We start from the raw sequence: 57,671 nt of genomic DNA on the forward strand, positions 1-57,671 counted from the left end.
CTCCTGTATCACCCTTTTCTCCTTTAGTACTTGCAAGGAAATCCGTTGGTGTTTTTCCTGCATTTTCAGGTAATGCCGCCCATAGGTCGTAAGCGGAAAGTCCGTCTGCTCCTGTATCACCCTTTTCACCTTTAGTACTTGCAAGGAAATCAGTTGGTGTTTTTCCTGCATTTTCAGGTAATGCCGCCCATAGGTCGTAAGCGGAAAGTCCGTCTGCTCCTGTATCACCCTTTTCTCCTTTAGTACTTGCAAGGAAATCCGTTGGTGTTTTTCCTGCATTTTCAGGTAATGCCGCCCATAGGTCGTAAGCGGAAAGTCCGTCTGCTCCGGTATCACCTTTGTCACCTTTTTCTCCTTTTGTACTCGCAAGGAAATCCGCTGGTGTTTTTCCAGCATTTTCAGGTAGCGCTGCCCATAGGTCGTAAGCGGATTGTCCATCGACACCATCTTGTCCGCTTTCACCTTTTAAGCTAGCCAAAAAATCAGCTTGTGATTTGCCAGTGTTCGCTGGTAATGCTGCCCAGAGGTTGTATGCGGATTGCCCGTCGGCTCCGATATCTCCTCTATCTCCTCTATCCCCTCTATCCCCTTTATCTCCTTTGTCTCCTTTGTCTCCTTTTGTACTCGCTAGAAAATCAATAAGTGTTTTTCCTGTATTTTCAGGCAGTGCCGCCCAAAGGTTGTAAGCGGATTGTCCATCGGCTCCGATATCCCCTTTATCTCCTTTATCCCCTTTGTCTCCTTTGTCTCCTTTTTCTCCTCTTATACTTGTTAGGAAATCTGCTGGTGTTTTTCCTGCATTTTCAGGTAGTGCTACCCATAGGTCGTAAGCGGATTGTCCATCGGCACCATCTCGTCCACTTTCACCTTTTAAACTAGCCAAAAAATCAGCTTGTGATTTACCACTATTCGCTGGTAGTGCTGCCCATAGTGCATAAGCAGATTGCCCATCAGCTCCCTTAATATTGTTCCACTGTTGAGTTTGGCTGTCAAACACCCAAATACCGTCCGCATTAACAACCATTTCTACGCCTATACCTGGGCCTCCTGCTGAGCCAGGGAGTCCAGGAGGACCTTGTTCTCCTGGTCTGCCCTCAAAGGTATAACGAGAAACATCGAGGTCAGTGATTAAACGCTGCCACCGGTCCTCGCTCCAATAGTAGTAGCCAGGGGTTACTTCGGCAGTTGTAGCTGTATTGTACAGCAATAAACTCTCAACATTTCCATGGGTTATGGTACTCGTGTCTTCAAGGCTCGTCAAAGCAACCTGAGGAATGAGAATTCCTTTATTGCTGCCCGCTACTGTTAATTCAGCGGATTTATTCGGGTGCTTTGTTCCTATACCTACTTGTGCTTGCGCCATATAGCCGCAAGACAACAAGGTTGTGATAAAAAGAATTTGTTTTTTCATATGACTGTTTTTTAAAAAGTAGTGTTTGGTTTGATTATTTTTCATTTGAAAAGTTAATAGTAGACCTAGAGCCTGACTATTCGACCTAACAAACCTAGATTTTAATATGTTAAAATTTGTTTGTTTACGCGCTGTATTTGTTAATTGAACTAAGGTTTAACAAAATTGACGCAAATGAAATAGCGCATGGAGGATGTGGTGATTCTATTTTTAAAATAACTAGACTAATTCGCACAATATGGTCCACATAATCGGTTGTGTTTTGTTGAATAAGTGAACGAAAGGACGATTTTTGTTGTGATGTAACGCTTTGGCTCTTAGTTAATTTTAGAATAAAGAAGATTAATTTTTGGTCTAAAAAGAGGAATACTATATATTTGCATCTTATTTCTTTTCCAAAAATATGAACAAGTTATTGATCGTCGGAACGATGGCGTTTGACAATATAGAAACACCATTCGGGAAAACGGACAAAGTATTAGGAGGTGCTGCTACATATATAGGATTGTCTGCCTCGCATTTCGAGGTAGAATCAGCCATCGTCTCCGTAGTAGGGGATGATTTTCCTGAAGAGTATTTAGCCTTGCTGCAAAGTAAGAAAATTGACACTACAGGTGTCGAAGTGGTAGCAGGAGGAAAAACTTTCTTTTGGAGTGGCAGATACCACAATGATTTAAATGCGAGGGATACTTTAGATACCCAATTAAATGTGTTGGCGGATTTTAAACCTGTTGTTCCAGCTAACTTTAAAAAAGCAGATGTGGTGATGTTGGGTAATTTGCATCCATCCATTCAACAATCAGTCTTGGCACAATTAGAACAAAAACCAAAACTAGTCGTGCTCGATACGATGAATTTTTGGATGAATTGTGCGTTAGCTGAATTGAAAGAGGTCCTGAAACAAGTCGATGTGATAACGATTAACGATGAAGAGGCCCGTCAGTTATCTGGGGAGTATTCGCTTGTGAAAGCAGCGGAAGTAATTCAGGAAATGGGACCAGCATATGTAGTCATCAAAAAAGGAGAACACGGAGCCCTGTTGTTCTCAGGGAAAGAGGTATTCTTTGCCCCCGCTTTACCTTTAAAAGAAGTATTCGACCCAACAGGAGCTGGGGATACCTTCGCAGGAGGATTTGTAGGGTATTTAACCGAAAGAGGTAGTATCTCTTTCCAATGTATGAAGAATGCCATTATTTTTGGATCTAATTTAGCTTCTTTCTGTGTAGAAGAATTCGGAACACAGCGCATGGAGCAACTGGAAGAAGCAGAAATGAAAAAAAGATTAATGCAATTTAAAATGTTAACTCAGTTCGACATTGAACTCAAATAAACATGCAACATACTAAGCCTCGTCGTGGGGCTTTTTTTAATGATAACACACAACACAACTAACTATGAGCGACGCACTACAACACGAATGTGGAATTGCTTTTTTACGATTAAAAAAGCCACTTTCCTTTTATAAAGAAAAATATGGCAGTACGTTCTTCCCCATTCAGAAGATGTACTTGTTGTTAGAAAAACAACACAATAGAGGACAAGATGGAGCAGGTATGGCGAGTATAAAACTCGATATGGATCCTGGGGAGCGCTATATTAGTCGTGTTCGTTCAAATAAAGCACAGCCAATTCAGGATATTTTTGCTCAAATCAACGGGCGTATCAATGCAGAAATGGAAGCACATCCAGAATATGCGGATGACGCCGAGTTGCAAAAGCAACATATTCCGTATTTAGGGGAAGTGTTTTTGGGTCATGTGCGTTATGGAACGTTTGGAAAAAACAGCATTGAAAGCGTTCATCCCTTTCTGCGTCAAAACAATTGGATGCACCGCAATTTGATTGTTGCTGGTAACTTTAACCTAACCAATGTTCGAGAATTGTTCGAAGATCTCGTTCGCCTTGGACAACATCCGAAAGAAATGTCAGATACTATTACGGTAATGGAAAAAATAGGACACTTCTTAGATGATGAAATCGACGATTTATACTACCAAATAAAACAAGAGGGCTTTTCTAAAAAAGCAGCTTCACCAATTATTGGTGAGCGTTTGGATATTGCGCGTATCTTAAAAAGAGCGTCCAAAAACTGGGATGGTGGATTTACTATGGCTGGTATGTTGGGTCATGGAGATGCATTTGTCTTCCGTGATCCTGCGGGAATTCGCCCGGCATTCTACTATGAAAATGACGAACTTGTCGTAGTAGCTAGTGAACGTCCTGTGATTCAAACTGCTTTAAACGTGCCTTTTGAAGATATCAAAGAGTTGACGCCAGGACAAGCAATTATCGTAAAGAAAGATGCGAGTGTGCACTTTGAGCAAATATTAGAACCTCTTCCATTAAAGGCGTGTTCGTTTGAGCGCGTGTATTTCTCAAGAGGAAATGATGCTGATATCTACCAAGAACGCAAAGACTTAGGTAAATTTATTTTTCCACAAGTGTTAGACGTAATTGAAGATGATACAGATAACTCCGTATTCTCTTATATTCCTAATACGTCTGAAACCTCTTTCTTTGGGATGATTGAAGGAGCACAAGACTTCTTGAACCAGCGCAAGATTTCGGATATCTTGAAGAACAAAGAGGCCTTAACGGAGCAGAAATTACAAGAGATCTTATCAGTTAAATTACGCACCGAAAAAATTGCGATTAAAGATGCAAAATTGCGTACGTTTATCACGGACGATAGCAGTCGTGATGATTTAGTGGCTCACGTGTATGACGTGACCTATGGCGTGATTAAGCCTACGGATAACTTAGTAATCATTGACGATAGTATCGTTCGTGGAACAACGTTGAAGAAGAGTATTATCCGCATGTTGGATCGCTTAAATCCGAAGCGTATTGTCGTGGTATCTGCCGCACCTCAAGTGCGTTACCCCGATTGCTATGGCATCGATATGGCTAAGTTAGAAGGGTTAATTGCCTTTCAAGCGGTCATCGAATTGCTAAAAGAACGCAATATGTACCATATTGTGGAAGAGGTATACCAAAAGTCAAAAGCACAAGTGGGCTTGAAAGACGATGAGGTTGTCAACTATGTAAAAGAAATTTACGCACCTTTTACTGATGAGGAAGTCTCCGCTAAGATTGCCCAAATGGTAACTGAGGAGGGGATTAAATCAGAAATCAAAATTGTGTTTCAATCCATTGAAAACCTACACAAAGCTTGTCCAAAAAACCTTGGAGATTGGTATTTTACTGGAGATTATCCTACAAAAGGAGGAAATCGCGTGGTAAACCGCGCCTTCATCAACTACTACGAAGGGAGAGACGAAAAACCGTATTAATAGCCTTTCATTTTCATATATAAGCACTGATCGAGAGATTGGTGCTTTTTTTGTTTCTCACCCCAACCAAAAAAAGTAAGCAACAATCGCGATAATAATCGCACAGAAAATATTGAGGATAAAACCAGCTTTCATCATGTCTTTTTGTTGTATATCGCCTGTACCGAAAACAATGGCATTGGGCGGTGTAGCAACGGGTAACATAAAAGCGCACGAAGCACCCAAACCGATGATCATGGATAACCCCAAGGGATGCATGCCTAGTTCTTGCGAAATTGAAAAGAAAATTGGAACTAAGAGTGCCGCACTTGCGGTATTGGAGGTAAATTCCGTCAAGAATACAATAAAGAAAGCTACGATTAAGCTAATGACAATGAAAGGGCTGTCGTGAATTACGGACACCAATAAATCGGCCATCACCTTACTAGCTCCAGACTCTTTGAGTACCATACTCAGCGTTAATCCCCCTCCAAAGAGCAACAGTACTCCCCAATCGACATTGTGCTGCAATTCTTTCCATCGCGACACTTGACTGATGCATATGAGGATAAATGCGCCTAAAGCAATAAAGGTGTCAAAGTTTTTGAAGCTACCTTCAAATCCCACCAAAGCAGCAAATAATGGATTTATTTGACTACTTAAAATCCAACAAACTGCGGTTAATAAAAAGATGGCAAGGGTGATCCAACGGTCAGTATTCATGGGTATTTCTTCCATTTGATGTTCAAATCTCAGGTTGAGTTTGGGCTTAAAGACAGCGTAAATCACGGCAATCATTAAAGGAAGCAAGATAATCACCATGGGGAATCCCATTTTTAACCATTCAGCAAAAGAAAGGTTGAGCTGAGAAGCAACAATGGCATTGGGAGGACTTCCTACAATGGTTCCCATTCCACCAATACTAGCGCTATATGCAATTCCCAATAAAACAAATACATAGGTGTTTCGGTGTTGTGATTTGTCCAATTGACTTAGGATTCCCGTAACTAGAGGAAGCATCATCGCTACTGTGGCTGTATTGCTGATCCACATCGATAGAATAGCTGTCGCAAGGAACAAATAAAAGATCGCATGAGCTAATCGACCTTTGGCTAGATACATAATCTTACTAGCGATGATCAAGTCTAGCTTTTGGACGTGTAGAGCTCCGGCAAGCACAAATCCCCCAAGGAACAAAAAGATGTTGGGATCCGCAAAAGAGACAAGCGCTGGTTGAATATCCGTTAATCCCAAGCCAATGGCAAGAACGGGTACAAAAACAGCAGTCGTCGTTACGTGCAACGCTTCTGTTAACCATAAAACCGCGACAAAAGCAAGTAATGCTAACCCTTTGTTGACCTGTGGCACATAAGGTAAAAAGTGAATTAATGCAAACAACATCAGTACACTCAATCCGATGATGAGGTAGTTTCGCTTGGATTTGTTTCTTAGCCCTTCAGGTTCGTAGTCTAGTTGCATGTGGAATAGATTAAGTAAAATAGATAGGGGAAATTACAAAAAAAAGGAGTAGGTAGGTGGTATAATAAAGTATAATATTAGAAGTAAAACTAGTGATACATTTAATTTTTAAACAAAAAAAAGGGAAGTATCACGGATACTTCCCTTTTGCTATTAAAAGAGTGAACTCTTTACGTCTTATTTCGCTGCTGCATATCTCTTAGCAACTTCAGCCCAGTTGATTACGCTGAAGAAAGCAGCAATATAGTCAGGGCGTCTGTTTTGGTAGTTTAAGTAGTACGCATGTTCCCAAACGTCCATTCCTAAGATTGGAGTTCCACCACAAGCAACACCTGGCATAAGTGGGTTGTCTTGGTTTGGTGTACCACATACTTCCAATTTACCGTTTTTAACGCATAACCATGCCCAACCTGAACCGAATTGCGTAGCACCTGCTTTTGCGAAAGCTTCTTTGAAGTTAGCAAATGAACCAAAGTCCTTAGCAATAGCATCTGCTAATTCTCCTGTTGGTTCTCCACCACCATTCGGGCTCATTACTGTCCAAAACAAGTTGTGGTTGTAAAAACCTCCACCGTTGTTGCGAACTGCACCATTTGTCATATCAAGGTTTGCTAAAATCTCCTCGATTGTTTTTCCTTCTAATTCTGTACCAGCAATAGCTGCGTTTAAATTAGTTGTGTAGGCATTGTGGTGTTTCGTATGGTGGATTTCCATTGTACGAGCGTCAATATGTGGTTCTAATGCGTCATACGCATAAGGTAATTGTGGTAATTCGAAAGCCATAATTCGTATTATTTAAAGATTAGTGTTATTTTTATTCAAATTTAGGGATTTTCTATGGAATATAAAAGATCTTAGGGGTTAATATAAGTTAAGGTATAATTTAATGGTTAGACAGGAAAGAGCTTCATTTTCAGTATATAACGCTTCAGCGGGTTCAGGGAAAACACATACATTAGTAAAAGAATATTTGAAAATTGTCTTAATGGATCGATCCGATGATGCGTATCGAAAAATTTTGGCGATTACCTTTACGAACAAAGCAGTAGCGGAGATGAAAAATAGAATTCTCTCCTGCCTGTATGCATTTGCACAGCAAGATACAGGGAAGAAGTTTCAGCCTATGTTGGACCAAATTGTTCAAGAAACGGGATTGAAAGAAGTGGTGATTAAGGAGAAGTCTGCGCGAATCATGAAGCACATTATCCATAATTATGCGGCTTTTGATATTTCGACCATTGATAAATTCACCCATAAAGTGATCCGTTCTTTTGCCTTTGATTTGAACTTACCCATGAGTTTTGAGGTGTCATTAGATTCGGATGAGCTCTTACAAGAAGCAGTGGATTCCGTTATTGCTAAGGCAGGAACCGATCAGGAATTGACCAAGGTGCTGATTGACTTTTCTATCGACAAAGCAGACAATGACAAAAGTTGGGATATAACGCGAGAATTAAAGGAAATGGGCGCGTTGTTGTTGAATGAAAACAACCGGGATGAAATTGCTTTGTTTGATCAGAAAACACTACAAGATTTTATAGGAACCCGTGATTATTTGCGCAAGAAGATAGAAGAGTTAACGCGAGAAACACAACAAAGAGGACAAGATATTTGGGATTTGCTGATTGATAAGGGGGTGGATATGAAATCGTTTTCAAGGGGGACCTTTCCCAATCACCTTTTAGCTATCATAAACGATACTGATAAAAGTACCCAGAGAAAGTATGTGGAATTTAACGAAATTGCAATTCTGAAAGCGGCTAAAGACCGAGATACGATTGAAGCTCTTTTGCCAGAAGTGCTCCAGCAGTTGGCGCATATCTATCAATTATTTGCCAAGCGCTTGTTTTATCAAGCCTTTCTAAAGAATATTACACCTTTGTCTCTCTTGAATATTTTGGGTATAGAAATGCAACATATACAAGAGGAGAAAAATATGTTGTCGATTAGTCAGTTTAATGCCATTATTCACAACGAAATTCAACACCAACCCGCTCCGTTTATATACGAGCGATTAGGCGAGCGTTACCGCCACTTTTTCATTGATGAGTTTCAGGATACTTCTGTGATGCAATGGGACAATTTGGTGCCCTTGATTGACAACGCACTAGCAGGAGAAGATTTTGGAGTTAAGGGAACCCTGATGTTGGTGGGCGATCCCAAACAATCCATTTATCGTTGGCGCGGGGGAAAAGCGGAGCAATTTATTGCGCTGAGTAAAGACGATAATCCCTTTTCCAATCCGGATAAAGAGGTGGTGGTTTTGGGGAAAAATTACCGCAGCTATGCCGAAGTGATTCATTTCAACAACAGTTTCTTTAAGGAGATTGCTCGTTTTTTTACCCAAGAGGATTACAAGAACATCTATGAGAACCAAAGTCACCAAGAAACAAATGCTAAAGAAGGCGGTTATGTGGAAGTGCAGTTTTTAGATGAACGATTGATCGATAAAGAAAATGAAGTAGACAAAGAGCGTTTGTATCTGGAAGCCACTTTAGCTGTTATCAATAAATGTAAAGCACAGGGGTTTTCGTATAGCGATATGGTGGTATTGACACGTAAACGCGCCCATGGAATTGCCTTAGCCAACTATTTAACGGAGCAGGAAATTCCCATTCTTTCTTCGGACTCATTGTTGATTAGCCATGCTACGGAAGTGCGACTGATTATGGATGTGTTGCGCTATATCCGCAACAAGGAAGATAAGGAGTCTAAATCGCTGATGTTGTATTATATTGCAAGTAAGAGGGAGCAAGAAGCTGTTCACAATTTTATAGAAGAGGGCTTAGACCATACCTCTGACGCTAGTTTAGAAACCTGGTTGGCCTCTAAAGATATTTATATTTCATTCGATCAATGTAGGAAAAAATCGCTTTATGAAGCGGTAGAAATTATCGTTCGCGCGTTTTTTCCCGCTCAAGCTACAAGTTCCTATGTGTTGTATTTTATGGATATTGTGTTAGAACGAACCATCAAGAATCAATATGGCATTGGCGATTTTATCTTGTATTGGGAAGACAACAACCACAAGTTTAGTATTCCCACGCCTGAGGGGAAGAATGCCGTCCAGTTGATGACCATCCACAAATCTAAAGGGCTTGAGTTTCCCGTAGTTATTTTTCCGTTTGCGGAAGAGGATTACGACCGTTCCAATCGCGATAAATTGTGGGTAGAGTTTGACGAGGCAGACGCGGGAATTGAACTGCCTAAAGCGTTGGTCGATGCCAAGAGAGAAGTGAAAGAATATGGGGCGCTAGCAGAAGAGCTATACGCCCAAAAGGAACAAGAGGAACTCTTAGATAATATCAATGTGCTATATGTCGCTTTGACTCGAGCGGAAGAACAGCTATATATTATAACTACACGTGATATGAAAGTAGATGGGGAGTATAAAAACAATATGTCTCGCTTTTTCATCCACTACTTGCGTCAGCAAGGATTGTATCAAGAAGAAGAGCTGGTATATGAATTTGGTCAGCCTCAGCGCTTGTCTGTGGCTAGCGTAGAAACGTTGGATCAAAATAAGCTAATCCGAAGTGTGGAATCTCTCTTTAATTTTAATGATATAAAAATTGCTGAACGCGAAGCCCTCATGTGGGATACCCAAGTGGGAGAAGCGATTGCTTATGGAAATATTACCCATAAGATTATGTCGTTTATTCATACAGATCAAGAGGTTGATGCAGCGATTGAGCGTGCGTTAGAGGAGGGACTTATCGTTGAAAGTGAAAAGGCAAACTTTAGAGGAGCAATCGATAAAATTATCAGCCACCCCGATTTGCGCGTGTTTTTCACTGGAGGAATTGTGTATAATGAGCGCATGATTATTGGGAAAGCGCAACACAATCTCATTCCCGATCGCGTGGTGATCCAAGGACAGCAGGCGTATTTGCTAGATTATAAAACAGGAAAGCCAGAAGAAAAGTACGTCAAGCAGTTGGAGAAATACGAAAAATCCCTCCTAGCTATGGGCTATGATGTGGTTAAAAAAGTTATTTTATATATGGGAGAGGATGATTTAAATATAATACATTTGTAAAAGAGTATAGTTAACGCTTAAAAAGAGTAAGTATGTACGGAAAAATTAAAGACCATTTACAACAAGAGTTGAAGTCAATTGAAGACAATGGTTTATTTAAAAAAGAGAGAATTATTACTTCGCCACAAGGAGCAGAAATTACAGTTTCTACAGGAAAAAAAGTATTGAATTTTTGTGCGAATAACTATTTAGGGCTATCCTCACATCCAGAGGTAGTGCAAGCGGCGAAAGACACGTTAGATACCCATGGTTTTGGGATGTCTTCTGTTCGATTTATCTGTGGGACACAAGATATTCACAAACAATTAGAAGCTACTATTGCTGATTTCTACGGCACAGAGGATACGATTTTATATGCAGCAGCATTTGATGCAAATGGAGGTGTTTTTGAACCTTTGTTGGGAGCAGAAGATGCTATTATTTCAGACAGTTTGAACCACGCGTCTATTATTGATGGTGTTCGTTTGTGTAAAGCTGCGCGTTACCGTTATGAGAATAACGATATGGCTGATTTGGAACAACAGTTAATTAAGGCTAACGAAGCGGGGCATCGCTTTAAAATTATCGTAACAGACGGGGTATTTTCTATGGATGGATTGGTAGCTCCTTTGGATAAGATCTGTGACTTAGCGGATAAATACGATGCCTTGGTCATGGTTGATGAGTGTCATGCAGCTGGATTTATTGGAGCAACAGGAAAAGGAACTTTAGAAGCGAAAAAAGTAATGGGACGCGTAGATATTATTACGGGAACTTTAGGAAAAGCTTTAGGTGGTGCCATGGGTGGATATACAACAGGTAAAAAAGAGATCATTGAGCTGTTGAGACAGCGCTCACGTCCTTATTTATTCTCCAATTCACTTGCGCCAATGATAGTAGGAGCTTCATTGAAAGTATTCGAATTATTGCAGAAAGACACCAAATTACGCGATCAATTAGAGTGGAATACCAATTATTTCAAAGCAGGAATGAAAAAAGCGGGCTTTGATTTTATCGATGGAGATTCGGCTATTGTGCCTGTTATGTTGTACGATGCGAAGCTGTCTCAGGAGATGGCTGACCGCTTATTACAGCATGGGGTTTATGTGATTGGATTCTTCTATCCTGTTGTACCTCAGGGGAAAGCGAGAATTAGAGTGCAATTGTCTGCTGCACATACGCAAGCACATCTAGATCATGCGATTGCGGCCTTTACAACAGTAGGAAAAGAATTGAACGTGATTTAAATATTAACTTTTTTTAGCAAATCACAATAATTGTTAAGAATAAAATTTGTTAACTACACATATAATTGTATTTTTGTTTTAACATTACAATAAATAGAAAAATAAAGTTATGAAACATCTCAACAAATTAATTGCAGCGGCAATATTATGTGCGGGTCTTTCGACTCAGGCGCAAGATGCTGACCATCCGTGGGCTGTAACTATTGGTGCGAATGCTGTAAACACTAAAGTTAGTTCAGCTAAAGGGTTTTCACACAGAATGGGAGGTTATTTCCAAACGTCAGATTGGAACATTTTACCTTCAGTTTCTTACCTAAATGTATCAAGATACTTAGGTGATGGATTTTCATTAGGTGTTGTAGGATCAGTGAATAAAATTGATAAATTCATTTCCAAAGAGTCAGAAGGCTACTTCAAGTACAATCCTGGAGATTTATCATACTACGGAATTGATGCAGAAGTTAAGTATAGCTTCAAAGAAATTTTGAACACTAAAGTTGTTGATCCATTCGTATTAGTTGGAGGGGGATATACTTTTATGGGAGATGCAAGTACAGGAACTGTTAACGGAGGTTTAGGATTAAACATCTGGTTTACTGAAAACATTGCATTAACATTCCAATCAACGTATAAGCATTCATTTGACGATACAAGAATTCCAGATGTTGATGTGGCGGGCCACATGCAACACTTCGCAGGTATTCGTTTCCAATTTGGTGGAAAAGATACAGATGGAGATGGAATCTTAGATAAATACGATGAGTGTCCAGATGTTCCAGGATTAGCAGAATTCAACGGATGTCCTGATACAGACGGAGATGGTATTCCTGATCATTTAGATGAGTGTCCAGATGTTCCAGGATTAGCAGAATTCAACGGATGTCCTGATACAGACGGAGATGGTATTCCTGATCATTTAGATGAGTGTCCAGATGTTCCTGGATTAGCAGAATTCAACGGATGTCCTGATACAGACGGTGACGGTGTGCCAGATCATAAAGATGAGTGTCCTGAAGTTCCTGGTCCAAAAGAAAACAAAGGTTGTCCTTGGCCAGATAGAGACGGAGACGGAGTGCCTGATCATTTAGACGATTGTCCAGATGTTCCTGGTCCAGCTTCTAACAGAGGATGTCCTGAAATTAAAGAAGAGCAAGTGAAACAACTGAACGACTATGGAAAAACAATCTTATTCCATACAGGTAAGTTTACTTTCCAAGATGCTTCTTACACTGTGTTAGATAACATCGTGAAAATTATGAAAGAATTCCCTACTGCTAAATTCCACATCGCTGGATATACTGACAGTACAGGTTCTGACAAAGTAAACGTTCCATTATCTGACAACAGAGCGAATGCAGTTAAAGTTTATTTAATTGAAAAAGGTGTTGACGCGAACAGATTAACTTCTAAAGGTTATGGTTCTGAAAACCCAATCGCTTCTAACAAAACTGTTAAAGGACGTGAGTTAAACAGACGTGTTGAAATTCAATTACAAAAATAATTGAACGAAATAATATCAAGATAGAAAAGGGCTTCGAGTATTCGAAGCCCTTTTTTTATTACCTTTAGTCACATGAGTCAACAACATTTTTTATATCGATTAAGTGAAGAAATAAAGCAGAATTTCCCTTCTTCTATGCATAATTTAGTTGTGGTATTGCCCAACAAAAGAGCAAAGATCTTCCTGCTCGAACAGCTGAAGCAATTTTATGATCACAGCGTTTTTGCGCCCAGTATTATCAGTATTGAGGAGTTAGTGCAGGACATTGCCCAACTTCGTGCTATTGATTCAATTGAACTATTGTTTGAGTTCTATCACGTTTATAAAAAATTAGTAGGCGATAAAGCGGAAGACTTTGATTATTTTGTCAACTGGGCTCGTATGTTGTTACAAGATTTTAATGAGGTGGATCGCTATTTGTTAAATCCAACCCACGTTTTTAGCTATTTAAAAGATATTGAAGATATCAACCATTGGGCGGTAAACGTTGATAAGCAAACGGATTTAATCAAAAATTACCTGCAGTTTTGGGAGCAAATCCCGCTGTATTACACCGCGCTTTATGAGTATTTGCTAGAAAAAAAGATAGGCTATCAAGGGATGATTTATCGGGAAGCAGTTGAGAGACATCGCGGTTTTTTGAGCGCCCAAGACAATCAGTACTACTTTGCGGGATTCAATGCCTTAAATGCCGCTGAAGAAGTAATTATCCAACACTTTCTAGTCGAAGGTAAAGCCCGTGTATTTTGGGATATTGACGAGGTATTTCTCCATGATCCTTATCACGATGCTGGCTTGTTTTTGAGGAGAATTAAACAAAGATGGCCCTACTATGAAAATCACCCTTTTGAGTGGATAACTGCTCATTTTTCAGAAAAAAAGAACATAGAAATTATTCAAACCCCTAAAAGTGTTGGTCAGGCTAAGATTGTTGGAGGGGTGATTGAACAGGCCTTAGCTAATGGTACGGCTTTGGACCAAATCGCAGTTGTGTTAGGCGATGAAAATTTGTTGCAACCTGTTTTATACGGCTTGCCAGATGCTGTGAGTAGTTTAAATATTACTATGGGCTATAGCGGAAACAGCAGTCCTGTGCAATTGTTTTTGAATAAAGTATTCAAAATGCACTTGGCAGCAGTTCGCCGTGGAGGAAAACAGTATGTGTTTTACTATAGAGACGTCTTAGAAGTGTTGACAAGCCCAGTTATGGAAGGCTTGTTCGACGTTGATGCTGTGGTGTCAGAAATCCAGAAAAAGAACTTGACATTTTTCTCTTTTGATCGATTTGAATCCTGGATGAAAGTTAGTGATACAGCTGAAAAAAGACTTGTTTTTGACGCTTGGAGCAGCAAATCACCTGCGGATATCTTAAAGGGATTAGTTGCTTTGATCATCTTAGTTAAAAATAAACTCGAAGTAGATAGTCAACAAAATCGTTTGATGAAAACCTTTTTGTTCACGACTTATAATCTGCTTAATCGTCTGTTGTCGTATTGTGAAAAATACCCGTTTATTCACTCCATTGAATTGCTTTATGTTTTGTATAAGCAAATCATGGATATGAGTGAGGTTTCTTTTGAAGGTGATCCTTTAGAAGGGTTGCAAATTATGGGGATTTTAGAGAGTAGGGTGTTGGATTTTGATACGGTGATTGTCACTTCGGTCAACGAGGGAAAATTTCCTTCAGGCAAAACACAACAATCCTTTATTCCTTATGATGTAAAAAGAGAATTGGGTTTACCTACCTACAAAGAAAAAGATGCGATTTACAGCTTTCACTTCTACCATTTACTCTTGCGTGCTAAACAGGTGTATTTGATCTATAATTCCCAGGCAGAAGGGATAGATGCTGGAGAGAAGAGTCGATTTTTAGCACAACTTGAAATGGAAAAGCAACCGGCACATCAAATATCTACAGTGACCTATTCCGCTTATTTGCCTGATAAAGCCTATGTCCCTATTTCCATTGCGAAATCAGAAGTGTTAATGGATAAATTGAAGGAAATTGCTACGGTAAAAGGGTTTTCACCTTCGGCTCTAACAGCCTATTTGCGCAATCCTCTACAGTTTTATGTGCAACAAGTATTGCGCATTCGCGAAGTAGAAGAGGTGGAAGAAAGCGTAGCGTTGAATACGCTAGGGACGATTATTCACAACGCGCTAGAAAACTTGTATCAACCTTATGTTGGACAAGTAATAGATGTTGGCATGATCAAAGCAATTCAACGGATAGCAGATGAAGAAGTTCAAAAGCAGTTTGAAGAAATTTACAACAGCGACAAGGAAAAAATGGGAAAAAACCTCCTAGCTTTTGAGGTTGCAAAACGCAATGTCTATCATTTCTTGCGCGAAGAATTAAAAGGATTAGAACAAGGAGATGAGGTGAAGTTACTCGCCTTGGAAACAAGATTAGAACACGTGTTGGAAGACAGTCGTCTGCCTTATCCGATTAAATTATTTGGCTTTGTCGACCGCATTGAGAGTAGAAATGGAACGATCCGTGTGATTGATTATAAAACGGGAAAAGTAGAAGCGAATCAAGTCAAGCTCTCACAATGGGAGGGATTAACTACTCACTTAAAGAACGATAAGATTATTCAGCTGCTCTGTTATGCTTTGATGTATGCTGATCAAAATAACGTAGCCTCTTTAGAGGCGGGGATTTATTCTTTTAAAAATCGCCGAGAAGGATTTTTATTTTTTGGTGTGCGGGAAGGAAGAACTGTTGACCATGCAATTACACCAGCTGTTTTAGCTTCTTTTAGAGAGGAATTGATCGAATTGATTTTGCTTATTTTGGATCGAGAGACCCCATTTGTTGAAACCATATAAAAAAAGCGAGAAGATTCTTCTCGCTTTTTTAGTACTATGAGTTAGCCTTTTACTTGCTCGGTTAAAAGCTGTAATAGGGCTTCTTTTTGTTCGATGTGAAGCATGTGGCCTCCTGCTAAGGTTGTGATACTTGCGTTTGTTCCATTAACTTGTTCTCGCGTTTCTTCATAAGGCATAACAGGATCGTCTTTCCCCAATACAAAAGCAATTGAATAGGGAGCAAAGTGGAGGAGTACTTCTCTGTCAATTCTCGTTTTCATGCCTTCTAGTGCCGCAATGACGCCTTGGGTTGGTGTTTTCAATGCCTCTTCTCTTGTGTGATCAATCGCTTTTTGGTGTAAAGGCCTGATACTATCGCTAAAGAGGTTGTTGATAGCCATGTTGATAAAAACCGGTGCATTTCTCTTAATCAAATCAATGGCTCGATTCCTATTTTCCACGCGTTCGGGACTATCTGCACGTGCAGTAGAGTTAATTAATACCATGTTTTTTACCATATCAGGATATAGTTCTGCAAAAGCAAGCGAAACATATCCCCCCATTGAGTGGCCAATAAGAGTAACTTTTTTTAATTTGAGTTGTGAAACTACGGCATGAACAGCATCTGCCATGTCTTCCATAGTGTGAATATACCCCAAGCAACCAGTTTCGCCATGACCCAATAAATCCAAACTAATTACGCGATATTTAGCGGAAAAGTGATCCATATAATCTGTCCACATCTTAGCGTTTTCCAAGAAGCCGTGTAAAAAGATCAATGCATTTCCTTTGCCGCTGTCATAGTAATTGATTGGAATGTTTTTGTATATCAGCGATTTTTGAATCATCATTTGTGTTTTGTTGAGTCAGCAAAAGTACAGGATGCAAAAGGAAAAAAAAACTTTCTTTCAGATAAATCCGCTCTAGCTATGGCGGTTTTTTATTTTTATCTATTCTAAATTACTGAAATAGAATTATCTTTGAGGCAGATAAAAACATAGGTCATATGAAATATATTTACAGCGTATTATTCGCTTTAGTGGTAGGAACGGTTTTCGCAGGAGAAGGGCTGCCTTATCAAATTTACAATGCAAAAGGTAAGAAAGTAACGTATAAACAAATGATCAAGCAGTTGACAAAGTCTGATGTTGTGCTGTTTGGTGAATACCACAATAACTCGTTGGGGCATTGGTTGCAATTAAAAGTGACTGAAAGTTTGGGAGAGCAGCAAGATTTGGTTTTAGGTGCGGAGATGTTTGAAGCAGATAATCAAGAAGGGTTGACAAATTACGTCAGCGGCGATATGCAAGAAGAAGAGTTCACTCAAGCCGTTCGTTTGTGGAATAATTACAAAGGGGATTACCGTCCTTTAGTCGAATATGCAAAAGCAAAGCGCTTTCCTTTTATAGCGACAAATGTACCACGTCGCTATGCGAGTTTATTGTATAAAGGAGGAGTGGAAGCACTAGATACCTTAGGCGTAGATGAAAAAGCGTGGATTGCTCCTTTGCCTTTTCCTTATGATCCAGAATTGCCAGGTTATAAAGAGATGTTGACGATGTTTGAATCGGATCACGTCAATGAAAATTTGCCTAAAGCACAAGCGATTAAAGACGCAACTATGGCGCATTTTATTCAGGCTAATAAGGAGGAAAACAAATTGTTCATACACTATAATGGCTCTTACCACAGCAACAACTATGAGGGGATCTATTGGTATTTGAATCACTATGCGCCCCAACTTAAAGTGACGACAATTACTATGGTAGAAGGCGATAATGTAGGTAATTTCGAAAAACTCAATCTTGGATTGGCCGACTTTATTCTTGTTATAGATGCGAATATTTTAAAGTCGTTTTAGAATGTTATAAAAAAAAACACTATTTAGTCTTAAATCTAGTTTGGCAATACTTTTTTTTTAAATAAAATAATGTAAAATACTTTGTTTATATTGAGTATAAATAGATGTGTACGCATTGTAGATAACGTTAATTAGGTGTATTTTTGAGAGATTTTTTCAAGAAAAACAATTAAAATTACATTATGGCAAAATCTGCACTTTTAAAGTCATCCATTGCAAAGAAATATTGGATGTCTCTTACGGGGTTATTTTTATGCTTGTTTTTAGTTGGTCACTTGGTAGGGAATCTTCAGTTGATTTTTGGGGATGCCTCAAAATTCAACGAGTATGCCTTGTTCATGACGACTAATCCAGCGGTAAAAGTATTATCTTATGTAACGTATATATCAATCCTTTTTCACGCGATTGATGGTATAGTTCTAACAATTCAAAACAAAAAAGCTCGTCCGATCGGATACGCGAAGAACAACGCTGCTGCAAACAGTAAATGGGCTTCTCGTAACATGGCGGTATTGGGGACTTTATTGTTGGTTTTCATCGTAACACACATGGTTAATTTTTGGGCGAAAATGCACTTTTCGGCTATGCCATTGCAAACAATTGAAGTGACAATTGAAGGGCAAGAAGAGCCAGTTATGATTTACAAAACAGTTCAAGAGCAACCAATCGATGTTAGAGCGGTTGAAATGGGACAGTTGGAAATTAAAGGAACTGCGTTTTACCAAAAAGGGACAGATTTAAAAATTGCAGATGGTTACAAAGATTTACATAAAATTACTGTTGAGTTTTTCAAAGATCCTTCAACGGGATTGATTAGCACAATTTTATATGTAATCGCAATGATTGTTCTTGGATTCCATTTATCTCATGGTTTTGCAAGTGCATTCCAATCTTTAGGGGTAAATAATCCAAAGTATAACTGTTTGATTAAAGGCATTGGCTACTTATTTGCCTATTTAGTTCCTGCTTTGTTCGCAATCATTCCATTATACATTCACTTTATTAAATAGTCCTAAAGAAATTGATTATGAAATTAGATTCAAAGATACCTCAAGGACCAATCGATAAGAAATGGTCTGATTATAAAAACCACATTAAATTAGTGAACCCAGCCAATAAACGTAATATTGATGTTATCGTTGTGGGAACTGGATTAGCTGGTGGATCTGCTGCTGCTACTTTAGCAGAGTTAGGTTATAATGTAAAAGCATTTTGTTATCAAGATTCGCCTCGTCGTGCGCACTCAATTGCTGCACAAGGGGGGATTAACGCGGCTAAAAACTATCAAGGTGACGGTGACTCGATCTACAGATTATTCTATGATACTGTAAAAGGAGGGGATTACCGCGCACGTGAAGCAAACGTTCACCGTTTGTCTGAAGTTTCAGCTAATATTATTGACCAATGTGTGGCTCAAGGTGTGCCCTTAGCACGTGAGTACGGTGGTTTATTAGACAACCGTTCTTTTGGAGGAACACAAGTTTCTCGTACCTTCTACGCAAAAGGACAAACTGGACAACAGTTATTATTAGGTGCATACTCTGCAATGAACCGTCAAATTGGTCGCGGAAAGATCAAGATGTACAACCGTCACGAAATGCTAGACTTAGTTTTAGTAGATGGAAAAGCAAGAGGAATTATTGCGCGTAACTTAATTAATGGGGAGATTGAACGTCATTCAGGACACGCTGTAGTAATTGCTACAGGTGGATATGGAAACGTATTCTTCTTGTCTACAAACGCAATGGGGTCAAACGTGACCGCAGCTTGGAAAGCACACAAACGTGGAGCATTCTTCGCTAACCCTTGTTTTACACAAATTCACCCAACTTGTATTCCTGTTACTGGAGACCACCAATCAAAATTAACTTTGATGTCTGAGTCTTTGCGTAATGATGGACGTATTTGGGTTCCAAAGAAAATGGAAGATGCAGTTGCAATTAGAGAAGGTAAACTAAGACCAACGCAAATTGCAGAAGAAGATAGAGATTACTACTTAGAAAGAAGATATCCATCATTCGGAAACTTAGTACCACGTGACGTTGCGTCTCGTGCTGCAAAAGAAAGATGTGATGCTGGGTATGGAGTTAACGCAACAGGAGAAGCAGTTTACTTAGACTTCGCTTCAGCGATTGAGCGTTACGGTAAAGAACAAGCGCGTATTCAACACTTAGATGAAAACGATGCGAAATTAGTTTACAAATTAGGTAGAGACGTTGTAGAGAACAAGTACGGAAACTTATTCCAAATGTATGAGAAAATCGTTGACGAGGATCCATACACAACGCCAATGATGATTTATCCAGCAGTACACTATACAATGGGTGGTGTTTGGGTAGATTACAACTTAATGTCTACTATTGAGGGATGTTATGTAATTGGTGAAGCAAACTTCTCAGATCACGGAGCTAACCGCTTAGGTGCTTCTGCTTTGATGCAAGGTTTAGCGGATGGATACTTCGTATTGCCTTATACAATCGGGGATTACTTAGCTGATGATATTCGTACAGGTGCGATCCCTACTAACTTACCAGAGTTCGACGCTGCGGAGAAAAATGTACAAGACATGATCGATCACTTAATGAACAATAAAGGATCACATTCAGTAGATTATTTCCACAAGAAATTAGGTAAAATTATGTGGGATAAAGTAGGTATGGCTCGTAATGCGCAAGGTCTAACGGAAGCGATGGACGAGATTGCTGCATTGAGAGAAGAATTCTACAAAGACGTGAAAGTATCTGGAACTGCAGATAGCTTTAACCAAGAGTTAGAAAAAGCACTTAGAGTTGCTGACTTCCTAGAGTTAGGAGAATTATTCGCAAAAGATGCTTTACACCGTGAAGAATCTTGTGGAGGACACTTCCGCGAAGAACACCAAACAGAAGACGGGGAAGCACAACGTGATGATGAAAACTTTGCTTATGCTGCTGCATGGGAGTACAAAGGAAATCCTAGAGACGCTGTTCTACACAAAGAAGACTTGGTGTATGAAAATATTAAGTTGGTAACTCGTAGTTATAAATAATATTGAGGTATTGATTCTTGAATCATATCTTGTTGTAAAAATTCGATGCAGATGAATCTTACATTAAAAATATGGCGTCAAAAAAACGCTAAAGAACAAGGAAAAATTGTTGAATATAAAATTAACAATGTTTCTCCTGATATGTCTTTCTTAGAAATGCTTGATGTTTTAAACAATGAGCTTATCGAGAAAGGGGATGATCCCGTAGCATTTGACCACGACTGTCGTGAAGGTATTTGTGGAATGTGTTCGTTATTTATTAATGGACAAGCTCACGGACCAGATAGAGGCGTTACTACTTGTCAGTTACACATGAGAAAGTTCAAAGATGGTGATACAATTTATATTGAGCCATTTAGAGCAAAAGCTTTCCCAGTAATCAAGGATTTAGTAGTAGACCGTACCGCTTTTGATAAAATTCAACACGCTGGAGGATTTATTTCGGTAAATACTTCTGGAAATACACAAGATGCTAACGCTATTCCTATTCCAAAACACGATGCTGACCGCTCTTTTGACGCAGCAACTTGTATCGGATGTGGAGCATGTGTTGCAACGTGTAAAAACTCTTCGGCTATGTTATTCGTTTCGGCTAAAGTTTCTCAATTTGCTTTGTTGCCACAAGGTAAAGTTGAAGCAGCAGACCGCGTAATGAACATGGTTGCTGAGATGGACGCTTTAGGCTTCGGTAACTGTACTAATACAGGGGCTTGTGAGGTTGAATGTCCAAAAGGTATTTCATTAGAGAACATTGCTCGTATGAACAGAGAATACCTTAAAGCTGCATTATAGTAGATTTTAATATTTTTTTGAAAAAGGAAAAAGCAGAACCTCACCGGTTCTGCTTTTTTTATTGGCCCACTTGATTGGATTAGCATGCTATTTTCAAATGATACGATATAACTATCACAGCAATTTGTTCAGATGTAAATCACGAATAATGCTCTACGGAAGTAAATGACTTATTTTAAATTGTCTTATCGCTAGAGGTGCGCAGGTCTGCCAATTATATTTTGTACTTTTGAAGTACTTAACACTCAGGTATGAAAATAGCACTAATTCAAGCCCCTTTGGTGTGGGAAGATGTCGAACAGAATACGACTTATTTTAAAAATCAATTACAACAGATTGAACAAGAAACGGATCTGGTTATCCTTCCAGAAATGTTCACCTCAGGCTTTACCATGAATCCTGAGCGCGTTTTTATGACCATGGAGGATAAGTTTATCGAACAATTGCAAACGTGCTGTAAAATGCGTCATTTTGCGTTAACCGGCAGTATAGTAATCAAAGAAAACAATCAGTTTTACAACCGTTTATTTTTTATTCTTCCTACGGGTGAATTTCATACCTATGACAAACGCCATTTGTTCTCACTTGCAGGCGAGGAAAAAGTATATACACCTGGTAGTGACCGATTGATCGTTGAATATAAGGGGTGGAAAATTTGTCCGTTGGTGTGCTATGACCTTCGCTTCCCTGCTTTTGCTCGAAATCTCACCGCTACTTATGACTTATTGCTCTATGTTGCCAGCTGGCCCGATCAACGCATTTACGCTTGGGACTCCCTTTTAAAAGCTCGAGCAATTGAAAATATGAGCTACGTAATTGGCGTTAATCGCTGCGGAGAAGATCAAAATGACAACCAGTATATAGGGCATTCTCAAGTGCTCGACTATATGGGACAGTATTTGATTGAACCCTTAGAAGGTGAAACTACTCGCTATATCGTCTTGGACAAAGGCATGCAGGATAAAGCAAGAAACCGATTTGCCTTCTTGAAAGATGCGGATGCATTTGATATAATAGCCTAAAATAATACCGCAATAACAAAAATAAGCCCAAAATAAAAAGCTACCACTAGGGTAGCTTTGCTTACTATATTTGACTAATTTGTTTCTTCTCACTGTGCTCGTGCATTAAAATAACGAGCAATTAGCACGAACAACAAGGGACATTGGAACTATTCTGCCAGATTCATGTCCTGGTTGATGTCCCAATTAGCGCGTACGTCAATCGCTTCTTTAGCGTAGTACGTCTCTTCGGGTTGTCGTTTACCCCAATAATATCCTGTATCCCATTGACCATTTTTATTGTCGTCGTATATTACGCGAACATAATATTTGCGCGGAGGGAGTAAATCAAATACAACTGTTCGCGCCGTTTCAACCACTTGAGTAGCGTATACTTTTTCTTGTTCATCAATCAATTCTACAATAATCGGATAGCGTTTAACAGCACTCAAATTTAGATTTAAGTTACCGTAATCACTGTGTTTTGTGGTTTTTAATGTGAATTGTAACGTATCGTTAGGTTGTCCAAAATAATCGGTAATTGCCTGAGGCATTAGTTTGATATGATACAATTCTTCTTGAAGTTTATCAAAGTGTAAGATCACCTTTTGTTCTTCGGGTAATTCTTGAACCTCAAAGGAAACTGGTAGAGAATCTTTTTTGATGATGTGTATCAAATCCTTGTTGACCTGCCCAAGCGGGGTTGACATTTTTAGGGCGAAATCTTCCTTAAAGTCAATAGCACTGTTTTTTGCCGTGATTTTTAAGGTGTCAATCTCTTTCATCTTTGCACGGGGACGCACTGTAAAAGTTTCTAAATAATCCTCTTGTGTCACTGTAATGTGCAAGGAATCTGCCATGACTTTCGGGAACCATAGTTGAAGGGTGTCTTTTCCTTCTAAAGGGGTATACACACTGCGAATTAAACTGTCATTTTTTGTTACTTTAACTTGGGCTCCCTTTCTATTGCCCATGTAGGGGATATACCATTTGTTCTCTGAAAGTTGAGCCGGACGTTTCGCTGAAAATTTCTCTTCAGATTTAAACAAAACTAAATTGTATTTATTGTCTGTTGGAATGACAATAGAATCCTGAATAAAGGCAATTTTATCCTGTTCCGGATTAAACATGTAATTATTCGTTTTTTGCTTTAATCCTACTAAATAATATGTACCCGCTTTAATGTTTTCAATTGAAAAAGTAGTTAGAGAATCTAAAGTGTTGGTAATATACAGCGGTTTCTCTTTGTAGACGGTTGAATCGTTGAACGTTTTGGCATCATAAAGCATGACGTTGACAAAATTATCCGTTTTTAATTTATGAGCGGATTGAATGCTTCCCTCTAATTTTAGGGAATCAATATAGGTTCCTGTAGAGAAAATATACTTGAATTGAGGCAATACATTGCCTTCGTTATTATCAATAATAGCATCTCCAAAATTGAAGCTATAGGTGGTGTTTGGCAGTAGTGTATCTCTAAGGATGACTGTCAAGGTCTTTTTTGGCCCACCCATGGGTTGAATCTCAGGAGTGTTTTTCAACGGAGGAGACACAATCAAATTTTGAGTGATATTTTTCAATTTAATGAACTCATCAAATTCGATTTTGATTTCATCTTTGTTAAAGTTGATAGAATAGTTTTCGGGATTGCTTTTCAGTACAATAGGAGGTAGCGTATCCATAGGACCACCTGATATAAACCCTCTTTTAGCACAATTCGAAAAACAGGTTACACACAAAATGAGTAAACAAGTAAAAAAGTATAGACGAAACTTCGACATAGTTTTGTTTTGAAAAGACAAAGTAACAATTATATTTTTTACTTAGAAAATATCGACCCTTAAAAACTTTATTTTGTGTAAGCTAAACACAAAATACTCACCGTAGTTTGGGGTATTTGTAGCAATAAGCGCGCACAGGTTTCCAATGTGCTACCGGTAGTCAAAATATCGTCCAATAAAAGCAGGTGCTTACCTGTAAAGGAGGAAGCATCGTTGAGTTGAAAGACCGTGTTCTTGGTTTTGATCCGCTCTCTAAACGTCTTGGTTGTCTGTGAGGGAGTATGCGTTATTTTGGTCAGCAGGGTTTTGTTGATGGGAATGCCAAAGTATTGGGCGAGTGCTGTTGCAAATCCATCTACTTGGTTATATCCGCGTTGTCTGCGTTTTTTCTTGTGCATGGGCACGGGAATAAGGTAATCCACCGTTGTCAAATGGGGGGTATCCGCCAGTAGTTCAGCGTACATTTTTCCTAACGTATAACTAATTTTCGGTTGGTTGTTGTATTTTAATTGATGAAGGAGATTCGAGACAATACCCTCTTTGGTATAGTATAACATACAACTTGCTTGTGCGATCTTTACTTTGCCATAAAATTTATTGAGGGCTTCGTTAGGCGTATATAGATGTTGATCCGTAAACGGCAAAAATGCCCTACAACTTACGCAAAGTAACTCTTCTTGTGGCAATAGCATGGTATCACATCCACAACAGTAGTTGGGAAAAAACAGATGAAGTAGTTCTTGGATCATAGGAGGAGTTTTTGGGATTATCGAAAATAACGCAAATAAAAAGCCAGTTTAAATCAATGCAACCGATATCTTTGTAGCCTATACGAAATAAGTAGAAAAAATATGGAGAAAGCAATACTTGAATTGATGCAGTTGATAGAGAAAGGGGACTATGCCGTAGCCGAAGTCTTTGCTGTTGAAATTAAGAAACAATTACAGCGCATGATGGATGTTGAAACAGCGGATGAAGCTCTGGTTCGCTTGGCGAAAATGCAAAAGATTGTAGAAGATCTCCAAGAAAAAATTAAACCCTAAGAAGATGAGTTGTCCTTGTGGAAGTGAACAAGAAGCAGCGAATTGTTGCTTGCCCTTTGTAAAAGGAGAAAAATACCCCCAAACAGCCGAAGCGTTAATGCGATCTAGGTATACGGCTTATGTCCTTGCTAATGCCGCGTATTTGATAGATACCACGCATCCGAGAACCCGCCATTTGTACAGTAAAAAATCAATCCTACAGTGGGCGAAAGAAAATCAATGGTTGGGATTAAATATAGAAGAAGCAACCACAACAACGGTTACTTTTTTTGCTTTTTTTAAAGATCAAACTGGGACGGAACATCGTCATTATGAGCACTCTACTTTTGAAGCTTTAGGCGGAAAGTTATACTATGTATCGGGCACATTTGAAGAGTAAATAGCTATTTTTGGCAGACAGGATCAATGCCTCTTCCTATGCTATCAGAAGAAAATCAACTGAAAAAGAGTGTTGTTGCTTTGTTTTTTTTTGTAAATTACTAGTATGAGAGCTGTAATAATTGGGGCTACTGGAGCCGTTGGAAAAGTATTAGTGCGTCAATTGCTGTGTGATGATCGCTATAATTTTGTCGAAATCTTTGTGAGACGCTCTTGGGATATTCAACATCCCAAGTTGATTTGTCATGTTGTAGATTTTGAGAAAATGGATGAGTGGCATCATTTAATCGATGGCGATATCGCTTTTAGTTGTTTGGGAACGACCAAAAAGCTAGCAGGAAGCAAAAAAAACCAATGGCGTGTGGACTATGACTATGTTGTGCAATTTGCCAAGTATTGTAAAGCTAAATCCGTACATACATTCGTGTTGGTTTCTTCTATGGGAGCTAATTATCGCAGCAAAGTGTTTTATTTGTATCTCAAAGGGCGCATTGAACAAGCAATTGCACAATTGCATTTTAATCGGATTATTATCATTCGTCCTAGTTCACTTATTCGCCCTCATTCCGACAGAAAAGGCGAAGAGTGGGGAGTAAAGATCTTGACCTGGCTCAATCGAATCGGATTGTTTAAAGCGTATAAACCTGTACCCGTATCTAGGGTGGCAGCTCGAATTCGCGAAGCTGCCGCCCAACATGTAGCGTATAATCTCGTTGTGATTGACAATGAAGAAATATAAAAAAAGGCTTGCCACTAGTGCAAGCCTTTTTCGTTTGAAGGTATTATAAAGGATTAGTTAGCCTTACTGAATTCTAAGTTTACAGTAATATCAACGTTTTTTCCAATCGCTTGTCCTGTTGGATCATAAGCAACATCGTAGTCGAAACGGTTGATAGTTGTTTTTGCCTGAAAACCTATTTTTGTATTTCCATTGCCATCATCAGCCAATAAACCACCATAGTTTAATTGGAAGGTAACTGGTTTGGTCGTTTTTTTAATCGTTAGATTTCCTGTTAGTTCGTATTTGTCTTTTCCTGTTTTTTTGATAGAGGTACTCTCGAATTTCATTGTAGGATAATTAGCCGCATCAAAAAAGTCAGCTGACTTTAAGTGGTTGTCACGCATTTCTACACTAGTGTTGATACTGTTTAAATCAACCGTAAAATGAAAGGCCCCTTTCGTCAATTCCTCTGGGTTTCCTACAAATGTACCCTCGTATTTGTCTAATCGACCGTCGACAAAAGAAATGCCCAAGTGTTTAACTGAGAAATTCAAGAAAGAGTGCATCGGATCGACATTCCATTTCGTTTGAGCGAATGAAGTAACTGAAAATAAGGCAGCTACAACGAATAAAGCTATTTTTTTCATATAAATTGTGTTTTTTGATTATCAATGATACAAAGATACTAACCTTGTGTGAGATAGGTACTTAACCTACATTAAGAAAGCCCCCCTTAGAGGCTATACCTTTACGTAAACAAAGTAAAAGCAGGCATTTGCCTGTTTTTACTTGTTGTGTAATCGGTTTATTTAAAATTTGCAGCAATTTTTATCAGAGCGTTGGGATTACTAATTCCCGTTGCCACATCCATCATTTGGATAATGTCTTTGTCTCCCGTTCCTGTACTCAAAGGCAATTGTTGTGGTATTTCAGGCATTTCTCCAAAGAGCGTTTTGTATAAGACAAGGCTGTTTATAAATACAGCATCGTTCAACATATGGTGCGAACTATCTGTGAAGCGCAATTGGTCTTTCCCATCAACGAGAGCTACATACCCCTCTTTTCCGCGATATGCCGCGCCTAATACGCCAGCGAAATTGAGATAGCCAGTATTCGGTGTTGATTGTGCCACAATGACGCCATTTTCTTGTAAGATCGATTGGTACATGCTATAATCCGGGTCATGGTAGTCAAAAGGAGCCGTTAGACCATAAATATAAGTAGCTACGCCAGGACTATTGGCTGTGATCAAATCGTGTACGCTTTTTACATTAGCCTGGTAATTGGTCAATTCTTGAATCACCACAGGAGTGGATTCTTGTAAGATTAAAAAATCAAAATAGTTGCCATCTGTATCGGTAGCACTGAATAAGTTATCCACTTCTTCTTGATTGGCGACGAGAATTTGATCTATACTCACTCCCATGTCAACTAATTTCATTACTTCCAAGGACTTGTTGTTCGACTTGGCTAAGGCTTCGAGCATTTTGGGGAAACTAGCAAAGTATTCGGTGTGACTGTTCCCTACAAATAGTAGGCGAAGAGGACCTTCTGTTGCAGGGGGTGTTGGTTGAGCTAGGAATGCTGTTGTCATGTAGTTGGCATCGTCCATTTTTTCTCCACAGGAACCTAAGGTTAGTGAGAGGAGTAAGGCATATAGTATATTTTTTCTCATGGTCAATCTAAAAGTGTTAATTATTGTAAATTTATTAAAATTTATTAATAGTTTATCCATATTGATTTAAAAAAAATGTATTTATTAAGTTAAGTGGAGTAATAAGACATTTTTTTATGGATGTTTCTCGATGAAGGAAATACTATACACTTTAGCGACAAAAAAAAGAGGGCATCCTTTTGGATACCCTCTCATATAGGTTGAATCTAAATTATTAGATCATTTTTTTTAACCAGTTTTTCATGGAAACCTCTTCATTGATGATGTTTCGAAGATCGGCAATTGCCACGCGATCTTGTTTCATCGTATCACGGTGACGGATGGTCACTGTTTTGTCTTCTAATGTTTGGTGATCCACCGTAATACAGAAAGGAGTCCCCAAAGCATCTGCACGACGGTAACGACGACCTACAGCGTCTTTTTCATCATAGGCAACATTGAAATCCCATTTCAAATCTTCAATAATTGCTTGCGCAATTTCTGGTAAACCATCTTTTTTTACCAAGGGGAAAATAGCAGCTTTTGTCGGTGCTAATACAGCTGGTAATTTTAATACCGTTCTCGTTGTTCCGTCTTCTAATGTTTCTTCTTGTAGGGATTTAGAGAAAACAGATAAGAACATTCGATCCAATCCTACCGATGTTTCTACTACATAAGGAACATAAGAGGAGTTGGTTTCGTTGTCGAAGAACTGCAATTTCTTACCAGAGAATTGTTCGTGTGCTTTTAAGTCGAAATCAGTACGCGAGTGAATTCCTTCTAATTCTTTAAATCCGAATGGGAAGTTAAATTCGATATCTGTAGCTGCATTGGCGTAATGTGCCAGTTTTTCGTGGTCGTGGTAGCGGTAGTTTTCCGCTCCCATACCTAAAGATAAATGCCATTTTAAACGCGTGTCTTTCCAGTATTGGTAATACTTCATTTCCTCTCCTGGTTTGACGAAGAATTGCATTTCCATTTGTTCAAATTCGCGCATACGGAAGATAAACTGACGCGCAACGATCTCATTACGGAAAGCTTTTCCAGTTTGTGCAATTCCAAAAGGAATTTTCATACGTCCTGTTTTTTGAACGTTTAAGAAGTTAACAAAAATACCTTGAGCCGTTTCAGGACGTAAGTATAAATCCATCGCTGTATCGGCAGAAGCTCCTAGTTTTGTACCGAACATCAAGTTGAATTGGCGCACTTCCGTCCAGTTTTTAGAACCTGTATCGGGATCTGCAATTTCCAACTCTTCGATAAGTGCTTTAACATCAGCCAAATCTCCAGTATCTAACCCGTGAGCCATACGCGCTAGAATCTCTTTTTTCTTTGCGTAGTACTCTACAACACGTGGATTGGTAGCGACAAATTGCGCTTCATCAAAAGATTCACCAAAGCGTTTTTTCGCTTTTTCAATCTCTTTTAATGCTTTTTGGTGTAATTTTTCACAGTAGTCTTCAATTAAAACATCTGCTCTATATCTTTTTTTACTGTCTTTATTGTCAATTAAAGGGTCATTGAATGCATCAACGTGACCTGAAGCCTTCCAAGTGGTTGGATGCATAAAGATTGAGGCATCAATTCCTACAATATTTTCGTGCATTTGTACCATGGATTTCCACCAGTACTCTCTAATATTTCTCTTTAATTCTACACCGTTTTGAGCATAGTCATATACTGCACTCAAACCATCGTATATTTCGCTTGATGGAAAAATATATCCATACTCCTTTGCGTGCGAAATAACATTCTTAAAAATATCATCTTGTTTTGCCATACTGCAAAAGTAATAAAAGACTTTAAGATTAAAAACTTCACTTCAAGCTATTTGCTGTTAATAATCTTAAGTTTTTTGGTTTATATTATAATTGCTTGTTGTTCTTTATTTTTTGTACCTGATAAGCCGATAAGATACGGGCTGTATTTTCAAGATGACCGGATTGATTCCAAGCATCATGCCCTGGAATAATCACTTTGGCCTTTTTGAATTTGCGTTTTACGGCTTTGATTGTCGTAGGCCAAGCCTCTACATTGCCATCGACGATATTGCCGATAGTCGTTGCCTCTGCACTTTTAATCAAACAACCACCGTATAAAATCGCTTCTTCTGGAAACCAAACCACCGTATTATCTTTACTATGACCTTCTCCCAAGAAATATACCTCTATTTTTTCTTTGCCCAAGTTGAACTGCTTTGTTGAACCAAAAGTAAAAGTCGCTTGTGGTTCATTGCGCTGTTTTAAGATTTCGTTGGTCAAAGCATAAGTATAGGTTTCTGCTCCAGCTTTATTGAAATAATCAAGCCCACCCGAACGATCTTCGTGGAAGTGGGTGGTAATGACCCATTTTATTTCTTTGTTATGTTCACGTCTGATGTGTTCTACTAAAGGGACGTACTGATCTTTATCCCAAGGGGTATCAATGAGAATTACTCCTTCATCCGTCACTACATATAAAGCATTGGAAGAATATTCGACGCCTTGAAATACTTGGTAAGTCGTATAGACATACATATGATCGTTAAGCGGCTCAATTTTTAATTTATCCGATTGAGGATAGACCAAAGTAGAGAAAATCAGTACAAATAAACTGCTAAAGTAGTGGTACATGAATGGAACTTAAATTAGAAATAGAAAAATATAGTTTATTCCTTGTTTTGGGTAATGGATAAGAGAGTACAAAAAATAACCAACAAGGCGGTGTTTTCGTGCGTAAGTGTCTTATGAGAACAAAAATAAGAAAATCGTTTAAGATTTGAAACTGCAGCAAAAGCATTTTTGAGTGAAATTTAGATCATTTAATGTATTAAATCTTAAAAAAAGGTCCAGCAATTTGCTGGACCTTTTTTTATTCTTCTTCTTCTGTATTTCTCAATTTCATGAGCAAGGTATAAGCTCCTTTTGAAACAATGGTTTTATGGGTTAATGCTTCTGCATGAAGAATAGCCGTAAACCCATTTTCAGTTTCTCCAATTTCTACCGGAACGAGTTGATAGGTTTGTTTGCTCACTTCGATAAAGACAAAGTGTTTGGCTTCAAAATATACTACACTTTCTTCAGGTAGTGCTTTGGTTTGTGCCGAATGCGTATCAATTTCTGCATTCATATACATGCCCGGTACTAAGTTTTTTTCAACATTCTCAAAATGACAGTGTACTTCTGATGTTCCTTCTGCATTGACATCCATGCTAATTAATACAATTTCGCCTTCGTATTTTTTTGCCGGATCGCCGTTGGTATAACTTAATACACGCTGACCTACTTCTAATTTATCGAGATCTTTTTCATACACTTTTAGGTTTAAGTGGATATCCGAGGGGTCAATGAGCTCAAAGAGCACATCGGAAGGAGTGACATATTTTCCAATGTTGACATAGGTATTGCTCACAAAACCGTTGATTGGGCTATAAATTGCTATGGTTTTACTGATGTTGTTCGACGTCAGCGTATGGGGATTGATGTTGATCAAACTCAATTGTTGACCTAGTGCATTCATGGTAATGCGCTGTGCATTCATCTCTGCTTGAGCTTGTTGCATAACCTTGTCGCTGCTAGCTTGACTAGCATTTAATTCTTTCTGACGTTGATAGTCCAGCTGTGCAAATTGAAATTTGTCTTTGGCGATCAAGTAATTCTGTTGTAACTCAATATATCGCGGATCTTCCATCAAGGCAATTTGTTGCCCTTTTTTAATTTGCATCCCCGGCATTAACTGGGTTTGCTTGACATAACCTCCAAGGGGATTGGTAATGGAAATTAAATTTTGAGGAGGAACATCAATCTTTCCATTTAGTTTTAAAACTGTAGCAATGCGGTGATCTTGTAGTCGCGTAGTCTGTAGGTCTACGTGTTTCAATTGTGCATCGGTTAGTTGTACAAGGTCTGTTTCTTCTTGTACGTCTAGTTCTTCTCTTTGAGTCGTCTCCCCTTTACATTGGGTAAAAAGCAACATCGGTAACAGTAGCAGCACAAGGAGTGAGAAGCGCAGGTTTATTTTATGTGGTGTAAACATGATTTTAGTTATTTGAAGTTAGGTAGTTGATTTGGATTACGGTGTCGTTATAGGCTTTGAGTGCATCGAAATAGTTACTCAATAACTCTAATGCTTGATTGGTTAGGAGTACGTATTCCAAGTAATTAATTTCTCCGTTGATAAATTGTAATTCCGCTGTTTGCATGATCACAGTTGCTCCTTTTGGGGCTTGTTGTTCATAACTTGTCAATATTTGTTGACTACTGTCAAGGGTTATCAACAATTGTTGATAACGGTTTTGTATATTTTGTTGGGTGAGCTCTACTTCCGCTTCTGCTATTTTTTCTGCTTGTTTGGAAGCGCGTATTCTACCTTTTTGGCCAAAATCAAATAAAGGCAAGGTTAGTCCAACTTGGAATGCGTGAAAGCGATCTTTTCGATCGTAGTACATGTCATTGGCAGCCAATCCCATGAAACTACTGTTGTTGTAAGCCAGCTGTAGGGTAGGTAAAAGCTTCGATCGCTCAAGTTTGGTTTGGGCGATTGCTAATTCCTTGTTCTGTTCGGCTATTTTTACCTGAATATTATCGTTGAGATGCTGTTCTAGCGTTTGCAAATCTAATTTTTTAGAGGTTGCTGTGGGCAGGAGGTCCTCCTCTGTGTTTAATAGGTATTTCAATTGTAGTTGGGCGAGGCTCTTTGCATGCGTGACCTCGGCAAGTTGCATTTGAATCTTAATTAGTTGATTCTTGGCTGTTGTTTGTTCTAAAATAGTACTTTCTCCCTTGGTGAAGCGCAACCTAGCTTTCGCGTAAAAGCTTGTATATAGACTATCTGCTTGGTGAAGGAGTTCTTCTTTTTCACTCCAATAGAAATAGTCATAAAAATTTTGTGTCACTTCTCGTTTCACTTCATTGGTTTTAAGTGCTAGGTCAAAAATGCTCTTTTGCCACGCTTTGGTGTATAGGTTTTTTTGTTTGCTGTACACTGTTGGAAATGCGATTTCCTGGCTCAACGAAAATTTATTGTCAGTATAAGGGCCATTGATTTGTCCAAATTCACCTGAAACTGTCGTTTGTGGAATATCGGTAGCGGTGTGAATAAACGCTTTGGCAAAAGCGGTTCGCAAGTGTTCGGTTCGAATTGTTTTGTTGTTTGTTTCAGCCTGATTCAAGGCGTCAGCTAAACCGATAGGCGTTTGGGCAAACCCAGGACTTGTTGCGGTTAATAGTAGGCAAGTAATGGCTGTAAATGCGCTAGTTTTCTTCTTTTTAAAGAGTGAAAAATTTAGCTTTTGTTCAAAAGTAATATAGAGTAAAGGCAAAATAAATAAAGTTAAAAAAGTGGCTAGAATTAATCCTCCAATAACAACTGTCGCTAATGGACGTTGTACTTCTGCACCTGCGCCATTGCTCAACGCCATGGGTAGAAACCCAAAGGAAGCAACCGAAGCAGTCATTAATACGGGGCGCAAACGACTTTTTGCACCACGTACCACAATGTAAACGATGTTGGTATTGCCCGATTTTCTCAGGCGGTTGAATTCGGCGATCAATACAATGCCATTGAGAACGGCGACGCCAAATAACGCAATAAAACCAACACCTGCACTGATACTAAAAGGCATTCCGCGCAAGGCTAATAAAAAGACTCCTCCGATAATAGATAGGGGAATGGCCGTAAAAATCATCAAACATTCTTTGATGTCTTTAAAAGCAAAGAAAAGTAAAACAAAGATGAGTACTAAGGCTAGTGGCACAGCAATAGCTAAGCGTTCTTTGGCTTCGTTTAAATTCTCAAACTGTCCACCATAGGTTATGCGGTAGCCCGTAGGCAACGTAATCTTCGCTTCTACTTTTTGCTGTAGTTCTTCCACAATACTTTGAACATCTCGCCCTTTTACATTGAACCCAACGAATATACGACGCTGTGCATTTTCACGTTGAATTTGGTTTGGTCCTTCTTTGATTTCCACAGTAGCTAGTTGATTCAACGGAACTTGAATGCCTGCGGGTGTTGGAATTAGAATGTTTCGGATCTGTTGGATGTCTTTTTTGTTTTTTTCCTCCATGCGAACCACCAAATCAAACCTATTTTCTCCTTCATAGACCACCCCTGCGCTTTGTCCTGCCAAAGATGTATTGACAATGCGGTTGATGTCTCCTATCGACAAATGATGACGAGCAATAGCCGTACGATCGTATTCAATCAGCAGTTGAGGCATTCCTGTGATGGGTTCCACATATAAGTTTACCGCACCAGGAATGGTGTTGATAATTTGTCCAATTTGGCTAGCTGTAGCGGCTAGCGTATCTAAGTTATCGCCAAATACTTTTACCACAACGTCTTGTCGTGCACCTGTCATCAATTCATTGAAACGCATTTGCACTGGAAATTGAAATCCAACAGTAATGCCGGGAACTTCCTCCAAGGCCTGTGTCATTTTTTCCGCTAACTCTGGGAATGTCGTAGCTGAAGTCCATTCTTTTTTGTCTTTTAAGATCACCATCATGTCACCTGCTTCCATAGGCATTGGATCAGTCGGCACTTCGCTATTTCCGATTTTAGTTACTACTTTTTCCACTTCCGGAAATTGCGTGATAAGGATGTGAACCGCTTTTTGGGTACTTTCAATCGTCGTTGTTAGGTTACTGCCGTTTAATACCTTGGTGTCCACCGCAAAATCCCCCTCTTCTAAAGAAGGAATGAATTCGCCTCCTAGTGTGGACAAGATGTATAGTGCACTGGCAAAAAGGAGGACAACAACAGTATAGATGGTCTTGGGGATCTCCAAAACTTTGACCAAAGCCTTTTGGTATATTTTTTCCAACTTCGCCATCAAACGATCGGAAAAATTGGGTGTATTATTCACTTTTCTACTTAGGATGAGCGCACTCATCATGGGAACATAGGTTAACGAGAGTAAAAAGGCGCCGAGCAAGGCAAAAGCAACTGTTTGTGCCATGGGCTTGAACATCTTTCCTTCAATACCTTGTAACGTTAGGATGGGAATGTAAACGATAAGAATAATTATCTGACCAAATACAGCGCTATTCATCATTTTAGAGGCAGATTGTACCACCGTTTGATTCATCTCTTCCTGTTTGAGCAAGACTTTCTCTTTGAATTTATTGTTGTGGCTGAATTGATGGAGTACGGCCTCTACAATAATGACAGCCCCATCGATAATTAACCCGAAGTCTAAGGCCCCTAGGCTCATTAAATTGCCACTAACGCCAAATAGATTCATCATGCAGATGGCAAATAGCATCGCTAAGGGAATAATAGAAGCAACCAAAAGTCCTGCGCGGAAATTACCCAAGAAAAGCACGAGTACAAGTACTACAATTAATGCTCCTTCCAACAGGTTGGTTTCAACAGTTCCAATGGCGTTGTTTACCATTTTTGTGCGATCGAGAAAGGGCTCAATTACCACACCTTTGGGCAAGGATTGCTGTATTTCTGCTACGCGATCTTTGACGTCTTGAATGACGTTATTGCTGTTTTCTCCTTTCAACATCAGGACAATTCCTCCTGCCACTTCCCCTTGATCATTATAGGTCATCGCACCATAGCGCGTTGCATGTCCGAGTTGAACCTTAGCGATGTCGCGTATCAGTACTGGAAATTCTTTGTCTTTCGTGGGAATAGCAATATTCTCAATGTCTTCAATACTGCCAATCAACCCCTCGGAGCGAATGTATAAAACAGTCGGGCCTTTCTCAATATAGGCACCCCCAGTGTTTTCGTTATTTTGATTCAATGCTTCAAATACAGCCGTAATAGTCAAACCAGCTGCATCTAAACGGTTGGGATCAATGGCTATTTCGTATTGTTTGAGCTTTCCACCAAAACTACTGACTTCAGCTACTCCTTTTACAGCAATTAACTGGCGTCGAACTATCCAGTCCTGAATGGATCTCAATTCGGTGAGATTATACTGTTGTTCATACCCCTTCTCTGGGCGTACAACATATTGATAAATCTCGCCTAATCCAGTAGAAATAGGACCTAGTTCTGGTTGACCTACTTCCTTAGGAATGTCGTTTTGCACTTGTTGTAAGCGTTCGCCCACTTGTTGTCGTGCCCAATATATATCGACGTCTTCTTCAAAAACAATCGTGATTAAAGACAAGCCAAAACGCGAAAAACTTCGTATGCTTTTCATACCTGGAATATTGCTGTTGGCTTGTTCAATAGGGAACGTAACTAATCGTTCTATATCCGTAGCCCCATAGTTTGGAGCTACTGTGATTATTTGTACTTGGTTATCTGTGATGTCCGGTACTGCATCGATGGGTAATTTCGTCATTTGAAATAGTCCAACACCGATGAGGCCTAGTACCATTAAGCCGATGATGAGCTTATTCTTTACAGAATACGCTATAATTTTGTTTAACATAAAGTAAGAGTTAATCTCAAAATCTACAGCATATAAGCCAATACATAAGCGATATAGCAAGTGTGTTTCCCTCTAAAAAGTGAACGATTTAGAGGAAAATAGTGCTATATTTTGTAGTATAGGGCTAAGTCTAGTTGCAGTAGCTATTGAGTTGATACATAAATACGATAGAACCGTTCAAACTATGAAGACATAGGTTGGACGATAAAAAAATCAATATGTACTAACAAAATTTCGGCGGTTGCCAAATAGAGGATAGGAAACTACTTTCAAAAACGGTATCGTGATCGCTTTCCACTGGGGTATTGTTTGTTGGAATTTTGACACGATCGATTTTAAGTATGGTTGGTGGGGGTGTTGCCACAAGATGAATAATAGGAGCGTGGGAAACAAAAGGCAGCTTCTCATCTGTTGGATCTCCGTCTTCTTTGTGGTTATTGTCATAGTGGATTTGTAAAAACCCCCATATACTCAAATTGGGATTTGCCCCTTTGTGCTCAACATAATGCTCAACAAGCAATGGAAACTTCAACAGCTGACCAAATTCAGTTGTTGAAATAAGAAACGCAAACATAAAAAACAGGGCTAGTTTTCTTTTCACGACGCTTGTTTAGTGTGTATTAGTTGATACAAAATTAAGTATTCTTTTCCGTATAGGTGTGCGCAAGATACTAATTTGTTTATAATCCAAATAACTACTACCACAATTCTAATGAAAATTTAATGTTTGTATAACACAAAAAAAGCAGAACTCAAGGTTCTGCTTTTCAGTATATTAAACGGTTTTCTTACATTTCTGATGCTGCCGCTACCGCAATTGCAGTGCCTAATACCCCCAGTACAACGAACATGATAATGAGTCCAATTAAAGAAATCACTAAACCTGCAATGGCAAATCCACGTGGTTTTTTAAATACGCCAATGATGGATAAGATTAATCCCAATAACCAACACAGCCAACCCACTATGGGCACTAATGAGATTACGATAGCGACAATAGACAAGATAAACCCTGTTAGTCCTATATTGTTTTTCTCTGCGTTTGCCTGTAGCGGTGGTGGAAAATTTTGATAGCCTGGATTGGCTGGAGGGGTAACGACTTCTTTTTGTTGAACGGGTGTAGATGCTACGCGTTGCTCTTGATTTTCTTCTTGATGATTTGTATCCATAGTAAGGTGTTTTAACTCAAATTTACGTTAATTTATTAAATATTCGTAAACAAAAGTTATTTTTTTATACAGATCAAGTTAATGTGTGTTGAGTAGTAGCCAAAATAAAGCAAAAAAAAACTGGCTGAAAGCCAGTTTTTTCGTTATTGTAATGCATTCCATCCTTTTGCTTTGATTGGAATTTTAGTATTGTCCCTTGTGATGAGGTGGATTCCTTCACTTGCTGGTGTCATATGACCGATCACGGTTAAGTTTGGATTTCCTTTAATTTTGTCATAATCCTCCATTTTGATGGTGAACAACAATTCATAGTCTTCTCCACCGTTAATGGCAATGGTCGTTGCGTCTATATTGAATTCTTCACATGTATTGATAAACTGAGGATCTAGCGGCAATTTGTCTTCAAACAGGTTACAGCCAACTTTTGATTGGGTACACAGGTGCATAATTTCTGAGGAAAGGCCATCAGATACGTCAATCATACTCGTTGGTTGAACTTCTAGCTCCGCCAAAAGCTGTTTGATGTCTGTGCGAGCTTCTGGTTTTAGTTGTCTTTCGATGATGTAGTCATAGGTAGACAAGTCGGGTTGGTTATTTGGATTTACCAGGTATACTTGTTTTTCTCTCTCCAATACTTGTAATCCCATATAAGCGCCTCCAATGTCTCCAGTGAGCACTACTAGGTCGTTGTCTTGGGCTTGATCTCTATAGACAAGTTCTTCTGCTTTGGCTTGACCGACAGCAGTTACGCTGATGATCAATCCTTTTTGAGAAGAAGTAGTGTCACCGCCAATTAGATCTACTTTATAATAATTACAAGCCAGTGCAATCCCTTCGTATAGCTCTTCTAAAGCCTCTAAGGGAAAGCGATTAGAAACGGCGATGGAAACGGTTACCTGAGTGGGAATGGCATTCATAGCACAGATATCTGATAGATTGACTACAATGGCTTTATACCCCAAGTGTTTTAACGGAGCATAAGCCAAATCAAAATGTACACCTTCAATGAGTAAATCGGTTGATACAACCACTTTATCTGCTGCAAAGTCAAGTACAGCAGCGTCGTCTCCAATTCCCTTTAATGTAGAAGGTTGTGTGATAGAGAAGTCTTTCGTTAAATGCTGAATTAAACCAAATTCACCCAATTGCTCTAAATCTGTTTTGCTTTGATTTTTATTTTCAATCATATTGTGTTTTCCTTTTGAAGGACAAAGTTACTAAAAATTCAATGGTGAACTCTCGAATTGTTTGCTTGTTCACAGGGTAAAAAAAAACAGCCTTTATAGAGTAATAAAGGCTGTTTTGCTGAGGGTATGCTATTTTTTATTCTACATACTCTTCGTCTTCTTCTCCTTGATATTTTTTAAACAAGTAGTTAAAGTGCGTAAAGTATGAATTAAAATCGTTTTTATATTCATTGACAAAATTAGTTTGCTTGTCTTCTGTATCAACAATTTCAACCAAGTGTCTCCAGATATTTAATTCTGAAAGAATTTCATAGGCATTGTAATTTTGCTCTTCTAACGAAAGGTTTTTGTAGTAAAACAATTTCTCGTTTGATTTTTGCGCTAGTTCTTTGGCATATTTTTGCGCCAAAGCCGTTTCACCTATTTTGTAGTAGCATTCTACAAATGGGATAACCATTTGATAGTAGCCAAAGTACTTAATAGGCATATTAATCATCGCAATATCCAGGATTTCTTTTGCTTTATCGTTTTTGCCTTCCTCAATTAACTGTTCTGCTAGGCGGCTCAAATTAACGCGATAATTCAATGAATTTCTGCGCGTTTGTGGATCGTGATAGATTTTATCACTACCCATATTCCCCCAGTACCATGATTTTACCGTTTTGTACATGCGTTCTGAATCAATCATACCCAAGTCAAGTGGATGTGCATTTTTTCCTTCAGATTTAATTGGAACTAATTTATAGATCAAACCTTGTAGTTGCAAGTAATCTTTCATCCAAGCAAAATCGTCATTGTTGAAACTACCTCCAGAGAAATAAACTGGACGTTCCCAGTTATTGTTGGCAATAATGTCTAACATGATTAAGCGATGTTTGTAAATCGCTTGATCTGTAATGTCAATTTCTACATGAGGAACTACCTGATCCATGAGGTAAGGCGATACAATATTGTTTTTCGCGATAATTTCGCGGTCCACAGGTAGGTATGCTTTGTCTGTTGGGAACAAGTATAGGGTTGTTCCTGCTTCGGTTAGTTTTTTCGTTCGTTGATCATCTGTTCGCACGACATCTAACAAAAAGGATAGATCGTATCGTTCTTCTGAAGTAGGGTTAATTACGGTAATATCTCGCTTATTCCCTACATATTGATCGTGTGTAAATTTAATTGGAAGCGGTTCAGAATCGTAAGCCTTTGCTTTCATTTGGTCGATATACCAGTCTTGGGTCAGTAAACTCGTACATACCACGCGTACGTCTGTTCGATAGCCTTCAATCTCTTGAAGGTACCACAGCGGGAAGGTATCATTGTCTCCAATGGTAAAAATAATAGCATTTGGATCACATGAATCTAAGTAAGCACGTGCATTAGCTAATGCAGTATAGCGATTTGAACGATCGTGATCATTCCAATTTTGTTGTGCCAATAGGACAGGTGCCGCTAAAGTACATACAGATAATACTAGGGCATTGGCTAGTTTTGGGTTGAGGTATTTGCTCAATCCTTCATAGATAGAGTACACGCCAAATCCAAGCCACATGGCAAAAATATAGAAGGAAGGTACAACGGCATAGTCGCGTTCTCGCGGTTCAAATGGACGTTCGTTTAAGAATACTTTTAACGCTAAACTCGTGAATAAGAAGAGGACTAAAAGCACCCAGAACATTTTTGGATCCTTGCGGTAATTGAATACAATTCCAATAACACCTAAAATAAAAGGCAAGAAGAAATACGTATTTCTTCCTTTGTTTTCTAACACATCTGTAGGAAGGTTATCTTGAGAACCCAAGCGAATTTCGTCTAAAAATTTAATGCCGCTCAACCAGTTTCCGTGTTCTAAATCACCCTGACCTTGTATGTCGTCCTGGCGACCTACGAAGTTCCACATCAAATATCTCCAATACATATACCCAAATTGGTAGGTAAACATAAACGACATATTATCTGAAAAAGTAGGCACTTCAATATCTAAAGCTTGGCCGTATTTGCTCAAGTAATTGTCTAATTCTTCTATACCAAACTCACCACTTGCCAGTTTTTGTTTTACTGCTCGCTCCATATATACCAAGTTTTCATTATTGGTATACCCTTGTGCTAAGTTGAAATTCAGCGGTTTGGAATAACGCATATAGTTAATGCGGTGGTTTTTATCAGTACTCCACATGCGCGGTAAAAAGCCTTTGTGTCTCTCATCAAAGTTTTGTCCTGCATTTTTCCATTCGTTAACTACAACGTATTTTCCTGTTTTGTAGTCTCTTTCATAGTTGGGTTGCTGATCTTTATAGGGGTTGTTCGCATCTAAGCCTACATAAGCTTTTGTAAAGTATGAATCGTAATAGATGCTCTCATCTCCGTATTGTTCTCTTTGGTAATAAGCCAATAACTCAGCTGCATCTGAAGGTCTGTTTTCATTAATGGTTACGTTGGCATTGGCGCGAATAGGCAACATCATCCAAGCACTTAATCCCACACAAACGAAAACTAAGGTGAGAATGAGCGTATTGGCTTTGGTGTGTCCTTTTTTACGCGTATAGCGCAGCCCAAATACTGTAGCGCCGATTAATAGTAAAAAAGCGAGGATGGTTCCGCTATTAAAAGGAAGTCCAAGTGTATTAACGGCAAATATTTCAGTTTTTCCAAAGAAAGCTAAAAGCTTAGGGAAGAAAAAGGCAAATAAGAAAAACAAGGCGGCAACAGCTGCAATGTTACCAATGATAAAGTTCTTAATGGTTACCTTTTCATATTTTTTAAAGTAGTACAGCAAACAAATGGAAGGAATGGACAGAAGGGCCATCAAATGGACACCAAAAGAACATCCTGCAACTAGGCCAATGAGAAGTAACCAACGATTCCCTCTAGGTTGATCCAAGTCATCCACCCATCTCAATCCTAAATAAAGAAGGAGGGATGTTAAGAACATTGCAGAAGCATAAACCTCTGATTCTACAGCGTTAAACCAAAAACTGTCAGTAAAACTAAAGGCTAACGATCCAATTGCAGCGCTACCTAGAACGGCAATTGCATTAGAGGTATTCCATTCAGACGTTTTTCTAACCATTTTCTTTAAGATATTGGTCATTGACCAAAACATAAAGAGGATTGTAAATGCACTTGAAAAAACGGCTACCATATTCACTGCTAGGGCAATGTGTTCTGTCGAAATAGCAAATAGCGAAAACAAAGCGCCTAACATTTGGTAAAATGGAGCCCCTGGAGGGTGACCTACTTCGAGTTTCGCTGAAGTTGCAATGTATTCTCCTGGATCCCAGAAACTAACAGTAGGTTCTACGGTTAAAGTATAAGTGATTAACGCAACGAGGAAGCATAGCCATCCACCGATTATATTCCACTTTTTGTAGTTGAATGTTAACATATAAGAATATTCTAGGTATTTTTAATCATTATATACAAAGAAAGTCTTTTTTTATTAGATACGTATCACATTAAAAAAAAATAATTTTGCATTTTGTTTTTGGATAATATAAAAAAAGTGTTACTTTTGCCTCCGCAATGCAGAAGTAGTTACTACTTTTGAACGCAAAGTGGTACTGGCCTATGGTGTAATGGTAACACAGCTGATTTTGGTTCAGTCGTTCTAGGTTCGAGTCCTAGTAGGCCAACAAGAGCTCCTTGAATTTCAAGGAGCTTTTTTTTTCGAAATAAATGACGAATATTACCTGTAGAGAGCAATAGGGGATCAAGCGAGTAAAAATAAATATGTTAAAATTTACCTTGTTTTCAATTGATTATTAATGGGTTGTATTAGGGGGCGGTTTTTGGAGGTTATTATTCTTGTCAAAATCTTTGGTAAGTATAGAAATAATGCTACTTTTGCATCCGCATTACAGAAGTAAATTACTTTTGAACGCAAAGTGGTACTGGCCTATGGTGTAATGGTAACACAGCTGATTTTGGTTCAGTCGTTCTAGGTTCGAGTCCTAGTAGGCCAACAAGAGCTCCTTGAATTTCAAGGAGCTTTTTTTATGACCTTGTGTGTAAATAAAAAAGGTTGGAATCTCACTTCCAACCTTTTTTTCTTATCCTTTAAAATTTGGTTTTCTCTTTTCTAAGAAGGCCGTAGTTCCTTCTGTGAAATCTGTGGTATTGAAACACTCACCAAAGTGTTTAATTTCTTCGTGATAGCCATTTGTGCCGTCTTTGAAGTTCGCATTGACAGATTTTATGGCTTTGGAAATTGCGGTGATTGAGTTGTTAGAGATTTTTTGGGCAATCCCTTTAGTGAAGGCTAATAGCTCCGCTTGCTCTACCACGTGGTTTACTAAACCGTATTCCAATGCTTTTGCCGCATTGATCATCTCCGCTGTCATGATAAGTTCCATTGCGCGTCCTTTGCCTATTAATTGAGGCAAACGCTGGGTTCCTCCATAGCCCGGAATTAACCCTAGGGTTACTTCAGGTAATCCCATTTTAGCATTCGTAGAAGCTACTCTAAAATGACAAGCCATCGCTAATTCTAATCCACCTCCTAAGGCAAATCCGTTGATAGCAGCAATGATGGGTTTTGAATAGTTTTGAGCGTAATCAAATAGCAATTCTTGTCCTTTGGCTGCTAATTGCGAGCCTTCACTTACATTGAAGCTAGAAAATTCTTTAATATCAGCCCCTGCAACAAAAGCTTTTTCACCACTTCCTGTGATGATGACTACGCGTACACTTTTGTCTTCCTCAAGTTGAAGCAAAGCGCGGTGTAATTCCTCAATAGTGGGTTTGTTTAATGCATTTAACTTTGTAGGTCTGTTAATCGTTATGACCGATATATGGTCATCCGTTTCAATTAAAATATTTTCATATTCCATAATTCTCAAATTTTATTTGGTCAGTGGCAAAGTTACAGTAAAAGTAGTTCCCTTACCAGCTTCTGTTTCAAAGGTAATGGTTCCTTTATAATTTTCTACAATATTTTTTATAATCCCCAGACCAAGTCCCATTCCGCTTGATTTGGTGGTAAACTTCGGTTCAAAGATCCTCGTCTTGTCTGCTATGGAAACTCCCGTTCCATTGTCCGTGACCGAAATGATGATGTTTTCGCCATCTTGATACGCTTTAACGCGAACTATCGGACTCGGATTGCTATCAGGAATGGCCTGAATCGCATTTTTTACTAAGTTAGTAATAATACGGATAAGTTGTGTCTGATCAATTAGAGCGATAATTTCATCTTCTTCGTGTTCGAAATAAATAAAATCCTCTGTAAATATATCCAAAGAAATGCGAATGGTTTTAATTATATCTAAGGTTTCATTTTGCTGAGCCGGCATGGATGCAAAACTTGAGAAAGCCGTTGCCACGGAGGACATGGTATCGATTTGTCCAATGAGTACGGCAGAATAGTCCTTGAGTTTACTGCTAATGTCAGGGTCGGTAGGGTCGAATTTTCGCTCAAAGCTCTGAACGGTTAATCGCATGGGGGTAAGGGGATTTTTAATTTCGTGAGCCACTTGTTTGGCCATTTCTCGCCAAGCTTGCTCGCGTTCGTTTTGCGCTAACTGCTGATACGTCTCGTCCAATTTCTCAACCATATCATTATACGCATTGATCAAATTCGAAATCTCCTTACTCGTCGAAATATCTTCAATCTTTTCATTTTTCTGTCCGAGTTTTGTGCGTGTCATTTTAACGCTTAACTTGTTTAAACTCTGGGTGATGTAGTTGGATAAAAAGTATGATATGACAATGGACATGATGAGCATAATGATGTAAACCTGTCCGAATTTCGACATAAAATTGTGTACTTCGTTCTCGTAAAATTCGGTTTCTTCCGCATAGGGGATTTTGACAATGCCCAGCGGTTTAAATTTTTGATCCTTGACATAGCGATACGACGTTCGAATTCGCACATCATCTATTTCCTCTGCATCGACAAAGCGCTTGTGGGGGGAGGATTTTATCGTTTTTAAGATGATAAGGGGTACATTGGGCTGTATGCTATCAACGGAAAAAGTCCCCTTAGAGGACAGTAGTAATTTTCCGTCTAGATCGTGTATATATAGTTCTGTATTGTGTATGGAGGCTAGCTCGTGTATCTTATCCTTAAAAATGAGCGGTAAGTTCTCCGTGCTCAAGGGGTAAGAGGTTGTCGTTAAAATATAATTGATGTTTTCTGTGATTGAGCTTTCTTTTCGCTCGAGTCGATACTGATGGTACGTACGTGCTTCTTCCTTAAATTGATACACGGAAACGGCAGAGATCAATATGGAAGATATGATGCTTAAAAAGATTAACGAGAAAAATATTCTATTTTGTAGAGAGAAACTTTTGATAAAAAACTTGTCTTTCATTCATTCATATTGCGTTGACGTCTTCCTTTGTAAAGCTTAATACCTAGCATTAACAATATAGCCAAAGCAATTAATCCGACTACACCGAATATCCAGTTGAAAGCATTCTTTAAAAATACTAAAAAAACAACAGAAAATAAAATAATTGTTGCTCCTTCATTCCATAGTCGAAAGAAGGAAGATGTTTTCGTTAAAGTATTGCGATTGATTTGTTTGACAAACTGATGACACTTTAGGTGATAAGCAATTAAAAGTATGACGAACAGCAATTTTACGTGCATCCAGGGTTGTTGTAGCAGAAGGGGATTTAGCACAAAAAGGGAAATTCCAAAAACCAGCGTTAGAACAGCAGCAGGCCAGGTGATGATGTTCCAAAGGCGATTGGTCATCAGGCGGTATTGTTTTTTGAGAATATCCTGTTCCAACTGTGGTTTTTCATTCGCCTCTACGTAATATACAAAGAGGCGAACAATGTAGAATAAGCCTGCAAACCAACAGACAACAAATATAACGTGTAGTGCTTTTAAATATAGATAGGCCATAGCGTTGTATTAATTAGTTTGTTGCCATGTTGTTATCCAAGACGCTAAGGCATCAATAAAAGCGTCGCTGTCGTTGAGGCACGGAATGGTTTTGAAGGAAGTTCCTCCGTGGTGTAAGAACTCATCGTGTGCTTCCATTCCAATTTCTTCCAACGTTTCCAAACAATCTGCAACGAAGGCAGGGGTAACCACAGCTAAGTGTTTTACGCCATTTTCCGCAAGTTGATTTACGGTTTTATCCGTTGGAGGTTGTAGCCATTTATCTGGGCCTAGACGCGATTGAAACGTATTGGTGTACTTTCCTTCTGGTATATTTAATTTTTCAACTACCTGTTTTGTCGTTTCTAAGCATTGATGTCTGTAGCAGTGCTGGTGTGCGACAGAAGGGGTGTTACAACAAGAACCGTCGATCTTACAATGCGACTTGGTTCGGTCTGATTTGTATATATGTCGTTCAGGTACGCCGTGATAGGAAAAGAGCAGGTGGTCCCATTCATTTTGTTCTAGATGCGTTTGAATCGACGCAGCCAAGGCATCAACATATTCCTGTTTGTTGTAAAAAGCAGGCATACTGGTTATTTTCATTTGTGGGAAGTGCTTCTTGCGCAATTCCTCCGCCAAAACCTCAATCGTTTCAGTTGTAGCCATGGCAAATTGGGGATAAAGCGGAATCATAAAAACATCCGTTACTCCTTTGTCTTTCAGCTCTTGTAGGCCCGTTTTAATCGATGGCTCTCCATAGCGCATCGCTAGTGCAATGGGCAAGTCGATTTTTTGTTGTAGTTTTTTTTGTTGGCGTTGCGATATGACGATTAATGGCGATCCTTCAGGCCACCATACTTTTTGATACGCTTCAGCCGATTTTTTTGGTCTCGTGTTTAAAATGATTCCCTTTACCAAGAACGCTCTGAGTAAATAGGGCATATCAATGACTCTTTTGTCCATTAAAAATTCATCCAAATAAGGCTTGACATCCTCAGGGGTTGGAGATTTCGGCGATCCTAAATTGACAAGTAATATCCCTTTCATTATTGATTGTTTGAATTAATTGACATTAAATATTTTTTCGGCGTGATGCCGTATTTCTTTTTAAATGCTGAAATAAAGTGACTCGCTGAGCTGTAGCCAATCTTTAATCCCACCTCATTTACATTGTAATTGCCTTCGTCTAACAATTTGCGCGCGTAATCCATTTTGTAATCAAATAGAAAGCTAAAAACAGAATCGCCGTAAATTTGTTTGAACCCAATCTTTAATTTTTTGATGTTTAAACCAATAAGGTCAGCTAATTCTTGCAATGTCGGTGGTTCCGTCATTTGCTGAATCATAATGTCTTTGGCTTTTTTGATCTTAATCACATCCTCTTCGTCGGATAGGAAAGGACAATTATCGATGTTTTGCTCCTCATTATAGTTAAATACAAGGCTTAATAATTCGTAGGTCTTTCCTTTGTAAAATAAGTTTTTTACCGATGGATGCATTGATGCATTGAGCATTTGCGTCAGAACAATCGCAATGGCCGGGGTGATCTTTTCTTCTGTATAATATTTTTTTTCCTTGTTCTCCTCTGTCAAAAAACCAATAAACTCCGCCTCAGATGAAAAGAGGGAGTGAAATTTTTTGATGGGAATCATCAGGCATATAATGGCCGATTGACTCTTTATCTCAAGGTGAATGGGAAGTTGTTTTTGAGGATTGTATAAAAGTAAGGATTTCTCCTCTGGCAACTCTAATGTATAGGCTCCTTGATTGTAAATAAACTGACCTGATCCTCTTAAACAAAAATAAAATTGGATGATATCCGTGCCGATTTCCTTGTGAAAACTTAAGGGGTGCGGACTGTTGTTGTCTAGTTTAAAGACAGAAAATTCCGGATCGATATTAATTTCTTCTATGGGACTCATAGCGTTATTTTTTTGAAATGCAAGAAAACGAAAAGTTGTATTTTTTATTTAGAATGATTCTATATAAAGCCGTTCGTAACCCTTGCTATTTCTGCAAATGTACTGTATTATAATGAAATATTGCTAATTGTTTTTCTTTTTCTTTCAGCGTTATTAATAGTCCTTCTAGCGTTACTTTTATCGAATCATTAGCGTTAAATTTGCTTACTTTTGAAATTGAAATGGGTATGGAAAAAATAGATAAGGTCAAATCAACTACTTTTTATGCAGTAGGGTTAAGCTATAAAAAAGCGGATGCCGAGATGAGGGGAAAGTTTAGTTTGAGTGAGACGGCCAAAGAAAATCTATTACGTCAAGCGAAAGAAGAAGGGATTGATAGTTTACTGGTAATTTCTACGTGTAATCGAACGGAGATTTACGGGTTTGCTCAACATCCTTTTGAACTTATTAAATTGTTATGCGATAATAGTAAGGGTACTGTTGACGATTTTCAACGCGTTGCTTATGTGTGTAAAAACAACGAAGCAATACGTCACTTATTTCGAGTAGGAACGGGATTGGATAGCCAAATTCTCGGTGATTTTGAAATTATTAGCCAAATTAAAAATGGTTTTATTCTAGCAAAACAGCAAGGACTGACGACCAATTACTTCGAACGCTTGGTCAATGCGGTGATTCAAGCTAGCAAACGCATTAAAAATGAAACAGAATTAAGCTCAGGGGCTACTTCAGTGTCTTTTGCTGCCGTTCAATACATTATGGATCAGGTAGCAGATATTTCTGCTAAAAATATTTTGTTATTTGGAACAGGGAAAATTGGACGAAACACCTGTGAGAACCTGGTCAAACACACCCATAACGATCATATTGTTCTAATTAATAGAACTAAAGAACGCGCAGTAGAGGTTGCGGGTAAGTTTAATCTACTTGTAAAAGATTACGCCAATCTCCAAACAGAGGTCTGCAAAGCCGATGTTTTGGTGGTGGCTACAGGCGCTCAACAGCCAACCATAGACTTGCCCATGTTGCAATTGGATAAACCCTTGACGATTTTGGATTTGTCAATACCCAAAAATGTAGATCCCGCTGTGGCTAATCATCCTATGGTAGAATTGATTCACATGGATGACCTGTCTAAAATGACGGATAAGACGATCGAAAGACGCAAAGAATTTATTCCGCAAGCGGAAGAAATTATTGATGAAGTGATGTCGGAATTTGTCGCTTGGACAAAAATGAGAAAATTCGCGCCGACAATTCACGCCTTAAAAACACGTTTAGAGCAAATAAAAGATGGAGAAATAGACTACCATCGAAAAAAATATGAGAACTTTGATAGTGAACAAGCTGAAGTACTGACAATGCGTATTATTCAGAAGATCACCACCCACTTTGCCAATCACCTACGACATGAGGAAACCGTTGTAGATGAGAGCATTGAATGGATAGAAAAAGTTTTTCAATTAGATAGTAGACAAAATGGATAGAGTTATTCGTATCGGTACACGCGATAGCGAGCTTGCAATGTGGCAAGCAACAACAGTGGAGAAGGCTTTACAAGCTTTAGGATATAAAACGGAATTGGTTCCAGTGAAATCCGAAGGGGATTTGGTTTTAGACAAGCCTTTATATGAAATGGGAATCACGGGTATTTTTACCAAAACGTTGGATGTAGCCATGATCAACAAAAAAGTTGATATTGCTGTTCACTCCATGAAAGATGTACCAACCGCTTTACCACAAGGCATTGTACAGGCAGCAGTATTGCCAAGAGCGAATACGGTTGATATTTTATTGCACAAAGGAGATACCTCCTTTTTAGACCCTGATAAAACAGCTATCGTTGCAACGGGAAGTTTGAGAAGAAAAGCCCAATGGCTCAACCGATTTCCCAAACATAACCTAGTGGATTTAAGAGGAAATGTCAATACTAGAATGCAAAAATTGGCGGACAATGCCGATTGGAGTGGAGCGATTTTTGCCTCAGCAGGTCTTGATCGCATCAAGAAAAAACCAAAGGGATTTGTCAATTTAGATTGGATGATTCCTGCGCCTGCACAAGGAGCAATGGTGGTTGTGGCTATGGCTGAAGACTCTTTCGCCTTAGACGCTTTACGTCAATTAAACGATTATGAGGCAGAGATGACGACACATATTGAGCGTCAGTTCTTGCGCACTTTAGAAGGAGGATGCACGGCGCCAATCGGAGCAATTGCTACCTATAATCAAAAAGAAGAAAATATCGACTTTACAGGCGTGCTACTGTCTTTGGACGGAAAAGAAAAATTCGAAATTAAAAAGACAGTACCCATCCAAGAGTGGAAAAAATTAGGCTTCTATGCAGCACAAGAATTATTGGCTGATGGAGGACAAGCGTTGATGGAAAAATTACGTCAAGAATTAAAACGATAACAATATGCCAACGGTTTTATCAACGCGAATCTTGAGCGATGCGCATCGTCAACTCCTCAACACATCTGTTGTCCGATGGATGGAAAAGGACTTTATCGCGATACAGCCGCAAGAGTTCACCGTAGATACCGTTCGTGATCTGGTGGTGTTTACCAGTCAAAATGCCGTTAAAAGCGTATTGAATAACCCCCATGCACAGCGGTTAAAGACAAGACCAGCTATTTGTGTTGGGGTAAAAACAAAAGCGCTTTTAGAAGAACACGGCTGGGAAGTGAAAGCATGGACCCATTATGCCAAAGAGTTAACCGCAGTAATTGAACGCGATTTCTTTAACTGTAGTTTTTCTTTTTGCTGTGGAAATATCCGACGCGAAACACTGCCAACCTTTTTTAAAAAACACAACCTCGTTTTTGATGAGTATGAGGCGTATCAAACCGTGAAACAACCCCATGCACTTCAAAACAAAGTCGATGGCATCTGTTTTTACAGCCCATCGGCAATTGAAAGTTTTTTGCAAAACAATCAAATCACAACTGAAGTTTGCTTTTGTATAGGCGATACAACAGCAGATGCACTCAACGGAATTACACAGCAAATAGTCGTAGCAAGTCAACCGACCATCGAAGCTACCCTACTTGCTTGTTTAGCATATTATAAATAGTGTCAGCTAAAATTGACGTACTTAAATGGTTTAGAAATGATTAAAAATGATTTATTCTTAAGAGCTTTAAAAGGAGAAACGGTGGAAAGACCACCCGTTTGGATGATGCGTCAAGCAGGTAGATACCTACCCGAATTCCGTGCTTTACGAGATAAATACGATTTTTTTACCCGTTGTAGAATGCCTGAAATTGCAGCTGAAATTACGGTACAACCGATTCGTATTGTAAAACCAGATGCCGCTATTCTATTTTCTGATATTTTAGTTGTACCGCAGGCGATGAATATCGATGTGGAAATGAGACCTGGTGTAGGGCCATGGGTGCCTAATCCCATTCGATCTGCCAAGGATGTCGAACAAGTGATCGTTCCTAATATAGAGGAAACACTCGGCTATGTGATGGATGCTATTAAAGTGACCAAAGAAATGTTGAATGATGAGGTGCCCCTTATCGGGTTTGCTGGTTCCCCATGGACGATCTTCTGTTATGCCGTTGAAGGAAAAGGATCAAAGAGCTTTGATTTAGCCAAAGGCTTCTGTTTCTCCGATCCAGTTGCTGCACATACCTTACTTCAAAAAATCACGGATACTACGATCTTATACTTAAAAGAAAAAGTAAAAGCAGGGGTAAATGCCGTGCAAATTTTTGATTCTTGGGGGGGGATGTTATCGCCAGTAGATTACCAAGAGTTCTCGTGGAAATACATCAATCAAATCGTTGAGGCCTTAGCCGAAATTACACCTGTTATTGTGTTTGGAAAAGGGTGTTGGTTTGCCTTGCCTGAAATGGCACAGTCTAAAGCCTCTGCTTTAGGGGTAGATTGGACCTGTAGCCCTAAAAATGCGCGTTTATTTACAGGTGGCGACATTACCCTACAAGGAAATTTTGACCCAAGTCGATTGATGTCACCGATTCCAACCATCAAAAAAATGGTGCACGAAATGATTGATGCTTTCGGAAAAGACAAGTATATCGTGAACCTAGGACATGGTATTTTACCGCATATTCCTGTGGATCACGCCAAAGCTTTTATCGAAGCAGTAAAAGAATACGAACAAAAATAAAAGAATTACGCAAAAAGGTTTACGGATACAGCGTAAACTTTTTTGCCTTTTATACCCAAATTTATGCTGAATAAAGGAGTAAAAAGCGAAGAAGATAGAAGAATCGAGTCGATTGTTGTGAAGCTTTCGTCCATTGGATTTGTTCCCGATGATCTAAAAGTAAAAGAAGAAATTGACGCAGAATTAGCAAAAATAGGTTTGACTTTTTCGATTTTGCTAGAGATGGAGGCTACTGCCTTGAATCAACAATTGCTGCAGTTTAATTTTGGCTGGGATCGCATGGAACAGTTTGCCGATGTAATGGCACAATGGGCTAAAAAAGAAGAGCGATTTAAAGCAAAAGCCAAAAGCCTCTATTCTTTTATTCAAAATGAAAGTAAGGCTTTTTCCTTTGAGATTATGGCAAAAATAGGACAACTTTAACTGAAAGTAACTAAGTCATTGGGCTTATACAACATATGAAAGAACAGTTTTATCACTATATACAGCAACTCCAAGATCAAATTACCGCTCGGTTAGAAGAAGTCGATGGGGAAGCTAAATTTCAACAAGACCTTTGGGAACGCCCCGAAGGAGGAGGAGGAAGAACAAGAGTAATTGAAAATGGACGTGTTTTTGAAAAAGGAGGCGTTAATATTTCTGCCGTTCACGGAGCATTACCCAAATCAATGCAGCAGTATTTCAACGTAGGTGATGTTGATTTTTATGCTTGTGGATTGAGTTTGGTTATCCATCCCAAAAATCCAATGGTGCCGACGGTACACGCGAATTGGCGCTATTTTGAAATGTACGACAAACAAGGTAATGTCGTGCGTTCCTGGTTTGGTGGAGGACAAGATTTAACGCCCTACTATTTGTTTGAAGAAGATGCTATTCATTTTCATCAAATCTGTAAAACCGCTTGTGATCAGCACGATCTTGCTTTTTATCCACAGTATAAAAAGCAATGCGATGCATACTTCTGGAATGCACACCGCAATGAAGCTCGTGGTATTGGTGGATTGTTCTTTGATCGATTAGAAGAAACAACAGAAAAATCGTCCCAACAATGGTATGATTTTGTTACTTCAGTTGGCGATAGCTTCTTGGAAGCCTATGTCCCTATTGTAGAAAGACGAAAAAACCTTGCGTATACCGCAGAACAGCGCACTTGGCAAGAAATCAGAAGAGGACGTTATGTGGAATTTAATTTGGTACACGATAAAGGAACCTTGTTCGGTTTGAAAACAAATGGACGTATCGAATCCATCTTGATGAGTTTGCCACCCCACGTACAATGGGTGTATGATTATCAACCCGAAGCAGAAAGTGATGAAGCTAAGCTGTTAGACGTATTAGCTCATCCAACCGATTGGTTAACCGTAAATTGTACACCGTAAACCCTAAATAAAATAGTATGTTTCCATTACAAAGAGGTAGAAGATTAAGAACAAGTGAGTCTATTCGCAGTCTCGTAAGAGAGACGATTGTGACTCCACAAGATTTTATGTTTCCCATGTTTATTGCAGAGGGAATAAATGTTGAAGAACCTATTTTATCCATGCCAGGAATTTATAGGCGATCTGTTGATTTAACCGTTAAAGAGGTTAAACAACTATACGCTTTGGGTATTCGCGCAGTGAATATCTACGTAAAGGTAAGTGATCACCTAAAAGACAATGCAGGAACGGAGGCTTGGAACGCCAATGGATTGATGCAAACAGCTATTAAAGCTATTAAAGACGCTTGTCCAGAAATGATTGTCATGCCCGATGTGGCTTTAGATCCTTATTCGATTTATGGGCATGATGGTATTATTGAAAATGGAAAAGTAATCAATGATGCAACGGTAGATGCCTTGACGCGTATGAGCGTATCTCATGCGGAGGCTGGTGCTGATTTCGTTGCTCCTAGTGATATGATGGATGGTCGTGTGTTGCGCATGCGTGAAGCCTTAGATCAATCAGGTTATACAGATGTGGGCATTATGAGCTATTCAGCTAAGTATGCTTCCGCTTTTTACGGCCCTTTTAGAGATGCTTTGGACAGTGCACCAAGAGCGGATGTCAAAATACCAACGGATAAAAAAACCTATCAGATGGATTATGCCAACCGTTTAGAAGCCATCAAAGAGGCACTGTATGATGTAGAAGAAGGAGCGGATATTGTCATGGTAAAACCAGGAATTGCCTATCTTGATATCGTAAGAGAGGTAAAAGACGCGGTCAACGTACCCGTTTCTGTGTATCATGTATCTGGTGAGTATGCGATGGTCAAAGCTGCAGCTGAAAAAGGCTGGTTGGATCACGATTTAGTGATGATGGAGCAATTGACCTGCATAAAACGCGCAGGGGCGAGTATCATCTCAACCTATTTTGCAAAAGAAGCAGCAATCTTGCTGAACAAATAATACATAAAGCTCAGCCTAACGCTGAGCTTTTTTGTTTTCGCCTACTTATACAAGGCAATACAGCGCATCAGTAGCGACTATTGCAGCCTGCTATGTCGTTTTTTTACATGAAAAGGAGTGATTTGTGAAAGAGTGGACCCAAATTGTTTTTGTACATTTGATACAACAAAAAAATAAACAACACTATGCGCAATACACTCATTAAAACAATTCCTTTTTTAGTTGCCCTCCTTGTATTTTCCTGTGGAAAAAAAGAAGAAAAACAAGCTATGCCTGAAGCAGTCTATGAATCAGAACGCGGTGGAGCAACCGAAATGACCCAAGCAGAAAAAAATGCACTTGGAAAGAAAATATTCGAAGGAAAAGGAACCTGTGCTTCTTGTCACTTAGCTGATAAAAAAGTCATCGGACCGAGTATTAGAGAAATTGTTCAAATTTACGATAAACACGATGTCAGTCTGATCTCGTTCTTAAAAGGACAAGAAGAAGCTATCGTTGATCCGGCTCAGTTTATTATTATGCAAGCCAATTTAGAAATCACCAAAAAAATGAGTGATACTGAATTAGAGGCTTTGGAAGCCTATATGCGCAGCATGTAATTCATCCTAATTTACAAGTTAATGTCATCTAAAATAAAAAGCTTGAGTGTTGATTCGTCACTCAAGCTTTTTTGTTGTTATAAGTTCTTTTTAATTTGGTCGATTTTAATGCCTCGATTCGACGAATATACCACCTTATTGTTCTTTTTGATCAGGATATAAGGAACCGTTTTTGATTTTACATTGTAATTGGGAATCAAGTGGGAAATTAGATCCGCTGAAGTAAACAACTCCCATGGAGACTCTAACAGTCCAAAGTTTTTGTATACAGTTCCTTCCGTATAGGTTTTGAGGTTAGCTGCTGAATTGATAAATAAAGCGGTAAAAGGTATACTTTGATAGGCAGGATCATTAGCCAATTGGTTGAGGTCACCATAAGCCAACATACAAGGACCGCAAGTCGTGGAAGTAATGAGAAATACACCATCTCTTGTTAATAAATCTGCTAAATCATAGGTCTTTCCCTCAAAAGTAGTAAAGGTAGATTGAGTAGTTGAAGCCGCTGCCGAGTCGATTTGGCTTAGGGGTAGGGTATTGTCAAAAGAGATGGTTCCATCTTCCTCTATAACAATCTCTCTATTTTCCTCATCGATGATGGTGACGCGATTGCGAACACCAGTTCGATCAAAAGAAAAAATTTGGTAGTACACACCAAATTGATCCCCACTGCCTTTTCGAAGTAAGTCGGAGTCAACGTATTTGAGCTTGTTCTTAGACGACATCTTCATGGTGCTTTTGAAAGCCTGTAAATCTTCGGAAGATAAGTTTTCTAGTAATAAAGGGAAGTGTTCTTTGATGTAGTTGTCTTTCTTTGATTGACCGATAGCGAGGGTTGTACCTAAGAGAAATAAAAGTAGTGTTTTTTTCATGGTTGGATTGGATTATACATTAACGCTGTATAATCCAATTGGCATACCATGGTTTATCTTATATTTAATCTGCTGTTTTGCAGATGCTTACTTTTTTGTTTTGTACAATACTGTTCAATAGTGAACGCTTTATTGTGCGGTTTTGGTTTTGTGAAATCCTTTTTTTATCGCATTGAGTGTTGCTTGATGTAATACAGTAGCATGTACTTCGTCTGGCATATAATCAAACGTCGCGTGAATCATAGGGTTTTGTTGAAGGAACGAATAGAAACGAGTTCCCACTTCATACATCATTTCATCTTCTTCTTTGCTCGGAAGACCCACATACACATGGACTGGGTGTTTGATCTTATTCAATAAGCATACTGTTGTTTCGTCTAACAACTTTTCTTCTCCCCACCAAAAGCTTGGACTTACAATTAGATAATTAGTAAATACATGCGGGTGTTTGATTAAGAGGTAAGAAGACATTAATCCTGCTAAAGATTCACCAACAACGGTGCGTTCACTAGTGGTGTTATAGTGTTGGTCAATATAGGGAATCAATTCCCCTTCTAAGAAAGCCGCATAAGGTTCAGCACCGCCATATTGAGGAAAAAAATCCTTGCTATACTGGAGGTTGTCTAAAAAGTCAATGTTCGGTACAGCAAAAGTAAAGTCCCTTCTGCGGTTGGTGTTTTCAATTCCCACAACAATCGCTTCTGGAAAGCGATCAACCCACGGTTGTGAATTAACGCGGAACAATCCCGCTAGGTGAATAAAATCTTCTTCTACACCACCGTCTAAAATGTACACCACGGGATATTTTACTGTATCATTAGGTTGATAATAGGGAGGTAGATAGATGTTTATTGTTCTATTCTCGTTTAAGATGGTTGAGGTCAGTGAGATAGATTCTCCAACTGATATGTTTTGTGCTTGGGTTTGTCCAAAGAATAGGAGAGCGAATACACCCAAAGCAAGGGATACAATTTTGTTTAAAATGGTCATAGGTTTTTATTTAATAAAACCAAAAGTACAGAAAATGGGAGGATACTGACGAAGACCAGGTAAAAAAAGAAGGAGATTAACACAGAGTATTGGTTTCAAAGCCCGATAAACAGGGAGTTATTTAGAAACGTTCTACGGTTTTCTCATTGGTATATTTCGTAATTTTAGCGGACGAAAATAAACGAATAATCCAATGGACTTTATATATCAAGATCCGTATCCAATTCAAAAAGACGATACGAAGTATAAAAAAATTTCTGCTGATTTTGTAAAAGTTGAGAAATTAGGCGATCGCGAAATCTTAGTAGTAGATCCAAAGGCTTTAGAAGTTTTATCTGAAGCAGCGATGACTGATGTTTCCTTTATGTTGAGAACGGCTCACTTAGAAAGCTTAAAAGCGATCTTGGACGATCCAGAAGCGACGGATAACGATCGATTTGTAGCCTATAATTTATTGCAAAATGCTGTAGTGGCAGTTGAAGGACAATTGCCTTCTTGTCAGGATACAGGTACGGCAATCGTCGTAGCTAAAAAAGGAGAAAACGTATTTACAGGAGCAAATGATGCTGAGAGTTTGTCCAAAGGAATCTTTAATACCTACCAAAAGAAGAATTTGAGATATTCTCAAATTGTTCCTATCAGTATGTTTGAGGAGAAAAACTCAGGATCAAATCTACCTGCTCAAATTGATATTTATGCGACACAGGGTCAAAAATATGAATTTTTGTTTTTGGCAAAAGGAGGAGGTTCTGCAAATAAGACGTTCTTATATCAAAAGACAAAATCTTTGTTGAATGACAAGAATTTGACTGAATTTATCAAGGATAAAATCATGGATTTAGGTACTGCTGCTTGTCCTCCTTATCACTTAGCTTTAGTGATTGGTGGTACTTCTGCAGAAGCCAATCTTGCCGCAGTGAAAAAAGCGTCTGCGGGCTACTATGATAACTTACCTACTTCTGGAAATATGGGAGGTCAAGCCTTCCGCGATATAGAGTGGGAAAAGAAATTACAATTGATTTGTCAAGAATCTCATATTGGAGCTCAATTCGGAGGAAAATATTTCACACATGACGTTCGAGTAATCCGTTTACCGCGTCACGCCGCTTCTTGTCCAGTTGGATTAGGGGTGTCGTGTTCGGCTGACCGTAACATCAAAGCAAAAATTACAGCAGAAGGATTGTTTATTGAGCAATTAGAGGAAAACCCT

At 38.9% G+C, this 57,671-nt stretch carries 45 protein-coding genes, 2 tRNA genes and 1 pseudogene (1 of these 48 running past the window's edge); 25 read left to right on the top strand and 23 right to left on the bottom strand.

Annotated elements, in window-relative coordinates:
- Positions 1 to 1,411: pseudogene (locus H4K35_RS12980) on the bottom strand (hypothetical protein); the annotation flags it as partial.
- Between the two features lie 403 nt (positions 1,412 to 1,814).
- Between H4K35_RS12980 and H4K35_RS12985 the strand changes: the two are divergent.
- On the top strand, positions 1,815 to 2,741 hold the full coding sequence (locus tag H4K35_RS12985; protein ID WP_182628391.1) for a PfkB family carbohydrate kinase: 927 nt from the start codon (positions 1,815 to 1,817) through the stop codon (positions 2,739 to 2,741).
- Positions 2,742 to 2,805: 64 nt separating this feature from the next.
- A complete protein-coding gene (locus H4K35_RS12990; RefSeq protein WP_182628392.1) occupies positions 2,806 to 4,704 on the top strand; it encodes an amidophosphoribosyltransferase in 1,899 nt (632 codons plus the stop codon).
- 57 nt (positions 4,705 to 4,761) lie between these two features.
- Here the strand turns inward: H4K35_RS12990 and H4K35_RS12995 are convergent, their stop codons facing one another.
- Both H4K35_RS12995 and H4K35_RS13000 read right to left on the bottom strand, forming a co-directional pair.
- Positions 4,762 to 6,162 (bottom strand): DASS family sodium-coupled anion symporter, encoded by a 1,401-nt coding sequence (locus H4K35_RS12995; protein ID WP_182628393.1) that lies wholly within the window; start codon positions 6,160 to 6,162, stop codon positions 4,762 to 4,764.
- 177 nt (positions 6,163 to 6,339) lie between these two features.
- Positions 6,340 to 6,945 carry a superoxide dismutase gene (locus tag H4K35_RS13000; protein WP_182628394.1) on the bottom strand — a complete coding sequence of 202 codons (606 nt, stop codon included), beginning with the start codon at positions 6,943 to 6,945 and terminating at the stop codon, positions 6,340 to 6,342.
- Between the two features lie 103 nt (positions 6,946 to 7,048).
- Between H4K35_RS13000 and H4K35_RS13005 the strand changes: the two genes are divergently transcribed.
- From H4K35_RS13005 to H4K35_RS13020, 4 genes are all read left to right on the top strand, one after another.
- The gene (locus tag H4K35_RS13005) at positions 7,049 to 10,201 is read left to right on the top strand and encodes an exodeoxyribonuclease V subunit beta (protein ID WP_182628395.1); all 3,153 of its coding nucleotides are present in this window, start codon (positions 7,049 to 7,051) and stop codon (positions 10,199 to 10,201) included.
- A gap of 32 nt (positions 10,202 to 10,233) precedes the next feature.
- On the top strand, positions 10,234 to 11,427 hold the full coding sequence (gene kbl / locus H4K35_RS13010; RefSeq protein ID WP_182628396.1) for a glycine C-acetyltransferase: 1,194 nt from the start codon (positions 10,234 to 10,236) through the stop codon (positions 11,425 to 11,427).
- A 109-nt stretch (positions 11,428 to 11,536) separates the two neighbouring features.
- A complete protein-coding gene (locus H4K35_RS13015) occupies positions 11,537 to 12,928 on the top strand; it encodes an OmpA family protein (RefSeq protein ID WP_182628397.1) in 1,392 nt (463 codons plus the stop codon).
- A gap of 72 nt (positions 12,929 to 13,000) precedes the next feature.
- Entirely contained in the window at positions 13,001 to 15,760 is a 2,760-nt protein-coding gene (locus tag H4K35_RS13020; protein ID WP_182628398.1) for a PD-(D/E)XK nuclease family protein, read from the top strand.
- 41 nt (positions 15,761 to 15,801) lie between these two features.
- On the opposite strand, the gene H4K35_RS13025 is transcribed toward H4K35_RS13020, so the two are convergent.
- Positions 15,802 to 16,587: an alpha/beta fold hydrolase gene (locus H4K35_RS13025; RefSeq protein ID WP_182628447.1), complete on the bottom strand. Its 786-nt coding sequence runs from the start codon at positions 16,585 to 16,587 to the stop codon at positions 15,802 to 15,804.
- A gap of 158 nt (positions 16,588 to 16,745) precedes the next feature.
- Here H4K35_RS13025 and H4K35_RS13030 point away from each other — a divergent pair, with 158 nt between their 5' ends.
- The 5 genes from H4K35_RS13030 (at position 16,746) to H4K35_RS13050 (ending at position 22,442) form a co-directional block, all read left to right on the top strand.
- Positions 16,746 to 17,600 (top strand): ChaN family lipoprotein, encoded by an 855-nt coding sequence (locus H4K35_RS13030; RefSeq protein WP_182628399.1) that lies wholly within the window; start codon positions 16,746 to 16,748, stop codon positions 17,598 to 17,600.
- A 182-nt stretch (positions 17,601 to 17,782) separates the two neighbouring features.
- Positions 17,783 to 18,610, top strand: coding sequence for a succinate dehydrogenase cytochrome b subunit (locus H4K35_RS13035; RefSeq protein ID WP_182628400.1), 828 nt, complete (start codon positions 17,783 to 17,785; stop codon positions 18,608 to 18,610).
- Between the two features lie 17 nt (positions 18,611 to 18,627).
- Positions 18,628 to 20,628 (top strand): fumarate reductase/succinate dehydrogenase flavoprotein subunit, encoded by a 2,001-nt coding sequence (locus H4K35_RS13040; protein WP_182628401.1) that lies wholly within the window; start codon positions 18,628 to 18,630, stop codon positions 20,626 to 20,628.
- 51 nt (positions 20,629 to 20,679) lie between these two features.
- A complete protein-coding gene (locus H4K35_RS13045) occupies positions 20,680 to 21,420 on the top strand; it encodes a succinate dehydrogenase/fumarate reductase iron-sulfur subunit (protein ID WP_182628402.1) in 741 nt (246 codons plus the stop codon).
- Between the two features lie 251 nt (positions 21,421 to 21,671).
- Positions 21,672 to 22,442: a nitrilase family protein gene (locus H4K35_RS13050; protein WP_182628403.1), complete on the top strand. Its 771-nt coding sequence runs from the start codon at positions 21,672 to 21,674 to the stop codon at positions 22,440 to 22,442.
- 149 nt (positions 22,443 to 22,591) lie between these two features.
- On the opposite strand, the gene H4K35_RS13055 is transcribed toward H4K35_RS13050, so the two are convergent.
- Both H4K35_RS13055 and H4K35_RS13060 read right to left on the bottom strand, forming a co-directional pair.
- Complete coding sequence (locus tag H4K35_RS13055) at positions 22,592 to 24,103, bottom strand: Ig-like domain-containing protein (RefSeq protein WP_255492474.1); 1,512 nt, start codon at positions 24,101 to 24,103, stop codon at positions 22,592 to 22,594.
- Between the two features lie 167 nt (positions 24,104 to 24,270).
- Positions 24,271 to 24,951, bottom strand: coding sequence for a ComF family protein (locus tag H4K35_RS13060; protein ID WP_182628405.1), 681 nt, complete (start codon positions 24,949 to 24,951; stop codon positions 24,271 to 24,273).
- A 102-nt stretch (positions 24,952 to 25,053) separates the two neighbouring features.
- On the opposite strand from H4K35_RS13060, the gene H4K35_RS13065 reads away from it, so the two are divergent.
- From H4K35_RS13065 to H4K35_RS13075, 3 genes are all read left to right on the top strand, one after another.
- Positions 25,054 to 25,245, top strand: a complete 192-nt coding sequence (locus H4K35_RS13065) for a hypothetical protein (RefSeq protein WP_182628406.1) — start codon at positions 25,054 to 25,056, stop codon at positions 25,243 to 25,245.
- A 4-nt stretch (positions 25,246 to 25,249) separates the two neighbouring features.
- The gene (locus H4K35_RS13070) at positions 25,250 to 25,624 is read left to right on the top strand and encodes a YchJ family protein (RefSeq protein WP_182628407.1); all 375 of its coding nucleotides are present in this window, start codon (positions 25,250 to 25,252) and stop codon (positions 25,622 to 25,624) included.
- Between the two features lie 105 nt (positions 25,625 to 25,729).
- Complete coding sequence (locus H4K35_RS13075) at positions 25,730 to 26,362, top strand: NAD(P)H-binding protein (RefSeq protein ID WP_182628408.1); 633 nt, start codon at positions 25,730 to 25,732, stop codon at positions 26,360 to 26,362.
- A 53-nt stretch (positions 26,363 to 26,415) separates the two neighbouring features.
- On the opposite strand, the gene H4K35_RS13080 is transcribed toward H4K35_RS13075, so the two are convergent.
- The 10 genes from H4K35_RS13080 to H4K35_RS13125 all read right to left on the bottom strand — a co-directional run bounded on the left by H4K35_RS13080 (position 26,416) and on the right by H4K35_RS13125 (position 42,104).
- Positions 26,416 to 26,991 (bottom strand): YceI family protein, encoded by a 576-nt coding sequence (locus H4K35_RS13080; RefSeq protein WP_182628409.1) that lies wholly within the window; start codon positions 26,989 to 26,991, stop codon positions 26,416 to 26,418.
- Between the two features lie 158 nt (positions 26,992 to 27,149).
- On the bottom strand, positions 27,150 to 28,019 hold the full coding sequence (locus tag H4K35_RS13085) for a hypothetical protein (RefSeq protein ID WP_182628410.1): 870 nt from the start codon (positions 28,017 to 28,019) through the stop codon (positions 27,150 to 27,152).
- 214 nt (positions 28,020 to 28,233) lie between these two features.
- Positions 28,234 to 29,778, bottom strand: a complete 1,545-nt coding sequence (locus H4K35_RS13090; RefSeq protein ID WP_182628411.1) for a glycine--tRNA ligase — start codon at positions 29,776 to 29,778, stop codon at positions 28,234 to 28,236.
- Positions 29,779 to 29,863: 85 nt separating this feature from the next.
- The gene (gene blaTUS, locus H4K35_RS13095) at positions 29,864 to 30,610 is read right to left on the bottom strand and encodes a TUS family subclass B1 metallo-beta-lactamase (protein ID WP_182628412.1); all 747 of its coding nucleotides are present in this window, start codon (positions 30,608 to 30,610) and stop codon (positions 29,864 to 29,866) included.
- Positions 30,611 to 30,848: 238 nt separating this feature from the next.
- Positions 30,849 to 32,012, bottom strand: coding sequence for an efflux RND transporter periplasmic adaptor subunit (locus H4K35_RS13100; RefSeq protein WP_182628413.1), 1,164 nt, complete (start codon positions 32,010 to 32,012; stop codon positions 30,849 to 30,851).
- A gap of 4 nt (positions 32,013 to 32,016) precedes the next feature.
- Positions 32,017 to 36,375, bottom strand: a complete 4,359-nt coding sequence (locus tag H4K35_RS13105; protein WP_182628414.1) for a CusA/CzcA family heavy metal efflux RND transporter — start codon at positions 36,373 to 36,375, stop codon at positions 32,017 to 32,019.
- Between the two features lie 223 nt (positions 36,376 to 36,598).
- Positions 36,599 to 36,976 (bottom strand): hypothetical protein, encoded by a 378-nt coding sequence (locus H4K35_RS13110; protein ID WP_286467229.1) that lies wholly within the window; start codon positions 36,974 to 36,976, stop codon positions 36,599 to 36,601.
- Between the two features lie 187 nt (positions 36,977 to 37,163).
- Positions 37,164 to 37,544: a hypothetical protein gene (locus H4K35_RS13115; RefSeq protein WP_182628415.1), complete on the bottom strand. Its 381-nt coding sequence runs from the start codon at positions 37,542 to 37,544 to the stop codon at positions 37,164 to 37,166.
- Positions 37,545 to 37,687: 143 nt separating this feature from the next.
- Entirely contained in the window at positions 37,688 to 38,731 is a 1,044-nt protein-coding gene (thiL, locus tag H4K35_RS13120; RefSeq protein WP_182628416.1) for a thiamine-phosphate kinase, read from the bottom strand.
- Positions 38,732 to 38,867: 136 nt separating this feature from the next.
- Positions 38,868 to 42,104, bottom strand: coding sequence for a DUF2723 domain-containing protein (locus H4K35_RS13125; protein WP_182628417.1), 3,237 nt, complete (start codon positions 42,102 to 42,104; stop codon positions 38,868 to 38,870).
- Between the two features lie 176 nt (positions 42,105 to 42,280).
- Between H4K35_RS13125 and H4K35_RS13130 the strand changes: the two genes are divergently transcribed.
- Positions 42,281 to 42,351 (top strand) — tRNA-Gln (locus tag H4K35_RS13130).
- A 259-nt stretch (positions 42,352 to 42,610) separates the two neighbouring features.
- A tRNA-Gln gene (locus tag H4K35_RS13135) sits at positions 42,611 to 42,681 on the top strand.
- Between the two features lie 87 nt (positions 42,682 to 42,768).
- Here the strand turns inward: H4K35_RS13135 and H4K35_RS13140 are convergent.
- From H4K35_RS13140 to H4K35_RS13160, 5 genes are read right to left on the bottom strand one after another with little or no spacing between them, the layout of a single operon-like run.
- Positions 42,769 to 43,548 (bottom strand): enoyl-CoA hydratase/isomerase family protein, encoded by a 780-nt coding sequence (locus tag H4K35_RS13140; RefSeq protein ID WP_182628418.1) that lies wholly within the window; start codon positions 43,546 to 43,548, stop codon positions 42,769 to 42,771.
- 12 nt (positions 43,549 to 43,560) lie between these two features.
- Positions 43,561 to 45,030, bottom strand: coding sequence for a PAS domain-containing sensor histidine kinase (locus H4K35_RS13145; RefSeq protein WP_182628419.1), 1,470 nt, complete (start codon positions 45,028 to 45,030; stop codon positions 43,561 to 43,563).
- Positions 45,027 to 45,572 carry a CopD family protein gene (locus tag H4K35_RS13150; RefSeq protein ID WP_182628420.1) on the bottom strand — a complete coding sequence of 182 codons (546 nt, stop codon included), beginning with the start codon at positions 45,570 to 45,572 and terminating at the stop codon, positions 45,027 to 45,029. The genes H4K35_RS13145 and H4K35_RS13150 overlap by 4 nt, the downstream gene beginning before the upstream one ends.
- Before the next feature lie 9 nt (positions 45,573 to 45,581).
- Positions 45,582 to 46,601, bottom strand: a complete 1,020-nt coding sequence (gene hemH, locus H4K35_RS13155) for a ferrochelatase (RefSeq protein ID WP_182628421.1) — start codon at positions 46,599 to 46,601, stop codon at positions 45,582 to 45,584.
- Positions 46,601 to 47,476: an AraC family transcriptional regulator gene (locus H4K35_RS13160; protein WP_182628422.1), complete on the bottom strand. Its 876-nt coding sequence runs from the start codon at positions 47,474 to 47,476 to the stop codon at positions 46,601 to 46,603. The genes hemH and H4K35_RS13160 overlap by 1 nt, the downstream gene beginning before the upstream one ends.
- Positions 47,477 to 47,703: 227 nt before the next feature.
- On the opposite strand from H4K35_RS13160, the gene hemA reads away from it, so the two are divergent.
- The 8 genes from hemA to H4K35_RS13200 all read left to right on the top strand — a co-directional run bounded on the left by hemA (position 47,704) and on the right by H4K35_RS13200 (position 54,602).
- Positions 47,704 to 48,963 (top strand): glutamyl-tRNA reductase, encoded by a 1,260-nt coding sequence (hemA, locus tag H4K35_RS13165; RefSeq protein ID WP_182628423.1) that lies wholly within the window; start codon positions 47,704 to 47,706, stop codon positions 48,961 to 48,963.
- Positions 48,956 to 49,888, top strand: a complete 933-nt coding sequence (gene hemC / locus H4K35_RS13170; protein ID WP_182628424.1) for a hydroxymethylbilane synthase — start codon at positions 48,956 to 48,958, stop codon at positions 49,886 to 49,888. Before hemA ends, hemC begins: the two co-directional genes overlap by 8 nt.
- 4 nt (positions 49,889 to 49,892) lie before the next feature.
- On the top strand, positions 49,893 to 50,549 hold the full coding sequence (locus H4K35_RS13175) for a uroporphyrinogen-III synthase (RefSeq protein WP_182628425.1): 657 nt from the start codon (positions 49,893 to 49,895) through the stop codon (positions 50,547 to 50,549).
- A gap of 36 nt (positions 50,550 to 50,585) precedes the next feature.
- The gene (gene hemE, locus H4K35_RS13180) at positions 50,586 to 51,614 is read left to right on the top strand and encodes a uroporphyrinogen decarboxylase (RefSeq protein WP_182628426.1); all 1,029 of its coding nucleotides are present in this window, start codon (positions 50,586 to 50,588) and stop codon (positions 51,612 to 51,614) included.
- A 63-nt stretch (positions 51,615 to 51,677) separates the two neighbouring features.
- A complete protein-coding gene (locus H4K35_RS13185; protein WP_182628427.1) occupies positions 51,678 to 52,037 on the top strand; it encodes a hypothetical protein in 360 nt (119 codons plus the stop codon).
- A gap of 35 nt (positions 52,038 to 52,072) precedes the next feature.
- Positions 52,073 to 52,993, top strand: coding sequence for an oxygen-dependent coproporphyrinogen oxidase (gene hemF, locus H4K35_RS13190; RefSeq protein WP_182628428.1), 921 nt, complete (start codon positions 52,073 to 52,075; stop codon positions 52,991 to 52,993).
- A gap of 17 nt (positions 52,994 to 53,010) precedes the next feature.
- Positions 53,011 to 54,003 (top strand): porphobilinogen synthase, encoded by a 993-nt coding sequence (gene hemB, locus H4K35_RS13195; RefSeq protein WP_182628429.1) that lies wholly within the window; start codon positions 53,011 to 53,013, stop codon positions 54,001 to 54,003.
- Between the two features lie 185 nt (positions 54,004 to 54,188).
- Complete coding sequence (locus H4K35_RS13200; protein ID WP_182628430.1) at positions 54,189 to 54,602, top strand: c-type cytochrome; 414 nt, start codon at positions 54,189 to 54,191, stop codon at positions 54,600 to 54,602.
- 77 nt (positions 54,603 to 54,679) lie between these two features.
- On the opposite strand, the gene H4K35_RS13205 is transcribed toward H4K35_RS13200, so the two are convergent.
- Together H4K35_RS13205 and H4K35_RS13210 are read right to left on the bottom strand one after the other, a co-directional pair.
- Positions 54,680 to 55,471 carry a hypothetical protein gene (locus H4K35_RS13205; protein ID WP_182628431.1) on the bottom strand — a complete coding sequence of 264 codons (792 nt, stop codon included), beginning with the start codon at positions 55,469 to 55,471 and terminating at the stop codon, positions 54,680 to 54,682.
- Positions 55,472 to 55,600: 129 nt separating this feature from the next.
- Positions 55,601 to 56,461, bottom strand: a complete 861-nt coding sequence (locus H4K35_RS13210; protein WP_182628432.1) for an alpha/beta hydrolase — start codon at positions 56,459 to 56,461, stop codon at positions 55,601 to 55,603.
- 193 nt (positions 56,462 to 56,654) lie between these two features.
- On the opposite strand from H4K35_RS13210, the gene H4K35_RS13215 reads away from it, so the two are divergent.
- A protein-coding gene (locus H4K35_RS13215) for a fumarate hydratase (protein WP_182628433.1) crosses the window boundary here: on the top strand, positions 56,655 to 57,671 show its 5' portion. It continues 585 nt past the right edge of the window; only the first 1,017 of its 1,602 coding nucleotides appear in the window; its start codon is at positions 56,655 to 56,657; the stop codon falls past the right edge of the window.

This window comes from Myroides sp. NP-2 (assembly GCF_014145665.1).
GTDB lineage: Bacteria > Bacteroidota > Bacteroidia > Flavobacteriales > Flavobacteriaceae > Flavobacterium.

Coding starts and splice junctions, on each gene's coding strand:
- H4K35_RS12985 (WP_182628391.1), top strand. CDS start 1,815: ATGAACAAGTTATTGATCGTCGGAACGATGGCGTTTGACAATATAGAA.
- H4K35_RS12990 (WP_182628392.1), top strand. CDS start 2,806: ATGAGCGACGCACTACAACACGAATGTGGAATTGCTTTTTTACGATTA.
- H4K35_RS12995 (WP_182628393.1), bottom strand. CDS start 6,162: ATGCAACTAGACTACGAACCTGAAGGGCTAAGAAACAAATCCAAGCGA.
- H4K35_RS13000 (WP_182628394.1), bottom strand. CDS start 6,945: ATGGCTTTCGAATTACCACAATTACCTTATGCGTATGACGCATTAGAA.
- H4K35_RS13005 (WP_182628395.1), top strand. CDS start 7,049: ATGGTTAGACAGGAAAGAGCTTCATTTTCAGTATATAACGCTTCAGCG.
- kbl (WP_182628396.1), top strand. CDS start 10,234: ATGTACGGAAAAATTAAAGACCATTTACAACAAGAGTTGAAGTCAATT.
- H4K35_RS13015 (WP_182628397.1), top strand. CDS start 11,537: ATGAAACATCTCAACAAATTAATTGCAGCGGCAATATTATGTGCGGGT.
- H4K35_RS13020 (WP_182628398.1), top strand. CDS start 13,001: ATGAGTCAACAACATTTTTTATATCGATTAAGTGAAGAAATAAAGCAG.
- H4K35_RS13025 (WP_182628447.1), bottom strand. CDS start 16,587: ATGATTCAAAAATCGCTGATATACAAAAACATTCCAATCAATTACTAT.
- H4K35_RS13030 (WP_182628399.1), top strand. CDS start 16,746: ATGAAATATATTTACAGCGTATTATTCGCTTTAGTGGTAGGAACGGTT.
- H4K35_RS13035 (WP_182628400.1), top strand. CDS start 17,783: ATGGCAAAATCTGCACTTTTAAAGTCATCCATTGCAAAGAAATATTGG.
- H4K35_RS13040 (WP_182628401.1), top strand. CDS start 18,628: ATGAAATTAGATTCAAAGATACCTCAAGGACCAATCGATAAGAAATGG.
- H4K35_RS13045 (WP_182628402.1), top strand. CDS start 20,680: ATGAATCTTACATTAAAAATATGGCGTCAAAAAAACGCTAAAGAACAA.
- H4K35_RS13050 (WP_182628403.1), top strand. CDS start 21,672: ATGAAAATAGCACTAATTCAAGCCCCTTTGGTGTGGGAAGATGTCGAA.
- H4K35_RS13055 (WP_255492474.1), bottom strand. CDS start 24,103: ATGGATACGCTACCTCCTATTGTACTGAAAAGCAATCCCGAAAACTAT.
- H4K35_RS13060 (WP_182628405.1), bottom strand. CDS start 24,951: ATGATCCAAGAACTACTTCATCTGTTTTTTCCCAACTACTGTTGTGGA.
- H4K35_RS13065 (WP_182628406.1), top strand. CDS start 25,054: ATGGAGAAAGCAATACTTGAATTGATGCAGTTGATAGAGAAAGGGGAC.
- H4K35_RS13070 (WP_182628407.1), top strand. CDS start 25,250: ATGAGTTGTCCTTGTGGAAGTGAACAAGAAGCAGCGAATTGTTGCTTG.
- H4K35_RS13075 (WP_182628408.1), top strand. CDS start 25,730: ATGAGAGCTGTAATAATTGGGGCTACTGGAGCCGTTGGAAAAGTATTA.
- H4K35_RS13080 (WP_182628409.1), bottom strand. CDS start 26,991: ATGAAAAAAATAGCTTTATTCGTTGTAGCTGCCTTATTTTCAGTTACT.
- H4K35_RS13085 (WP_182628410.1), bottom strand. CDS start 28,019: ATGAGAAAAAATATACTATATGCCTTACTCCTCTCACTAACCTTAGGT.
- H4K35_RS13090 (WP_182628411.1), bottom strand. CDS start 29,778: ATGGCAAAACAAGATGATATTTTTAAGAATGTTATTTCGCACGCAAAG.
- blaTUS (WP_182628412.1), bottom strand. CDS start 30,610: ATGTACCACTACTTTAGCAGTTTATTTGTACTGATTTTCTCTACTTTG.
- H4K35_RS13100 (WP_182628413.1), bottom strand. CDS start 32,012: ATGTTTACACCACATAAAATAAACCTGCGCTTCTCACTCCTTGTGCTG.
- H4K35_RS13105 (WP_182628414.1), bottom strand. CDS start 36,375: ATGTTAAACAAAATTATAGCGTATTCTGTAAAGAATAAGCTCATCATC.
- H4K35_RS13115 (WP_182628415.1), bottom strand. CDS start 37,544: ATGGATACAAATCATCAAGAAGAAAATCAAGAGCAACGCGTAGCATCT.
- thiL (WP_182628416.1), bottom strand. CDS start 38,731: ATGATTGAAAATAAAAATCAAAGCAAAACAGATTTAGAGCAATTGGGT.
- H4K35_RS13125 (WP_182628417.1), bottom strand. CDS start 42,104: ATGTTAACATTCAACTACAAAAAGTGGAATATAATCGGTGGATGGCTA.
- H4K35_RS13140 (WP_182628418.1), bottom strand. CDS start 43,548: ATGGAATATGAAAATATTTTAATTGAAACGGATGACCATATATCGGTC.
- H4K35_RS13145 (WP_182628419.1), bottom strand. CDS start 45,030: ATGAAAGACAAGTTTTTTATCAAAAGTTTCTCTCTACAAAATAGAATA.
- H4K35_RS13150 (WP_182628420.1), bottom strand. CDS start 45,572: ATGGCCTATCTATATTTAAAAGCACTACACGTTATATTTGTTGTCTGT.
- hemH (WP_182628421.1), bottom strand. CDS start 46,601: ATGAAAGGGATATTACTTGTCAATTTAGGATCGCCGAAATCTCCAACC.
- H4K35_RS13160 (WP_182628422.1), bottom strand. CDS start 47,476: ATGAGTCCCATAGAAGAAATTAATATCGATCCGGAATTTTCTGTCTTT.
- hemA (WP_182628423.1), top strand. CDS start 47,704: ATGGAAAAAATAGATAAGGTCAAATCAACTACTTTTTATGCAGTAGGG.
- hemC (WP_182628424.1), top strand. CDS start 48,956: ATGGATAGAGTTATTCGTATCGGTACACGCGATAGCGAGCTTGCAATG.
- H4K35_RS13175 (WP_182628425.1), top strand. CDS start 49,893: ATGCCAACGGTTTTATCAACGCGAATCTTGAGCGATGCGCATCGTCAA.
- hemE (WP_182628426.1), top strand. CDS start 50,586: ATGATTAAAAATGATTTATTCTTAAGAGCTTTAAAAGGAGAAACGGTG.
- H4K35_RS13185 (WP_182628427.1), top strand. CDS start 51,678: ATGCTGAATAAAGGAGTAAAAAGCGAAGAAGATAGAAGAATCGAGTCG.
- hemF (WP_182628428.1), top strand. CDS start 52,073: ATGAAAGAACAGTTTTATCACTATATACAGCAACTCCAAGATCAAATT.
- hemB (WP_182628429.1), top strand. CDS start 53,011: ATGTTTCCATTACAAAGAGGTAGAAGATTAAGAACAAGTGAGTCTATT.
- H4K35_RS13200 (WP_182628430.1), top strand. CDS start 54,189: ATGCGCAATACACTCATTAAAACAATTCCTTTTTTAGTTGCCCTCCTT.
- H4K35_RS13205 (WP_182628431.1), bottom strand. CDS start 55,471: ATGAAAAAAACACTACTTTTATTTCTCTTAGGTACAACCCTCGCTATC.
- H4K35_RS13210 (WP_182628432.1), bottom strand. CDS start 56,461: ATGACCATTTTAAACAAAATTGTATCCCTTGCTTTGGGTGTATTCGCT.